Below are 54,986 nucleotides of genomic sequence, written 5' to 3'. Positions count from 1 at the left end.
ACGCCGACGCGCGCGCGATGGAGTTGCTCAAGCGCGTCGGCGTGGAAGAGCAGGCGAACAAGTACCCCGCCCAGCTGTCGGGTGGCCAGCAGCAGCGTGTCGCCATCGCTCGCGCCCTGGCCATGGAGCCCAAGGTGATGCTCTTCGACGAGCCGACCTCGGCGCTCGACCCGGAGATGATCAACGAGGTCCTCGACGTCATGATCCAGCTCGCCAAGGACGGCATGACGATGGTGGTCGTGACGCACGAGATGGGCTTCGCCCGCAAGGCGGCCAACCGCGTGGTGTTCCTCGCGGGCGGCCAGATCGTGGAGGAGGGCACTCCCGAGGAGTTCTTCACCCGCCCGAAGTCGGATCGCGCCAAGGACTTCCTCGGCAAGATCCTCACCCACTGATCCCACCGCCCGGCACGGACGCCGCAAGCGGTTCTGACGCACACCGGAATCCCAGGAGGAACCCATGTTCACACGACGACTGATGGGAGGCGTGGTCGCGGCCGGCCTCGCCCTGACCCTCGCCGCCTGTGGTGGCGGCACCGCTGCCCCGGGAGGCTCCGCGGCACCTGGCGGGGCCGCCGGGGACGGCATCAAGATCGGCATCAAGTTCGACCAGCCGGGTCTCGGCCTGCGCGAGGGCTCGACCTACACGGGCTTCGACGTCGAGGTCGCCAAGTACGTCGCCAAGGAACTCGGCCACGAGGAGGACGACATCACCTGGGTCGAGTCGCCGAGCGCCCAGCGGGAGACCCTGATCGAGACCGGCCAGGTCGACCTGATCTTCGCCACCTACTCGATCACCGACAAGCGCAAGGAGCGCGTCTCCTTCGCCGGCCCCTACCTGATCGCCGGCCAGGGCCTCCTGGTCCGTTCGGACGAGACCGCCATCACCGGTCCCGACACCCTGGACGGCAAGAAGCTCTGCTCCGTCACCGGCTCGACGCCGGCCCAGAAGATCAAGGACCAGTACCCCGGCGTCCAGCTCCAGGAGTTCGGCACCTACTCCGAGTGCCTGCCGGCCCTGCTCTCCAAGGGCATCGACGCGGTGACCACCGACGACACGATCCTCGCCGGCTTCGCGGCGCAGCCGCAGTACGCGGGCAAGCTCAAGCTCGTCGGTGACCCGTTCACCAAGGAGAACTACGGCGTCGGCCTCAAGAAGGGTGACACGGCCACCTGCGAGAAGGTGAACGCGGCCATCAAGAAGATGGTGGACGACGGTGCGTGGAAGGCGGCGGTCGACAAGACCCTCGGCCCGGCCAAGTACACCCCCGGCCCGGGCAACCCCCCCACCCCGGCCGCCTGCTCCTGATCCCAGCTGACGAGGTGGGCATGCTGGCCCGGCATGCCCACCTCTGCTGGGAGGGCCACCTCAGCTGCAAGAACAACGCCCGCGCCAACCCGGAGGACGCATGATCGACATCCTCACGAGGTACGACATCCTCGGGGCCTTCTGGATGACCGTCCAGTTGGCGCTGTGGTCCGCCCTCGGCTCACTCATCCTCGGAACGATCCTCGCCGTCATGCGGGTGTCGCCCGTGAAGGTGCTGCAGGTGTTGGGTGCGTTCTACGTCAACGTCGCCCGCAACACGCCGTTGACGCTGATCCTGGTCTTCTGCGTGCTGGGAGCCCTCTACATCCTGCAGCTGTCGCCGGTTCCCGAGTCGTTCCCCCAAGCGGTGAAGGTGTACTGGTGGGCCATCATCGGCCTGTCCGCCTACCATGCCTCCTTCGTGTGCGAGGCCCTCCGTTCGGGCGTCAACACCGTCCCCGTCGGGCAGGCCGAGGCCGCCCGCGCCATCGGCCTGACGTTCGCCCAGTCGCTGAGGGAGGTCATCCTGCCGCAGGCGTTCCGCGGCTCGATCGCCCCGCTGGGCTCGGTGCTGATCGCGTTGATCAAGAACACCACCGTCGCCGCGATCATCGGCGTCCCGGAGGCGTCCGCGATCATGCGCACCATCATCGAGAACGAGACCGGCAGCCTGCTCGTCTTCTTCATCTTCGCCCTCGGCTTCGTCATCCTGACGCTCCCGATCGGCGTCGGGTTCACCACCCTCTCGCGGCACCTGGCGGTGAAGCGATGAGCGCCCAGGCCGTCCTCTTCGACGCACCCGGCCCGAAGGCCCGGCGCCGGCACGCGATCCTGACGGTCGTGGGCGCGCTGCTCGGCCTCGGCATCCTGGCCGCCCTGCTCTGGAAGTTCTGGGTGCAGGGGCAGCTCGAGCCGGCCCTGTGGACGCCGTTCCTGCTCGGCGAGACGTGGATCCAGTACATCCTGCCCGGCCTGCTGAAGACACTGCAGGCAGCCGCCGTCTCGGTCGTCTTCGCGGTCGTGTTCGGCTTGGTGTTCGGCATGGGCCGACTGTCGCAGGTCGTTGCGGTGCGTTGGGCCTGCGGGGTGATCGTCGAGTTCTTCCGGTCCGTGCCGGTGCTCATGATGATGATCTTCGCGTTCTTCTACCTGGCCCGCACCCTGCGGATGCCGGGGGCCGAGGCGTCCTTCTGGGCCGTGGTCATCGCCCTGACCCTCTACAACGGTTCGGTCATCGCCGAGCTGGTGCGCTCCGGCGTCCACCAGTTGCCGAAGGGGCAGGGGGAGGCCGGCCTGGCCGTGGGGCTCACGCCCGGACAGACGCTGCGTTCGATCCAGCTGCCGCAGGCCCTGACCGCGATGCTGCCGGCGCTGATGAGCCAGCTCGTCGTCGTGCTGAAGGACAGCGCGCTGGGCACCGCGATCACCTACCCCGAGCTCATCGCGGCGGGGCGTCAGCTCGGCTCCCGCTACGGTAACGTCGTGGCTGCCTACATCATCATCGGCGTCATCTTCGTGCTGCTGAACTGGCTGCTCACCCTGGCGGCCCAAGCGGTCGAGCGCCGGATCAACCGTCGCGGCCACACCGCGATCGTCGCAGCGACCGTGACGTCCAACCTTGTCCAGGGGACGGGTGCGCCCGGCGAGTTCGGTGCCAACATCGCCGAGGTGGTCGAGGAGGACTTCCACGAGCGGCGTGAGGCCTGGCGGGAACACCACCCGCACATGGATTGACCTCCGCCCTCAGGGCCAGGCGAGCCAAGCCCGGGAGGTGAACTCCCGGGCTTGGCCGTCCACCGGGTCGGAGAAGGCGAGCGTGCGCGCGACGAGCCGGAGCGGGTCGGTGACGTCATCGAGCTCGTCCCGTACTGAGGGGTAGAGCGGGTCGCCGACGATCGGCGCGCCGAGCGAGTTCAGGTGGACGCGCAGTTGGTGCGTCCGCCCCGTGGTCGGCATGAGGCGATAGCGCCCCACCGCGCCGCGGGTCTCGACGAGGGTGACGACGGTTTCGGCGTTGGGCGGCTCACCCGGGAGCTCCTCGGCCTGCAGCGATCCTCGGCGCTTGACGATGTGGCTATGGACGACCCGGGGCTCGGCCAGCGCCGGGATCGCGGGGGCGAGGGCCTCGTAAGTCTTCTGGGCCCGTCGCTGCGCGAAGAGCTCCTGGTAGGCCGCACGATGCTGGCGATGGACCGTGAACAGCAGGACGCCCGCCGTGAGCCGGTCGAGTCGGTGGGCCGGGGCGAGGTCGGGCAGCCCCAACTGGCGGCGCAGCTTCACGAGGGCCGAACGGTTGACGTGCTCACCGCGCGGGGTCGTCGCCAGGAAGGCGGGCTTGTCGACGACGACGATGCGATCGTCGCGGTGCAGGACGACGAGGTCCGCCGGCTCGGGGTCGACGGCCGGGTCCTTGTGGAACCAGACCATCGTGGCCGGCGTGTAGGGGGTTCCCGGCTGCAGAGGGTGACCGGCGGCGTCCACAAAGCGGCCCTGGTCGAGCCAGGACTCGACCGGGACGCGTGGGGGGAGCCGGTCGCGCAGGAAGGCGTCCAGTGTCGGCCAGGGCGCGGGCGCGTCGCCCACCCGTGCCGGCGTCCGGACCCAGACGGCGTCCAGCCCGTCGCGTTGCGGCAGGGGCGGACGCGCGCGCCGGCGTCCCATCGGATCAGGTGGCGGGGACGTCACGCAGGAGCCACGTGACCGCCTGCGCGCCGGTCCAGCCGTCGGGATGGGCGGCCTGCAGCCCGCGCGCGCCGTCGAGGTCGGAACCCAGGGTGATCGCGGGGGCCTCGACATAGCCGTCCCTGCGGCGCTGGGGCATGCCGATGTTGGCGAACAGCGCGTTGCACAGGCACTTGCGGCCCACGGTCTCGGCCACGTCGCCGCCCTTCTTGACGTACATGTGGACCGGTTCGGAGGCGCACCGGTAGACGATCGAGCCGTCCGGGCGCTCGGCGGGCTGGCGGAGGTAACCCAGGTCGCAGATGCGGTTGCGGGCCTCGTAGACGGGCTGTTCCGACAGGGTGCCGGGGAGGCTGGCGACCTTGAACGGGAACCCCGTCGGAGAGGCGAGGGCGTCGTTCCTCACCTGGAGCGTGCCGGTGCGGAGTTCGTCGAGCAGTTCGCCGCGGATCTCGTCGGTCAGCCCCGACTCGGACGCCAGCGCGAAGATCGTGCCGCACTGGACGCCCTCGGCGCCCTGCTCGAGGGCGGTGGCGACCTTCTCGGGGGTCGACCAGGCGCCGGCCAGCCAGAACGGGAGCCCGAGGGCGACCATCTTGGCGACGTCGGCGTCGTCCTTGGCGGAGTAGATGGGCTCGCCCTGGTCGTTCAGCGTGAGCTTGCCCCGCGGCGGGGCGCTGTGGCCCCCGGCCACGGGACCCTCGACGACGAAGCCGTCGGGGCGGATCTCGGCGTCCCGGGCGAGGTAGCCGCCCAGCACGTGCAGGGAGATGATGGCCAGGAAGTGGGGACGCTTCAGCTCGGGCAGCGTGTCGCCGAGGTAGGTCCGCGGGTCGAGGACGGCGGTGTGCGTGCGCGTCTGGTCGTCGACCTCGATGGTCATGCGGCCGGGACGCCCGGCGGCGAAGTCGGTGAGCACGCGGGGCATCTCCTTGGGGATGCCGGCCCCCATCAGCACGTAGTCGACGCCGGCCAGCATCGCGCCGAGCGTGGCGGACAGCGTCGCGGTCTGGATCTTCTGCAGGAAGTTGATGCCCACCACGCCGTCGTGGCCCTCCTTGGCGAGCCAGACCTCGGCGAAGTTGCCGACAAGGCTGAGTTCGATGGCCGGACGGCTGGGCGCGATGGTGAGGGTGGGGTGCGGGCGGTAGGGCTGCCCCTGCGGGCGCCCCTCGGGGAGGTAGTAGGTGGCCAACACCCGCTCGGCGATCTCGGGGAAGGGGAAGTGCGCCAAGGCTCGGCGGACGTGACCCCCCGGGTCGCCGTCCTGCAGGACGCGGGCGACCACACCGTCGAGGGCGGTTCCGGACACCACCCCCAGCTGTCCGGCGCGTGCGACCGCGTTGGCCAGCTTCCAGGACGAGACAGCAACACCCATCCCGCCCTGGATGATGATCGGGTGCTGACTTGCCATGATGGTCCCTTGTGGTGTGTAAAAGCTTGGGTAACTTACGCTACCGTAGCTTTCCGCTCCGGGAAAGTGGGGTTGCCCGGGGCGGAATGGGCGCTCAGCCCGCGGGTCCGTCCTCCCGTCCCACGGTGATGACGCAGGCGCCCGGCTCGGCGAACGGCTTCAGTCGGACGCCGGCGTCCGGCCCGAGCGCCCCTTCCACCAACCCCTGGTGGATCGCGCAGATCACCTCGGGATGCGTCTGGGCCGAGTCCAGGATCGGGCAGGTCAGGAGCCGCGTCCGGGTGGGCGAGGCCTCATCGGGGACGGGGGTGAAGCCCAGGTCCTCCAGGACCTCCACCAGGGACCGGCCCTCCCCGGCCCGACGGGCACCCCAGGCCCGGCCGATCGCGTGGGCCTCGGCCTCGGCGTCCGGATGGTGGGCGAGGCGGGACGCCAGCGCGTCCACCAATTCGGCGTAGGCGGACTCGGTCGCGTCGACCGACAGGGCCCGGCGCCCGGACGGGGTGATCGTCCAGGCCTGGGCGGGACGCCCACGCGCGCCGGTGGAGAGGGATTGGACGGTCGCGTGCCCGTCCGCCACGAGCGCCTCGAGGTGCTGACGGGTGGCGTTCGGGTGGCCCCCGAGGTGACGGGCGAGTGTTGACAACGAGGCCCTGGGGCCCAGGTCGACCAGGGCCTGGGCCACCCGGGCGCGCGCGGGCGTCAGCGGCTCCACCGCGCGCGCGGGGGCCGGTCCGAGTTGGCTGGCGTCCATGGAGGAAGTCTACTCGAATAATTACAATTCGTGGTGTATAAATGTCGTGAGGGCGACCCCCACCGGACTCAGGGGGTCGCCCCCCTGCTACGAGGAGGAATAATGACCGACCTGTCCATCACCGAGAAGAAGGGCGGCTGCACCTGCGGTCACCACGACGAGGAGCTCCCAGTCCTCGACGCGCGCATCATCCCGCACGCCATCCGTCACGCCTCGATCCTCGGCGCGGTCGCGTCGCTGACCCCGGGCCGTGCGCTGGCGCTGGTCGCCCCGCACAACCCGCTGCCCCTGCTGGCCCAGATCGAGGAGGCGCACGGTGACTCGATCCAGGTGTCCTACCTGGAGCAGGGCCCCGACGCCTGGACCCTCAAGCTCGCCCGCGTCTGATCGACACCCGGTCGCCGTGAGTCCCACCCAGGCGCCCGCCCGCCGGCGGCCCACGGCGTCCGGACCGCGCCTCGCGCGGGGTCGGGTCGCCCTGCTGGCGCTGGGTGGGGCCTCGCTCCTGGCCGGTCTCGACGCCGCGCTGCTGGCGGTGGGCGTCTGGGCACCGGTGGACGCCGAGCACCTGCCCGGCGTCCACGGCATGGTGATGGTGCTCGGGTTCATGGGCACCGTCATCGCCCTCGAACGGGCCCAGGCACTCCGCCAACCGTGGGCCCACCTCGCGCCCGGCGTGCTCGGAGCCGGCGGCATCACCCTGGCCGCCGGACAGCACGTCCTGGGCCAACTCCTGCTGGTGCAGGGGTGCCTGCTCTTCCTGGCCGTCTACCTGGCCCTGTGGCGTCGCGCGCCCCTACCCCTGGTGGCGGTCCAGGTGTTGTCGGTCGTCCTCGCGGGCGCGGCCGCCGCGCTGTGGCTGGTCGTCGACCTCGCCGCCCTCATCACCCTGTTGGCAGGCTTCATCGTCCTCACGATCGCGTCCGAGCGGGCCGAGATGGCCCAGCTGACGATGGGTCCGCGGGCCGTCCCGACGCTGCTCGCGCTGGGGTCCTGGGTGGCGCTCGCGGCGGCGTCCAGCCTCGTGTGGCCGGACGGCGGCGCCCGCGCCTTCGGCCTCGGCCTCCTCGCCGTGGCGCTCTGGTTGCTCCGTGACGACGTCCCTCGCCGGATGGTCCGCGCCGAGGGACTGCGCCGGTACAACGGCGCGACCCTGTTGTTCGGCTACGTCTGGCTCGCCGTGGCGGGACTGACCTGGCTGATCGGCGGGGGGCCGGGGACCCAGGCGGCCTACGACATCACCATCCACGCCACCTTCCTCGGATTCGGAGTGTCCATGATCATGGCCCATGCGCCGATCATCTTCCCCACCGTCATCGGGCGCCCGCTGCCGTACCGGACCGTCCTCTGGGGGCCGGTGGTGGTGCTGAACGCCTCGCTGTTGGCGCGCGTCGTGGGCGACGTGACCGGACGCGGACCGCTGTGGACCATCGGCTCGGTCGGTACGGTCCTCGCGCTGCTGCTCTTCGTCGTGACGGCGGTCGGGGTGGTGGTTCGCGGTGAGTGAGGTCGGACGCGCCACCCCCGTCGCCCCTCAGGCACCCGCCGGACGCCCCGGGTCCGGCTCGGCGCCCCGGACCCGCCGCCTGCGCGACCACGTGGCGCTGGTCTGGCTGGCGGCGGCGTTCATCCTGACGATCGTGCACCGCTGGGTGCCCTCGTCCAGTTGGCTGATGGTGCACCTGGTGCTGCTGGGTGCCCTGTCGCACTCCGCGCTCGTGTGGAGCGAGCACTTCGCCCACACCCTGCTCCGCTCCCTGCCCGACGAGGCGGGACGCCGGCGCCAGGGCGTCCGCATCGGCCTGCTCGGACTGGGCTCGCTCCTGGTGTTCGTCGGCGTCCCGGGGGAGTGGTGGTGGCTGGTCGTCGTCGGCGCGACGCTGGTGTCGGCGGCCGTGGTGTGGCATGCCGTCCACCTCGGGTCGACACTCAGGAAGGCCCTGCCGAACCGCTTCCGGATCGTCACCCGCTACTACATCGCCGCCGCGATGTGCCTCCCCCTCGGCGCGGGCTTCGGTGCCACGCTCGCCTTCGGCCTGGACGAGGACTTGCACGGGCGCTTCCTCATGGGCCACATGGCGCTCAACCTGCTCGGCTGGATCGGCCTGACCGTCACGGGCACCCTCGTCACCTTCTGGCCGACGATGTTGCGCGCCCGCATGGACGACCGCGCCGAGGCCCTCGCGCGCGCCGCGCTGCCGTGGCTGGCCGGCGGCCTCGCCGTCCTCGTCGCCGGGGCGCTGGCGGGCATCCGTCCCCTCGCTCTGCTGGGCCTCACCGGGTATGTCGCCGGCCTGCTGTGGTGGGGCCGGGCGCTCGCCCTGCCCCTGCGTGCCAAGGGGCTGCGCGAGTTCGCGCCGGCGTCCGTCCTCGCCGCCCTCGCTTGGGCGATCGTCGGGTTGTCCTGGGTCGGCTGGCTGCTCGCCACCGCCGGGGACTGGCGAGCGGTCACGGACGCCTCCCTGACCCTCGGTGCCGTGTTCGCCGTCGGGTTCGCCGCCCAATTGCTGTTCGGGGCGCTGTCGTACCTCATCCCGAGCGTCATGGGCGGCGGGCCTTCCGTCGTCCGTGCCGGCCAGGCGTGGTTCGACAAGTGGGCGCTGTGGCGCCTGCTCGTGGTCAACGGCGGCCTGCTGTTGTGGCTGCTGCCGCTGCCGTCCTGGGTCCGGGTCACGCTGTCGTCCCTCGTCGCGCTGGCGCTGGTGGTGTTCCTGCCCCTGATGGTGCAGGGTGCCAAGGCGTCCGCCCGGGCCAGGCGTGCCTTGCTGCAGGGGGCCGGTGAAGCCGCGGTCCCGGCCGCCCCCCGGCCGGCTCCGGCCGGCGCCCGCCCGGCTCCGGTCGAGACCGAGCGCCGCCTCTGGTCGGGCAGCCAGGCCATCGCGGCCGTGGCCGCCCTGGTGCTGGTCGTCACCGTCGGCGTCGGGGTCGACCCCGCGGCGTCCGGGCTGCCGACCACCACGGCCGCGCCCGCGGCGTCCGAGGTGGCGCCCACCGGCGACACGACCCGCGTGGAGGTCGTGGCCCACGGCATGAGCTTCACGCCCCACCGCATCACGGTCCCGCGGGGGAACCGTCTCGTGGTCGTGCTGCGCAACACCGACGCCACCACGGCCCACGACCTCGTCATCGGCACGGCCCGGACGCCGCGGCTCCAGCCCGGCGAGACCGCCGAACTGGACGCCGGCGTCATCGGGTCCTCGACCCAGGGTTGGTGCTCCGTGGCCGGGCACCGCCAGATGGGGATGGTGCTCGATGTCGTCGTCGAGGGTGAGGACCCGGCGTCCGGCGCCGCGGCTTCCGGGGGGTCCGCCGGCATGCACGGCTCGGCCGGCGCCACGGGGGGAACGAGCGGCGACACCAGCGGCGGCGCCGGGTCCATCCCCGCCGTGCCGGACGCCCCGCTGTCCACGACGGTCGACCCGGTGCTGCCGCCGCTGGGGACCGAGCGCGTCCACCGGCTCACGCTCACCGTGACCGAGGTGTCGCTGGAGGTCGCGCCCGGCCTGTGGCAGACCCGCTGGACGTACAACGGTGGCTCGGTCGGACCCACCCTGCACGGACGCGTCGGGGACGTGTTCGAGATCACGCTCGTCAACGACGGAACCATCGGGCACTCGATCGACTTCCATGCCGGGGCGCTGGCGCCGGACCGGCCGATGCGGACGATCCCTCCCGGCGAGTCGCTGGTCTACACCTTCACCGCCGAACGCGCGGGCATCTGGATGTACCACTGCTCGACGATGCCGATGTCGACCCACATCGCCGCCGGCATGCACGGGGCCGTGGTCATCGAACCCGAGGGGCTGCCCGAGGTCGACCGCTCGTACGTGCTGGTCCAGTCCGAGGTGTTCCTGGCCAACGCGGCCCACGAGGCGGCCACGGCGCGGGAGGTCGCCGTCGACAAGGTCAACGCCGAGCGCCCCGACCGGGTGGTCTTCAACGGCGTCGCCAACCAGTACGACCTGGCGCCGTTCGACGCGAAGGTGGGCGAGCGCGTCCGGTTCTGGGTGCTGGACGCCGGGCCGAACCGCCCGAGTGCGTTCCACATCGTGGGGGGCCAGTTCGACACCGTCTGGACCGAGGGCACCTACACGCTGCGGCGTGGCGAGGGCGCCTTCGGGGCGACGGACGGCGGCGCGCAGGTGCTGGCGCTGCTGCCGGCGCAGGGCGGCTTCGTCGAGCTCACGTTCCCGGAGCCGGGGCACTACTCGGTCGTCTCCCACGTGATGGTGGACGCCGAGCGCGGCGCGCACGGCATCGTGCGGGTCGCGGCCTGAGCCGGTGTCCTGAGCGGTCCGGCTACGGCGCGGTCAACCGCAGCAGGCGTCCGCCGGGGGTGTCCTCCAGCAGCCAGATCGAGCCGTCCGGGCCCTGCTCGACCTCCCGTATGCGCTGACCCATGTCCCACTGGTCGCCCTTGGTCGCGTCGGTGCCGTCGAGGTCGACGCGGATGAGGGCCCGACCCGACAGCGCCCCGATGAACGCATCGCCCTGCCACTGCGGGAACTGCTCGCCGGAGTAGATCATCAGGGAACCGGGGGAGACGGACGGGGTCCACCAGACCTTCGGTGCCTCGAAGCCGTCGCCCGAAGTGTGGTCGGGGATCTCGCCGCCGCCGTAGTGCGAGCCGTTCGAGGCGCGCGGCCAGCCGTAGTTGCGGCCCCTCTCGATGAGGTTGACCTCGTCGCCGCCCTGCGGACCCATCTCGCTGGACCACAGCCGACCGTCGGCGTCGAAGGCGAGGCCGAGGGGGTTCCGGTGGCCGAAGCTCCAGATCTGGTCGGACGGGGAACCGCTGTCGGCGAACGGGTTGCCCGGTGCCGGCCGGCCATCGGGGGTGAGCCGGACGATCGTGCCGAGGGTGTTGCCGAGGTCCTGGGCGGGTTCCATCTTCTGCCGCTCCCCGGAGCTCACGAACAGGAACTGGCCATCGGGGGAGAAGGCCAGCCGGTGGCTGAAGTGTCCGTTGCCCGACTGCTTGGCGGTCTGCACCCAGATCGTCTCGAGACCCTCGAGGCGAGGAGTGCCCTCGGTGACCAGGCGGGCGCGTCCAACGATGGCGCCGGTGCCGCCCTGACCCTGCTCGACCCAGCTGAGGTAGACCGTGCGGTCGTCCTCGAACGTGGGGCCGGGGACGATGTCGCCCAGGCCGCCCTGCCCGGCGTCCACGACGCGCGGGACGCCCTGCACCTCGCTGAGGATGCCGGCGCTCTGGTCGCGGAGCCAGAGCTTGCCGGAGCGCTCGGTGATGGCGAGGTACGACGTTCCGGGCAGGAACGTCATCGCCCACGGCTCGGCGAGGCGGTCGACCTCCGTGACCACGAACGGGCGCCCGTCCGGAGCGAGTCGCCGGCCGGACGATGGCGTCGCGGCGCTGGGGCTGCTGCCCCCTGTGCTCGCCGGGGTGGTGTCGGTGGCCGCGGGCGTGCGCGCCGGCTGGGCGGAACAGGCGGCCACCAGGGCCACGGTCGCCAGGGCGGCGGCGAGTCTCGGTGCTCGTCCCATGACCCGAGGCTACCTCCAGCGATGCGGCATGGTGGGGGCCGGCTGTCGGCAGTCGAAACACCGGCCAGCGGTGGGGTGGTACGGAATAGGATCGGCGACGTGACGGATGACTACGGGTTGGACCTCCCCCTCGTGCACGCCGGAAAGGTGCGTCGCCTGTACGCCCTGCCGGACGTCGAGCCCTCGGACGATGGACGCGCCCCCGGCCGGTTCCTGATGGTCGCCACCGACGCGATCTCGGCGTACGACCACGTGCTGGCCTCGACGATCCCGGACAAGGGGGCGGTGCTGACCCGCCTGAGCGTGTGGTGGTTCGAGCAATTGGCCGACCTCATCCCCAACCACGTCATCTCCACCGATGTCCCGGGCCCGGTGACCGGACGGGCCCTCGTCACCGAACGACTGGAGATGATCCCCGTCGAGTGCGTCGTGCGCGGCTACCTCACCGGCTCGGGTTGGGCCGAGTACCGCCACTCCGGCACGGTGACCGGCCTCCAGTTGCCCGCGGGCCTGCGCGACGGCGACCGCCTGCCCGAGCCGATCTTCACCCCGGCCATCAAGGCCGAGGTGGGCGAGCACGACGAGAACGTCCCGTTCGAACGCATCGTGGAACTGCACGGCGCCGAGACCGCCGAGGAACTGCGCTCCGCGTCGCTGGCCGTCTACTCCCGCGCCGAGGAGATCGCACGCGAGCGCGGCGTCATCCTGGCCGACACCAAGTTCGAGTTCGGATGCCGCCCCGACGGCACGCTGGTGCTGGCGGACGAGGTCCTGACCCCTGACTCCTCCCGTTTCTGGGACGCCCAGCAGTGGCGCCCGGGTGGTGCCCAGCCGAGCTTCGACAAGCAGTTCGTCCGTGACTGGCTGGTGAACGAATCCGGCTGGGACAAGGACTCCGACGTCCCGCCGCCCCCGCTCCCGGCGTCCGTGGTCGCTGCCACGCGTGACCGCTACGTCGAGGCGTACGTCCGGCTGACGGGGCTGCCCTTCCACTGACACCGGAGCCCAGGGGGGTGCCCTCCCCCCTCCCGTGCCGGTGGACGGACACCGAGGCCCCTCCAGAGGTGAGTTCATGGCCAAGGCGCGGGGTGGAGGATCGTGGCCGATCCCTTAGGATCGCGCCCACGGGGCGAGTGATCGTGGTGGCCGAGTCCGCCGACCGGGACGAGTGATGACCCGAATCGGAGTCGTCAGCTCTCCCTGGTCGGTCGAGGGCCGGACCGTCTCGCGCGCCGTCCGGATCGCCGGGGGTGTCGCGGTGTCACTGCCGCCCACGGCGTCCGACCTCGAGGGGGTCGACGCGGTCATCCTGCCGGGCGGGGAGCCGTTCCACCAGGGGAGCGGCGCACTCACCGCGTCCAGCCCGATCATGCGGACGGTCGCCGACGCCGCCGAGCGCGGCCTGCCCGTGCTGGGTTTGGGGGACGGATTCCGTGTCCTGTGCGAGTCCGGGTTGCTCCCCGGCGCCCTGGTCACCAACGTGGGCGGCACCTTCCTGTGTCGAGATCTTCCCCTGCGGGTCGAGTCGCGCGACACCGTCTGGACCTGCGCCATGGACGAGGGGCAGCAGGTCACGCTCGTCCTCCGCACGCGCGAGGGACGCTACGTCGCCGATGCGGACGTCCTCCGGGGCCTGGAGGCCAACCACCAGGTGGTGCTCCGCCATGTCGACCCGAACCCGACCGGCTCGGCCCACGACATCGCTGGCATCACCAACGCACGGGGCAACGTGGTCGGGCTTGTGGTGCACCCGGAGCACTGCATGGACGTGCTCACCGGCCCGTCCGAGGACGGACGGCTCACGTTCGCCAGCGTCCTGACCTTCGTCGCCGCCGCCTCCTGAGGTCAACGCTCCGCGGCGGAGAGGCGCTCGTACAACGGATGCGTGGCATCCATCGTCACGAGGGCCGATGCGCCGTCGAGGGCGTCCCCCTTCGGCTCGGTCATGGCGAACGTGGGCCACTGCAGGGTGAGGAAGTCGGTGAACCGTCGCAGCATCTGGTCGTTGCGGAAGACGACTCCCAGTGCGGACACGCGCGGCGCCTCGGGGCCGGACAGGTGGGCGCGCCGGACCGCCGCCTGGACGGCCTCGGACAGGTGGGCGGCCGCCTTGTCGAGGATGTTGGCCGCCACACGGTCGGACGAGGCGAGCTGCATGACGTCCGTGGCGAAGGACGCGATGCGGGCGACCCGGTCCGAGTTGGCCTGGAGGTCCAGGTGTGCGTATTCGATGTCGGGGTAGTGCTCGGCCATGGCCCGCGTCAGCGCGGTCATCTGGCGGCGTCCGTCGTGGCCGCGCAGGGCGGCCTCCAAGCCGGTGCGACCGATCCAGTACGCGGATCCGGCGTCTCCCAGCAGGTGCCCCCACCCGTCGACGGTCGCGGTTTCCCGCGGTCCCACGGCGAGGCAGATCGTGCCCGTGTTCGCCGAGATGACGCAGCCCTGGCCGTCGCCGAGGGCACCCAGGTAGTTGGTGACCGAATCATGGGCGAGCACGACCCGCTTGATGCCCGCGTGCTCGATCAGGGGAAGGACGTCGGCGGCGGTGTGGCGTCCCAAGCCGCTGCAGCCGAGGCTGACGGTGTCGACGTGCACGTCCGGGTGGTCGGTGAGGAAGGTCGTCACGGCGGCCGCCCACTGCGGCGGGAGGGGCCGGTCGACGACCACGCCGCGGGCGGTGCCCTCCCGGCGTTCGGCACCCACGGTCAGGCGCAGCCGGATCGAGGACTGACCGGCGTGGACAGCCAAGTGGTTGACATGGTCGGACATCGAGGCCCCCATTCCCGTCCGCGCACGGAGGCTCCCCACGGACATCACCACACTACCCCGGACCTTCGTCGCCGGGCGAGGCTCCGGGGTGGCTGCGGAGGGGCACGGTAGATTGTGGCCGTGTCCGACACCTGGGAGAACGCAGGCGCCGTCCCGGACGTCGCCCTGCCGTGGGCGGGGTCCGGTCCGGCGGTCGCGTTCACGATCGAGCCCCACGACGGCGTCGTGGGGGCCGTTCGGCGTACCCTCGCCGCGGGCGTACGCCCCGTGGCGGTGCTGGACGCGCTGCGCTGCGGCCCCTTGGATGACGCGGGTGTCATCGACGCGCTGGCGGACACCGTGGCGGAGATCTCAACGCAGGCCCGCCGCCTGGGCCTGCCCATCATCGGTGGCGAGACCGTGTTCGATCAGCTCCACGCGGAAAGCCCCTCGTGAACACGCTCTGCGTCGGCGTTGCGGACGTCAGCGACGACGACCGCGTCCGGACCGAGCACCTGGCGGGGCAGATTACCGGCGCGTTCGGCACGGAGACGCCGGACGAGGACTTTGCGGGGCATCCGGCCGCCCGCCCGTCCTGGATCGACGGCCTGAACGCGGACCGCGCGGAGGTGTTGCCGCGGGCGTCCGGTCAGGAGCTGGGGGCCCAACTCCTGCGGCTGGTCGGCTCGGCGAACCTCTGCGACCGGACGTGGATCACCGACCAGTTCGACCGCCGTGTCGGCGGTGACACGGTGCTCGCCCAGCCCGAGGACGCCGGCGTCCTCCGCGTGGACCTCGAGACGGGCCGTGGCCTGGCGGTGTCCTTGGACAACAATCCCCGCCTCTGCCTGCTCAACCCCTACCTGGGGGCACAGCTGGCACTGGCCGAGGCGTACCGGAACGTCGCCGTGACCGGCGCGCGGGCGATCGCCGTCACCGCGTGCCTGAACGTCGGGTCCCTGGACGATCCGGCCGTGGTGTGGCAGGTCGAGGAGTCGGCCCTTGGTCTGTCCGACGGGTGCGACCGGCTCGGCATCCCGCTGACCGGAACGACGCTGGGCCACGGAAACCGCAGCGGAGGTGCGAACATCCACCCGACACCGCTGGTCTCGGTGCTGGGGGCGATCGAGGACGTCGCAGACCGGACGCCGATGGGGTTCGGCCACCCGGGGGACGCGGTGCTGCTCCTGGGTGAGACCAAGGAGGAGCTGTCGGGTTCGGCGTGGGCCGACGTGGTGCACGAGCACCTGGGGGGCATGCCACCCCTGCCCGACTTCGCGGCCGAACAGGCCCTGGCGCGGGTCTTGGTCGAAGCGTCCCGGCGCCACCTGCTCACGTCCGCCCACGACCTCGCCGAGGGTGGGCTGGCCCAGGCGCTGGTCGAGTCGGCTCTCCGCGGCATGCTCGGGGTCGCCCTGACGTTGCCGGAGGGCGACCCGACGGTCCACCTGTTCTCGGAGTCGCCCGCTCGGGCCCTCGTCTCCCTCGCCGGGCCGGAGTTCGGGGCGTTCACGGCCCTGTGCACCGAGGCGGGTGTCCCCGTCGTTCGGCTGGGTGAGGTCATCGAGGCCCCGGCCCTCGAGGTGAACGGTCAGTTCACCCTCGACTTGGGGGACGTCCGCACGCGGTGGGAGTCCCCGATCCGAGACGTGATGGGGGCAACCGATGGGTGAGCCGCGCGACGAGCCGGCGCGGGAGGACGGGGACGCCGAGCCGACCCTGGTCGATCCCTTCTCCGGCCGGGACCCGAACGCCTTCGTCCCGCCCCCGGAACCGCGGCCGTGGGGTCGGCCGGGCGAGTGGACGCCGCCCGCACAGCCTCGGCCGGACGCCTGGACTCCGCCCCAGCGCGGTCCCGCCGCGACTTCGCCCCAGGGCGGTCCCGTCTGGCCGCAGTACGCGCCGCCCCCTCAGGCCGGGCCGTGGGCACCGTCCCCGCCGCCTCCCTCGTCAGGTTCCTGGCCGCAGCACGACCCGTACGGGCAGGCCGGGTCGTGGCCGCCGCCCGCACAGCCGGGGTCGTGGCCGCCGCCCGCGCAGCCGGGGTCCTGGCCGCAGCCCGCGCCGTGGCCCGGTGCCACCGCGTCCACCGCCTGGCCCCAGCCGCGTCCGTACGACCCGCGCGACCCGTGGTTCGGGGCGCCGCTGTCGGGGGAGGAACGGTTCTGGGTCCCGGCCGTGCACTGGCTGCCCCTGCTGACGTCGTGGCTCGGACCGCTGGTCGTCCTGCTGACCGTGGGGGAGAGGAACGCGCGCGTCCGCGAGCACGCCAAGGAGTCCCTCAACTTCGAGGTCACGATCTGGTTGTTGATGCTGCTCGCGGCCCTGTTGACGTACGTGCTGGTCGGCTACCTGTTCCTCGTCCTGCTGCCCTTGGTGGCACTGGTCCTGCGCATCTCGGCAGCGGTGGCGTCCGCCAAGGGACGCAACCATCGGTACCCGTTCAACCTCCGCATCATCCGCTGACGGACGGCACCGGGCCCGACCTCGTGGAGGTCGGGCCCGGTGTGCGGTGCTGGCCGGGTCAGGCGGCCCGGGTCAGGTGCCGGGTCAGGCGGCCCGGGACTCCTCGGTGACCGCGGCCGCGAGCTGCTGCGACAGGGCGCGCAGTTCCTCGGGCTTGCCCGCGGTGATGGTGAGCTCACCCGCGGGGGTCAGGTCCTTGTTGAAGAACAGGGCGAGCGAGCCGACGACGTTGGCCTTGACGTTCTCCAGGAGGGTGGTCAGCGCGGCGGCGGAGCGGGCGCCACCGCCGAAACCGTAGCCGACGACCGCCATGGGCTTGTTCTCCCACTCGGCGAAGAGGTAGTCGATGGCGTTCTTCAGCCGGGCGGGGAAGAAGCCGTTGTACTCGGGGTTCACGACGACGATGGCGTCAGCGGCGTCGACCTTCGCCTTCCAGGCCAGGGTGTGGGGCTGGGTGTAGATGCCGGTGCCGGCCATCTGGGGCTCGTCGAGGAAGGGAAGGTTGATCTCGGCGAGGTCCAGGACCGTGATGGCCCAGTCGGAGCCGAGGGTCTCGCGGACCCAGGTGGTCACGAGCGAGCCGACGCGCTCGGGACGGGTGGAGGACACGATGATGCTCAGGTTGTTCACGTTTCAACCATCCCAAGAAAAGGTTGACACGTCAAGTTTTGCTGCGCTTGTTGGCGTGCTTGCCACGCGGGGGCCGCCCGCGAACGGGGTTTGCATCGTGGAGGGAGGGTGACCCGACTAGACTCCGACGGGTGAACGACCCTCGCGGCGCTTCTGCCGCACGCGACCCACTGGGAGACCCGAAACCGAACGAGGAGTGCGGCGTCTTCGGCGTCTGGGCCCCCGGCGAGGAGGTCGCCAAACTCACGTACTTCGGACTGTTCGCCCTGCAGCACCGCGGCCAGGAGTCGGCCGGCATCTCGGTCAGCAACGGTGAGCGCATCATGGTCTTCAAGGACATGGGGCTCGTCAGCCAGGTGTTCGACGAGCCGGCGCTGAACTCGCTGACGGGTCACCTCGCGATTGGGCACACGCGTTACTCGACCACCGGTGCGTCCGTGTGGAAGAACGCGCAGCCGACCTACCGGGCGACGGCCACGGGTGGGCTGGCCCTGGCGCACAACGGCAACCTGACCAACACCGAGGAACTCCAGGAGTGGTTGCACGAGCGTGACGCCTCGGTGAAGGTCGCCGTCAAGGACACGATGGACTCCACCAACGACACCTGGCTCGTCACCGCGCTGATGGCGACGTCCCCGTTGTCGACCTGGGAGGCGGCCCGTGAGGTGCTGCCCCGCCTGAAGGGTGCCTTCTGCTTCACCTTCATGGACGACAACGCCCTCTACGCGGCACGTGACCCGCACGGCGTCCGCCCGCTCGTGCTCGGACGCCTCGCCAACGGCTGGGTGATCGCCTCCGAGACCGCCGCGCTGGACATCATCGGTGCCAGCTTCGTGCGCGAGGTCGAGCCGGGCGAGATGATTGCGATCGACGCCGGCGGCCTCCGCTCGGAGCGCTTCGCCGAGGCCAAGCCGAAGGGCTGCCTTTTCGAGTACGTGTACCTGGCCCGGCCCGACACCGTTATCGCCGGACGCCGCGTCCACTCCACCCGCGTGGAGATCGGCCGGACGCTGGCGCTGGAGTCCCCGGTCGAGGCCGACCTGGTCATCCCGACGCCGGAGTCCGGCATCCCGAGCGCGATCGGCTACGCCGAGGCGTCCGGCATCCCCTACGGGTTGGGCCTGGTCAAGAACTCCTACGTCGGCCGCACCTTCATCCAACCGTCGCAGACGATCCGCCAACTCGGCATCCGGCTCAAGCTGAACCCGATCCGCGACGTCATCGAGGGCAAGCGCCTCGTCGTCGTCGACGACTCGATCGTCCGCGGCAACACGCAGCGGGCGCTGGTGAAGATGCTGCGCGAGGCGGGCGCCGCCGAGGTACACGTGCGCATCTCCTCGCCGCCCGTTGAGTGGCCCTGCTTCTACGGCATCGACTTCGCCACCCGCGCCGAGCTGATCGCGCCCGGCATGAGCGTGGACGAGATCTGCCGCTCGATCGGGGCCGACTCTCTGGCCTACATCTCCCTGGAGGGCCTCGTGGCCTCCACGGGGATCCCCAAGAAGCGCCTGTGCCGCGCGTGCTTCGACGGGCAGTACCCCATCCCGGTGCCCCGCGGCGTCGCCGAGAAGATGCGCATGATCGAGCAGGAGGAAATCCATGAGTGACGCGACGACGGGCCAGTCGGCCTACGCGGCCGCCGGGGTCGACATCGAGGCGGGGGACCGCGCGGTCGAACTCATGAAGGCGCATGTCTTGCGCACCCAGCGCCCTGAGGTGCTCGGTGGGCTGGGTGGCTTCGCGGGGTTCTTCGATGCCTCGGCCCTCAAGGGCTACGACCACCCCGTGCTGGCCACCTCCACGGACGGCGTCGGCACCAAGGTCGCGATCGCGCAGGCCCTCGACCAGCACGACACCATCGGCTTCGACCTGATCGGCATGCTCGTGGACGACCTGGTCGTCGTGGGTGCCGAACCTCTGTTCGTCACCGACTACATCGCGTGCGGCAAGGTCGTCCCCGAGCGCATCGCCGACATCGTCAAGGGCATCGCGGCCGCCTGTGAGGTCGCCGGCGCTGCCCTGCTGGGCGGCGAGACCGCCGAGCACCCCGGACTGCTGGCCCCCGACGAGTACGACATCGCCGGTGCCACCACCGGCGTGGTGGAGCGCTCGAAGATCCTCGGGCCCGACCGGGTCCGGCCCGGCGACGTGGTCGTCGCGCTGGCGTCCTCGGGCCTGCACTCCAACGGATACTCGCTCGTCCGCCACGTGCTGCTCGAGCAGGCCGGATGGGCGCTCGACCGAGACGTCCCCGAATTGGGCCGAACACTCGGCGAGGAACTGCTCACCCCGACGCAGGTGTACGCCCGCGACATCCTCGCGCTCATCGAGGCCACCGAGGTGCACGCGATCAGCCACATCACGGGCGGGGGACTGGCCAACAACCTGGCCCGCGTCCTGCCCTCCGGCGTGCGTGCGACCCTGCGCCGCGACAGCTGGACGCCACCGGCGATCTTCTCGCTCGTCCAACAGGTCGGCCGGGTCAGCCGGCCCGACATCGAGGCCACCCTCAACATGGGGGTCGGCATGGCGCTGGTCGCCCCGGCCGACTCCGTGGACGCGCTGGTGCGCACGGCGTCCGATCGGGGCCTGACGGCCTGGGTGCTGGGTGAGACGGCGGCAGCCGAGGGTGGCCCCCGCGTGGAACTCCTGGGGGACCACGCCGGTTGATGCCAGGGATCACCTCGCGCTGCCCTCCATGGGCGCGCGAGGTGGAACCTGCTTTGTCCGTGGTTTGAACTCGGGTACGATCGGCGTCACGACAAACACATCCTCACGCGGCTAGACCGCCAGAAGACGCTAAGGGGGTCGACCCGGACATGGGGCGCGGCCGTGCAAGGGCGAAGCAGACCAAGGTCGCTCGCGATCTGAAGTACCGAACCTTCGACACCGATTTTTCCTCCCTCGAAAGGGAACTCAGGGGCGAGCAGGCCTACGAGAGTTTCGCCGAGACGAGCGACGAGGAACCCGACGAGTACGACGATCCGTACGCGCCGGATGACGAAGAGGTCGACGTCGACGAGGATGAATACCCGAACGAGGGCCGCAACTACGGTTGAGCCCGGACCGGAGCACTCCGATGCCCCCGCCGCCGAGTGGGTGCCCGACGCCCTGCTCGACGGATTCGAGTCCCGTGACATCCCCTTGGCGGCCACGCCGCTCGAGGGGGAGGGGTGCGACTTCCTGTGCGCCACGGTGGTGCGGCCGGCGGATCCACGCCGGCGCCGCCACCGACGCGCCGTCGTCCACGTCCACGGGTGGAACGACTACTTCTTCCATCCGCACGTGGCCGACTTCTGGGAGCGGCAGGGCTTCTCGTTCCACGCGGTCGACCTGCGCCGCTACGGGCGCAGTCTGCGCGAGGGCCAGTTCCGTGGGTACGTGGAGAACCTCGGCGACTACGCGGAGGAACTCGACGCCGTCCTGGACCTCGTCAGCGAGGACCACGGCGAGGTCGTCCTCTCGGGACACTCGACGGGCGGGCTGACGGCGGTCCTGTACGCGGCGGACCACCCCGGGCGACTCGCCGGGGTGGTGCTGAACTCGCCGTGGCTCGACATGTGGGGACCGCCCGCGTTGACGTCCATGCTCAAGCCCCTGCTCACGGAGTGGAGCAAGCGCGCGCCGACGGCCCTGTTCCCGGTCCCCGAATCGGATGAGAACGTCTACGCGCGGTCCCTGCACGCGTCCCACGGGGGCGAGTGGGACTGGTCGCTCGACCTCAAGACGGAGTCAGCCGAGCAGATCCGCGTGGGCTGGTTGCGTGCGATCTTCCAGGGCCACGCGCGCGTGGCCAAGGGACTGGACATCGACTGCCCGGTGCTGGTGACCACGTCCACCAGGACCATCTTCCTGCGCAAGTACCGCGACGAGGCCAAGGAGGCCGACGTCGTCCTCGACGTGAACCGCATCAACGCGATCGCGTGGCGGCTGGGTCGCCAGGTCTCCCTGGCGCGGATCGAGGGCGGCACCCACGACCTGTCCCTGTCGCCCGAGCCGGCACGAACCGCATGGTTCGAGTCCATCGCGCGCTGGCTGCGCGCCTACGTGCCGCCGCCGCTCCCCTTGGAGGAGTAGTCGCGCACTGTGTCGGTGATGCAGCTCTGCATCACTCATACAGGTGTCAGAGGGGGAGCGCCGCCTCCGTCAGCAGCACCGCGAGCGCTGCGCCGATGGCAACCGTCATGAGCCCACGCCCGGTGAGGGCCAGGAGCACCGCCACGACGAGGGCCACCAGACCCGACACCCACGATTCCGTCGCGGTGAGGATGGCCGGGACCGTCATGGCCGTCAGGACGGCGAAGGGCACGTAGTGCAGGAACGACAGCACCCACGGGCTCTCGATGCGATCCCGCAGCAGCACCAACGGGACGGCGCGCAGGAGGTAGGTGGCGCCCGCGGTCACGAGCACCAGGAGGGCCAGGTCGCTCATCGGCGCGCCACCTCGCTCGCGCGGCGCGACGGCACGACCGGGGCCACCGTGGCGCCCACGGCGCAGACGACGAGGGTGACGACGATGATGCGCCAGCCGGTCGGCACTCCCGGGACCTGGGCCAGGGCGAACCCCAGCGCGGCGGATCCCAGCACGACGCCCAACACCGTCCGGGACGCCTCGGCCGGGGGGACGACGATCGCGACGAACATGGCGTAGAGCAGGACGCCGAAGGCGGACACGAGGGCGTCCGGGAGGATGGCGCCGACGGTGGAGCCGACGACGGTGCCGGCCGTCCACCCCAGGATGGGGAGCACCATGCCCGCTGTGTACGTGGCCACCGTCACCCGCGCCCGGGACATGCCGAGCGCGTAGATCTCGTCGGTGATGCCGATGGCGACGAGGAGCCGCTGCCACCGGGGGGTCCCCGGCTCGAGGCGCTGGCCCAGCGACACGGCCATCAGGACGTAGCGGAGGTTCACCAGGACCACCCCGAGGGCCAACTGGAGCCAGGTGCCGCCGTCGGCGTGGATGGTGACGGCGGCGAACTGTCCCGAACTCGACAGGTTCGTCAGGCTGACCAGGCCCGCGACGACCGTCGGGATGCCCACCTTGGCGCAGTAGAGCCCGAACGCCAGGGACACCGTGAAGTAACCCAGGCCGATGGGGATGGACTCCCGGACGGCCCTGCCCACGGACGCGGCCCCCGCTGTCTCCTCGTCGCCGTGCCCTGGGGGGATCGGGCTCATCCCACCACACCCCAGGTGGACGCCCCGGCCACCTGCCCGTCGAGGGTCCGGGCCACGGCGCGGTACTCCACCAGCGACCCGGCGGGCAGGTCCCGGCTCACGGGGAAGACCCGGTACTCCGGGTTGTCGTCGGTGCCCAGCGGCGTCCAGTCGGCGGCACCCAGCGCGCGTGCCCAGAACGTCACCTGGGTGTAGGCGTCCCCGGTCACGGTGGCCTTCAACGGCGCGCGTCCCTCGCCGGTCGCCCCGGGGGCCAGGTCGAGCGACAGCGTCGGGGCGGTGTCCGGCTCCGGCATGGGCGCGCTCGCGCGCAGCACGATCGCGGACAGGGGAGGCACGGTCACGGCCAGCACTCCGTCGACGGACGCCGTGGGCGCGGCGTCCGTGCCGAACAGGGGAGTGAAGGCGATGCCGTCCGACCAGGTCGGCACCTCGGCGGACTTGGGCGACAGGGCGTTGTTGAGGACCACGACGTATTCGGTCCCCGTCGCGGCATCGATGCGGGACAGGGCGAGGAGGCCGCTCGCCCTGTCCGCGTACCGGACGACCTGGGCGCCCCGGGCCAGGGCCGGGTGCTCCGCGCGCAGCTTCGCCAGGGCGGCGATGTGCGCGTACAGCGGATGGGAGGTGTCGTAGCGGTCACGGGAACCCGGCTGGCCACCCGCCACGTCCTCGGTGGCGTACTGCTCGACCCGGGACGCGAAGAGGCTCTGGCGGGCGTCCTTGTCGCCGCCCCGGCCGAGCAGCCCCTGCTCGTCGCCGTAGTACACGACGGGCTGGCCGCGGGTGAGGTACATGAGGTCGTGGGCGAGCTTCGTCCGCGCGAGCAGTTCGTCGCCCGAGGACAGCACGTCGAGGAAGTGGCCGACGCGGCCCATGTCGTGGTTGCCCAGGAAGGTGGGGAGCTGGTGGGCGTTGCTGTCGGCGTCCGTGTAGAGGTCGTCGGCGCCCCAGAAGCCTTCGAGGTGGGTGGGGGGCTTGCCTTCGGCGAACTGCACGGCATTGGCCTGGAAGCCGAAGTCGAGGGAGGCGGGCAGCTTCCCGGCGGTGGTGTAGAGGCTCATGGTCTCCGAGCGCGGGTCGTACACCTCACCGAACATGAAGAAGTCGTCGTTGTCCGCCTCTTGGGCCGCCTTCGCCATGGCCGGTCCGAACGCCTGCCAGAACTCGAGGTTCACGTGCTTGACCGTGTCGATGCGGAAGCCGTCGACCCCGAAGCGCACCCAGTCGGCGTAGAGGTCGATCATGCCCTGAACGACCTCGGGGTGCTCGGTGAAGAGGTCGTCGAGGCCCGCGATGTCGCCGTACGTGGCGGACTCCCCTGGAACGTCGAGTCCCCCCGGTTGTGGTAGAGCGTCGGGTCGTTCAGCCAGGCGGGGGTCTTGGCGTTCGCGTCCTCCGGGCGCGCGAAGACGGGGCGGAGGGGGAAGGACGTCGCGGCGTCCAGTGCCGGGAAGTCGACCTCGCCGACGACGTCGCGGTCGTCGAAGGGCTGTCCCGCGGCGTCCCGGTAGGGGACGGCGTCCTTCGGGACGTACGCCGAGCCGCCCTCGTGCTGGATGACGTCGGCTGTGTGGTTGGTGATGATGTCGAAGAAGACCTTCATCCCGCGCGCGTGGGCGGCGTCGATGAGCTCCTTCATCTCGTCGTTGGTGCCCAGGTGGGGGTCGATACGGGTGAAGTCGGTCGTCCAGTAGCCGTGGTAGCCGGCGGACTCCTGTCCGGGTGCTCCTTGGACGGGCTTGTTCACGAAAGACGGCGTCAACCAGATCGCCGTGGTGCCCAGCCCCTGGATGTAGTCGAGGCGGTCGATGACGCCGCGCAGGTCGCCGCCGTTGAAGAATCCCTTGTCGGTGGGGTCGAAACCATGGGGGAGCCGGTCTCCGGGGATGCCGCCGGTGTCGTTGGACGCGTCTCCGTTCGCGAAGCGGTCCGTGAGGACGAAGTAGAAGCGCTCGCCCGTGAGTGCCGCGCGGAGGGCGTCCGGGGCGTGCGCGGCGTCGACGGGGGCCGACGGGGCTGTCGGCTCGGTCGGTTCCACGGTCACGCGGTGCGAGGCCGGGTCGAGGCGGAACGTGACCTTGGCCGGGCCCGCCAGCGACAAGGGGATGGCGGCGCCGCCCGCCTCACCCCCGGCTCCCCAGGTCTCGTCCCCGGTGGTGCCCTTGGCCACCTTGAACTCGTGGGTCCCCGCCGGGAGTTCGGCCGTGAACGCGTGGTCGGCGTCGGCGAGCCCCGTGGCGGCGCAGCCGGGATCCCAGTCGGCGCGGCAGCCCAACTCGTCCTGGAAGGTGCCGACGAGGGTGAACTCCGCCGGCGGACGCGGGATGGTGCAGCCCAGGACACCCAGTGCCAGTGCTCCCGCCATCCCGCCCGCCAGCCAGCGCCTCGTCCCCATGACGAGCAACCCTGTCATGCACGCCCCCCGTTGGCCACCTGGCCCCCGGGGCGTCTCAGGCACGTGGCCGGCGGTTCACTCGGACAGGGCGTCCAGTGCGGCGCGGAGCCCCTTCGGCTCGGGGACCGACTCCGGTGCGTTGTCGCGCTCGGCGATCATGCGTGCGCCCATGTCCTGCAGCTGGTTGCGCCCCAGCGCCTCGCGGACCTTGGGGAACCACTCGTCCTCCTCCTCCTTGATGTGGTGGCGGACGTTCTCCATGAGGACCATGAACTTGGCCTCCCAGCGCTCGTCGTCGGGAGACATCCCCTCCAGCTCCAGCGACAGGACGTCGACGACGTGGTGCTCCTCGTACGACTCGAGGATCATGTCCTCGATCTCAGGGACGAGTTGGCGGACCTCCGGGTACATGACCTTGTCCTCGATGAAGGTGTGCACGGTGAGCTTGTGCAGCGCCTCCTTCACGATCTCGGCCTTGCGCGCCTGGGTCGTGGACTTCTTCTCGAACTCGGCGAACAGGCGGAGCACCTCGCGGTGGTCCTCCTTCAGCACGGTGATGGCGTCGGTCGACATGGTGCTCCTCCTTGGGCACGTGGACGATGGATTGAAGTACCCAGCCGGAGCCCGTCCACTCCTCCCCGAGCTGGGTCACCCCGGGGGGTCGTTCAGGTGCGGGCCCAGCGGGCGCGGGCGAAGGAGTAGACGCCGTACGCGGCGAAGCCGACCGCGATGAGGCCCACCAGCAGGGGTCCCGTCGGCAGGCCCAGCAGGGCGGTGAGCGCACCGTCCAGACCGCCGGCCTTCGCCGGGTCGTCGGTGAACGCCGCCTGCACGAACAGGCCGCCCACGGTGGCCAGGGCAATGCCCTTGGCCACGTAGCCGATGACGCCCAGCGCGATGATCCCCCGCGGAGGTTCCTCGGTCAGGTCGCGGCGGAACGTGCGGCGCGCGCCCTTGACGACGTGGTACGCGGCGATGCCCAGGATGGCCAACCCGATGGCGACCACGAGCGCGACGCCCCACGGCAGGGACAGGATCGTGGCCGCCACGTCCTCCGAGCTCTCCTCGGACCGATCGCCGGCCCCGAACAGGAACCCGACCGCCGCGGCCGTCAGCGCGAAGTAGCCGATGCCCTTGGCCCCTGACTTGAGGCGGTCCTTCGTCTCGCCCCGGACGAAGGCCATCGCCACCTGCCACACGCCGAGCAGCGCGAGCCCGATCGCCGTCGCGGCCAGCAGGACGATGCCGAGCGGGCTCTCCGCCATGGCACGGAACGCGCCCGACTGGTCCGCGTCGGTGCTCCGGTCGCCGAACGCAAGCCTCACCGCCAGCAATCCGATGATCAGGTGCAGCACACCGCTGACGGCGTACCCCAGTCTCGCTCCGGCCTGGACCACGGGATGATCGGCAACCTCTTCGGCACCACGCATCTCCCCATCCAAGCGCATCGGCGCCGTGACGGGTAGTGCCACAGGCCAGTCACGTGCCCTAAGGTGCCCCCACCGGAACCAACGTGCTCGGGAGAGGAACAGGTATGGCCGGGTCGCACCCGTCTGGATTCTTGGCGCGCTACGACGACACGACGCCTCCGACCGTCCGGTCGTGGCTCATGGACGTGCTCAAGCGGGCGCTGCCGCCCATGCTCGCGCTGTTCGCGCTGAACGCGGCGGTGGGGCTCTTCATCGTCCACGGCCTGGACGGCAACCTCGGCGAGGTCGCGGTGAACCGCTACCTGCAGGACCGTCGGACCCCCACCCTGGACGCGTTCGCCGCCTTCGGGTCCGCCATGGGCGCGGTGCTGACCAACATCATCGGGTGCCTGGTGCTCATGGGCCTGATCTGGCTCATCACCCGGAAGTGGTGGGTGGCGGTGCTCCCGGGCCTCGCGCTGGTCCTCCAAGCGGTGCTGCACATGGCCGTCTCCGGGCTCGTCGACCGCCTGCGGCCGGTGGGGGTCGAGCAGCTCGACCTGGCCCCACCCACCGCCGCGTTCCCCAGCGGGCACACCGGCGCGACGCTGACGCAGCTGGTGGTCATCGCGTTCCTGATCAGCCGGCTGCACAACCGGCTGGTCACGATCCTGGCCTGGGCGCTGACCGTCGTGTACATCGCCGTCGTCATCTGGGCCCGCCTCTACCAGGGCATGCACGCCGTCACGGACGTCTCGATGGGAATCGTGAACGGGGTGACCTGCGCCATCATCGCGTGGCTGGCCCTGCGAAGGGACCCGGTGGACACGCCAGTGGCTCAGCGCTCCGGCGTGTGAGCCTTCGGGAGGATCCCGAAGCGCTGTTCGCCGTGCTTGCGCCGTGCCGTCAGCCACAACCGGTGCAGGGTCATGACCACGGTCAGCCAACCCAGTCCCACGAGCCAGCCGACGGCGACGTCGGTCAACCAGTGGTGGCCCAGGTACACGCGTGAGAGTCCCATGGCCACGGCGTACACCACCGCGACGGCCACGCAGGCGATGCGCGCGGCGCGGGTCCTGAACCAGTGGACGAGCAGGTAGCAGATGATGCCCGCGACCACGACGCCCGTGATCGTGTGGCCGCTGGGGAAGGCGGGGGAGAGCTCGTAGGGCGGGACAGCTGCCTCGAAGGGCGGGCGCGCGCGTCCGACCAGATCCTTGCCGAACGTCGTGAGGACACCCGCGCCCGTCGCGGCGATCAGGCACAGGATCGGCGGCGTCCAACTGCGCCAACGCCACGCCAGGAACAGGGCGACCGGGGTGAGCAGCCAGGGCTGCGCCGGCGCCCCACCGACGTTGGTGAAGGCGGTGATGGCGGCGTCGGCGGTCGGCGTCCGGATGCTGCGCACCCAGTCCAGGACCGGCTGGTCCAACTCGGCGAGGCCATTGGTGCTCTTGACGCCCTGGTAGAGCTGACCCGAACCCCAGGTCACGAACCAGAGCACCGCCACCGAGCTGAGCAGCATGACGGACAGCACCACGTCGGCCGCCACCCAGTCCCGGGTGCGGCGGATGATCCCCGCCAGGGCTCGTCCCGGGGGGCTCTGCCAGATCGTCTGGAGCCGGCCGCCGATGGTCTCGTCCGGGCGCACCGGCGCACCTGTGGCGTCGGGTCCGGGTTCGCTGCGTGAGGGCTTCATTGCGACAGCGTAATCAGGGACCCCGCCGCGGTCACGCGTCGTCGCGTTCAGCCCGGCAATGCGAAACGCGGATCCAGGGGATCCGCGTTTCGAGTTCAGGTGGCCAGAACCGGGGTCGAACCGGTGACCTTCCACTTTTCAGGCGGACGCTCGTACCAACTGAGCTACCTGGCCGGCTTGCTCCTGATGGAGCAGCGACCCCGACGGGACTCGAACCCGCGACCTCCGCCGTGACAGGGCGGCGCGCTAACCAACTGCGCTACGGGGCCTCTTGTGAAGGCCGCTGCCCTCTCGGACAGCTTGAGAAGCATAGCGTAGGCGTTGGGCAGGTGTGAAATCGGGGTGACGTCGTGGTCACCGGCGACACGAGAGAGCCCCTGACCACGAGAAAGCCCCTGACTCGGTGTCTTCGAGTCAGGGGCTTCGTGCCAATGGCATCCCCAACGGGATTCGAACCCGCGCTGCCGCCTTGAAAGGGCGGAGTCCTAGGCCGCTAGACGATGGGGACAGGGCTGACCCAGCTTAGGGCACAGCCCGCTGCGTCCCCAAGTCGATCAGGCGTTGGCATCCTGGGCGGCGAACTCGCCCGCGCGGACGGCGGCCATGGCCTTGGTCCACACGACCAGCTGGTCGAGCATGCCCTCGACGGACTGGGCCGCCATCGGGGTCGGCTTGAAGGTGGTGAAGTTCTCGAAGTCGTGGAACAGCGAGAGGCCGCCGGTCGCGCGCACATGGGCGACCTGCTGCTCGGACAGGATGCCCCGGAGGTGCTCGATGGCGCGGGCGCCGTTGGCGGAGCCGTAGCCGACGAAGCCGGCCGCCTTGTTGGCGAGCTCGTTGTAGAGGTAGTCCAGCGCGTTCTTCAGCGAGCCGGTGAGGGAGTGGTTGTACTCGGCGACCACGAACACGTACCCGTCGAACTCGTCGACCTTATGGCTCCACGCCTGGGCGACCGGGTCCTCGCTGGGGCCCCAGGCCGGCGACATCGGCGCGTCCCACACGGGCAGGTTGAAGTCGGCGACGTCGACGACCTCGAAGGTGGCGTCGTCACGCTGGGCAGCGATGGACTTGACCCACTGGGCGACCTCGAGGCTCTTGCGGCCCTGGCGGGTGGAACCGGTGATGATGGCGATCTTCGGCATGCGGTCTCCTTAAAGTTGAATGGTCAACTAAAAGCTAGCGTGGAGGTCCATGCCGGACAAGTCACGCCGACCGCACCCGAACCGCGTCAGTCCTGGGCGGGCCGCGCGGCCTCGATCTTCGCCTTCGCACCGTCCAACCACTGCTGGCAGATCGCCGCCAGCTTCTCGCCGCGCTCCCACAGCTCCATCGAGCGCGACAGCGGCACGCTGCCGGACTCCAGTTGGCGGACCACCTCGACGAGTTGGTCGCGGGCCTCCTCGTAGGAGAGGGCCTTCTCGGGGGTGCGGGGCTCGTCGCTCATGCGGACTCCTGTTCGTGCGGTTCGACGTCGATCACCGCGGCAGCGATGTCGCCGTCGATGAGGCGGGCGATGATGGTCTCGTCCGGTTCGACGTCCTCGATGGACGCCACCGTCCGGCCGTCGTCGGTGGTGAGGATCGCATAGCCGCGCTGCAGCGTGGCGCGAGGCGACAGCGCCCGGACCCGGGCGAGGTGCGCGTGCACCTGGTCCTGCTCCCGTTCGATCGCCCGGCGCACCGCGCGATCCAGCCGGTCGCTGAGGTCGCCCACGCGCTCCGATGCCAGGGTGATCGCCCCCGACGGGTCACGGAGCACGGGGCGGGATCGCAGGGCGTCCAGGGCCTCCTGCTGGCGGCGGAGGTGACCGGTGATCGCCGCCCGCAGCCGGTCACGGCCGACCGCGATGATGCCGGCCTGCTCGGTGGCGTCCGGCACCACCAGCTTGGCGGCGTCGGTCGGGGTGGAGGCACGGACGTCCGCCACCAGGTCGAGGATGGGGGTGTCGGTCTCGTGGCCGATCGCGGACACCACGGGCGTGTGGCAGGCGAAGACGGCGCGGGCGAGGCCCTCGTCCGAGAAGGGCAGCAGGTCCTCCAGCGATCCTCCGCCGCGGGCGATGATGATGACGTCGACCTCGGGTCGGCCGTCCAGCCAGCGCAGCGCGTCCGTCACCTGCTCGACCGCCTGGGGACCCTGCACCAGGGCGTACCGGGGGAGGATGACCGCGGCCGGCCAGCGCCGTCGCACGTTCTCGACGACGTCGCGTTCGGCGGCCGACCCCTGGGCGGTGACCAGCCCGATGCTGCGCGGCAGGAAGGGCAGGCGCTTCTTGAGGTCGGGGTTGAAGAGCCCCTCGGCCTGGAGGGCGCGCTTGCGCTGCTCGAGGTGAGCCAGCAGCCGCCCCTCACCGGACGGCCGAAGGTCGTTGCAGGCGAACGTGAGCGACCCGCTCGCGGCATAGACCTGGGCCTTGACGTGCGCGGCCACGAGGGTGCCCTCCGTGATCGGACCCGCGGCGTCCAGCGTGGCGGTGGAAACAGTGACCTGGACGCTCACGTCCGCGAGCTTGTCGCGCAGCGTGAGGAAGTGGATGCTGCTGCCGCTGCGACGCTTGAGCTGGATCACCTGCCCCTCGACCCACACCGGGCCCGTGCGCTCCACCCAGCCCTTGAGCAGCCGGACGACCTCGCGCAGGGGCTGGGGTTGTTCGGGCGAACTGGTCAACGGCACGGGGTCCAGCGTAGGGGCCGCCTGCGACATTCCCTGCCGGAGCGGGCGGGCGCGAGGGAGAATGTGACATGAGCACTCGGCTCGACGACGCCTTCGCAGCAGTCCCGCGCGCGGATTTTCTGCCGCCAGGGCAGCGGCCCTACGCGTCCGTGGATGCGCCCCTGTCGATCGGGTACGGCGCGACCAATTCCCAGCCGTGGACCGTCCGGTACATGCTCGACCTGCTGGACGTCAGGTCCGGACAGCGCGTCCTGGACGTCGGCAGCGGCTCCGGTTGGACGACCGCCCTGCTCGGCTGGCTCGTGGGACCTGGCGGGTCCGTGGTGGGGGTCGACATCATCCCCGAACTCGTGCAGATGGGGCGCGACGCCCTCGGTGACCGGTTCGGCTGGGTGCGGATGGAACTCGCCGAGCGAGGTGTGCTGGGCTGGCCCGAGGGCGCCCCCTACGACCGCATCCTCGTCTCGGCGGACGGGCGTCACGTCCCGAAGGAACTCGTGGAGCAACTCGCTCCCGGCGGCCGGATGGTGCTGCCTGCCGATCAGGAGATGGTCGTCGTCGAGAAGCACGCCACCGGGCGCGTCACCCGACGCCCCACCGGCGACCTGTTCAACTTCGTGCCGTTGCGCTGAGGGGAGGCTCCTCGTTCAGAGCGGCTGCTTCTCGTTGTAGACCGACTCGTACTCCTCGGCCGGCAAGGCATCGAGCGTCGCGGCCGCCTCCTCGGCGGTGATGGCGGCGCGCTCCTTCTCGGCCCGGATGACCTGACCGAGCAGCTTGGTCTCACCCGCGGTCGCGAGGCCGGTGATCTCGGGGTGGCCGTTGAGCAGCCAGGCCAGCGACGCGTTGATGTACTGCTGTTCGGTGAAGGGCTCGTACCAGGTCGCGAAGCTGCGCTCACCCGGCCAGTTGCGCTTGGCGATCATCTTGATGGTCATGAGCGCGACGTCCTGGGCCTGGATCTCGGCCACCAGCGCCGTGTAGTCGTCGGCGTAGCCCGGCACGTGCCACAGGCGCCGGTTGAGCGGTGTCAGGACGCTGTCGAAGGCGAAGCGCCGCAATGCCTCGCGGTGCGTGGCCGGCGCGGAGTGCGAGTGGCCGGTGATGCCGATACCGGTGACCAGGCCCTCGTCGCGGGCCCTGATCAGCGCCTCCAGCGCCCCGCCCGGCCGGGTGACGGCGTCGAGGGTCTCGATGGCACCCACCTCGTGGAGCTGGATGAGGTCCAGGTGGTCGGTGTTGAGACGTTCGAGGGACCGATTGATGGACGCCCACGCCGACTCGGCGTCCCGGTCGCCCGTCTTGGTCGCCAGGAAGATGCGGGGACGAAGGTCGTCCATCATCGCGCCGAGCCGGATCTCGGCATCGCCGTAGCTGGCGGCGACGTCCACGTGGTTGATCCCGGCGTCGAGCGCCTGGGCGATGGAGGCGTCCGCAACCTCCTGGGTGACGTCACCCAGCGAGGCCGCGCCGTAGATGAGGACGGAGGACTGGTGGCCGAGCCGGCCGAGGCGGCGATACTCCATGGGCCGAGCCTACGCCCGCGGGGCGGGCCCGGGGGGTGGCGGCTGGGCTTTCGGGGAGGAAGCCGGGCCAGCGCGCCGGTGGCTGCTGACCTGGGTCAGCGGCCGTGCTTGGAGGTGGCCTCCTCCTCGGCGATGACGAGCTCGTCGGCGGCCACGCTGAGGTTGATGGTGTGGGCAAGGACTTCGTGGGAAAGTGAGATGAACTGCATGTTTTTAGTCTAAGAGATCAATACTCGAGACCCAAGCTGGGAGTGGCAACAAGACCGGGCCACCTACACTGGTGCCCATGACCAAGAGCGTTGTCGTTGCCGCCCCCCGTGGGTACTGCGCGGGTGTGGACCGGGCCGTCGTCACCGTCGAGAAGGCTCTCGACCTGTACGGGCCGCCCGTCTACGTGCGCAAGCAGATCGTGCACAACAAGCACGTGGTCGAGACCCTGGAGGCTCGGGGTGCGATCTTCGTGGAGGAGCTCGAGGAGGTGCCGGCCGGTGCCACGGTCGTGTTCTCCGCCCACGGGGTGTCCCCGGCGGTGCACGCCGAGGCGGCCGAGCGCCAGTTGAAGACCATCGACGCGACGTGCCCGCTGGTCACCAAGGTGCACCACGAGGCCAAGCGCTTCGCGGCGGACGGGCGCCAGATCCTGCTCATCGGGCACGCGGGTCACGAGGAGGTCGAGGGGACCATGGGCGAGGCCCCCGAGCGCACGATCCTCGTCGAGCATCCGGACGACGTCGCCAACGTCGAGGTGGACGACCCCTCGCAGCTGGCCTGGCTCTCCCAGACCACGCTCTCGGTCGACGAGACTTGGGAAACCGTGACGAAGCTCCGCGAGAAGTTCCCGCTCCTGCAGGACCCGCCGTCCGACGACATCTGCTACGCCACCCAGAACCGGCAGTCGGCCGTGAAGCAGATCGCCAAGGACGCCGACCTCGTCATCGTCGTCGGATCCCGCAACTCATCGAACTCGGTGCGCCTGGTCGAGGTCGCCCTGGAAGCCGGCGCCAAGGCCGCCCACCGTGTCGACAATGCCGGCGAGATCGACCCGGCCTGGCTCGTGGGTGTCGAGAAGGTCGGTGTGACCTCGGGCGCCTCGGTTCCGGACGTCCTCGTCCAAGGTGTGCTCGACCACCTCACGGAGCAGGGCTACCCGGCCGCCGTCGAGGAGCGCCTCACCGAGGAGAACCTGACTTTCGCCCTTCCGCCGGAGCTCCGCAAGGACCTCAAGAAGCGAGCCTGACCGGCCGCGCACGAGCACGCGCGGCGGGGCGGCCCACGCAACGGCGGCCCCACTGAAGCGTGCCGAACGATCCGCTCGTCCCGCGACAATCCGCGCTCGCTCCAGCGAGCGCGGATTGCTGTTCCACGCGCGGATTCCCGGCGTCAGAGCCCCAGTTCCTTGGCCAACTGCTTGGCCTCCTTCTTCGGCGCACGGGAACCCCACCAGTCGCCGGACCGGAACTTCGCGTCGCCCAGTTCCTCCAGAGCCGCGACCAGCCTGGCTCCCCACGTGCGTGCGTCGGCCGCCACGAGCGGACGCAGGACGTCCACCACCGCGGACGCCGCCTCGAGGGTGTCGCGGCGCTGACCGGACGCCTTGGCGGTACGCCAACGCTCCAGGGCAGGCTCGAGATCTGCGCTGCTGGGAGAGGGCTCCGGTTCGACCACCGGCTCGGGCCGCACGGTCTGGACCGCGGGTTCGATGACGGGCTCCGGCTCGACGATCGGCTCGGGCTCGGGTTCGATGACGGGCTCGGGTTCGATGACGGGCTCGGGCTCGACCATCGGCTCGGGTGCGGCGACCGGCTCGGGCTCGACCATCGGCTCGGGTTCGACGACCGGCTCGGGCTCGACCATCGGCTCGGGTGCGACGACCGGTTCGGGTAGGACGATCGGCTCGGGTTCGACGACCGGTTCGGGTAGGACGATCGGCTCGGGTTCGCTGACCGGCTCTGGCTCGACCACCTCGGCGACCGGCTGTTCAGGTGCGGGGACCTGGAGCGGCGCGCGGGTGGCCACGGCGAGGGCGTCCGAGTCGGACAGGCTGGACCACGACGGCGACGGCCGTGGAGACCGCGTCACCACGCCGCGTGCCCGGTCCCGGGCGAACTCCTCGTCCGGGACGTCCACGTACAGGGCCGCGGCCGGCGTTGCCTGGCGCAGGGCGTCCACCAGCGCACGGAACTCGCGGAGGGACTGGTCGGCCGCGGACTGGTCACCGGAGGCGGCCTCCACGGCGGCGCGCACTGCGGTCGCCTCGGCGAGGGACGCCTCGTGGCCGGCCGGACGCCTCAGGGATCCGAACCGGTCGAACAGCGACGCCAGTGCCTCCGCGGCCTCCGCGTGCTCGCCTCTCCGTGCCAGGACCCGGGCCAGGACCGTGACGGCGGCGAACTGTGCTTCGAGGTGCTCGCCGGCTCGCGACTCCTGGGCGGCGAGGGCGCCGGCCGCCTCGGCGGCGCGCCCTGCCGCGTCCAAGGCCTCCTCGTCGCGCTGAAGGGTCACGAGGTCGTGGGCCAGGTCAGCCAGCGTCCGGGTGAGAGCGGCCCGAGCCGGGGCGCCGAGGCGTCCCACCAGGCCCTCCAGCTCGGCGGCGAGGCGCCGGCGCTCCGTCAGTCCGTCCTCTGCCCGACCCGAGCCGACGAGCCGGTCGGCCAGGTCGCGTCTGGTGTCGACCAGCGGCTCCATGACGCGGAGCGCCCAAGCGGCCGCCACCCGAGCGGCGGCTCCCAGCACGGGATCGGCCACCGCTGACGCGGCCTCGGCCGCCTCGCGGGAGAGCGCGATGGCGTCGTGGGTGATCCCGGAGATCCAGCGAACGTCGGCGGCGAGGCCCAGTGCATCGACCAGGACGGGCGCGTCCGGACCTCCGGCCAGACCACCCTCGCGGGCGCGCGCCACGGCGGCATCGGCGAAGGCATTCGCCGTCGCGAGGTCACCGGACGCCAGCGCCGCGCGCGCCTGGGCGACCAGGAGCCAGGTGGCCGTGCGGGCGCCGACGTAGGGGACGATGTCCACGTGGGGGAGGAGTCCGACCCAACCGCGCAGGGCCAGGGCCATCTGGCCGCCGAGTTGCGGCTGGCCCAGGCCGACCTGCGTGGCGGCCAGGTGGGTGGTCGCCGTGAAGAACCGGACGCCGTCGTCGATCGGGGTGAAGGGCCCGACCGCACCGTGCGCCGAGACGAGCTTGTTGGCGCGGGTGAGGGCGTCCTGGGCATCCTCGATCGCGGCCACGAACTGGTGGGCAACCAGCCGCTGGGCCGTCAACTCGTTGAGCGCGTCCGCGAGGCGCTCGGCGACCGATTTGTCGGACGCCGCCCACCCACGGAGCTTCCTCACCTCGGACGTCAGTTCCTTGAGGCGGCGGCCAGTGTGGTCAGTGGGGCGCTGTGCCATGGAGATAGCTCCCGAAGAGTCGAGGGGTGGGCTGTGCCATCCTATCGAGCCGCCTGTTGACCTTCGTCGCGGGCCGGGTCGCCCATACCGGGTAGGGTATGGTGTGCGCCAACCCGCAGAGGAGTTCCCCAATGCACCTTGACTCCGAGCAGATGTCCTCGGTCCTCATCCGCCTCAAGCGTGCCCAAGGGCAACTGGGCGGCGTCATCGCGATGATCGAAGCCGGTCGCCCGTGCGAGGACATCGTCACCCAACTCGCCGCCGTCGGCAAGGCGGTCGACCGGGCCGCGTTCCTGACCATCTCGACCGGGCTGCGCCAGTGCATGCTGGATCCCGAGGGCAGCGAGATGGACGCCGCCAAGCTCGAGAAGTTGTTCCTCTCGCTCGCCTGAGCCGAGCGGCCTGACGGCGTCCACTCCCGGTGCTACGGGAGTTCACGCTCCACCGGCGTCGGCCCGGCCGGCGCGGCCTCCCGCTTCGCGAAGCGGTCCAGGGCCGAGGTGAGGTCGTAGCCCGTGGTGTCCTTGACCAGCTGCATCGTCTGCATCAGGTTCTCCGACACCTGCCTGGGCAGGGCGGCGGCACCGTCGGTCGAAATGACCGTCAACTTGTCGATGGCGCCCATCGGCGCGGCGACCTTCTCGGCCACAGTGGGCAGGACCTCGATCAGCATCTGCAGGACGGCGGCCTCGTTGTAGTGGGCGAATGCCGCGGCCCGCTTGTCCATCGCCTCGGCTTCCGCCTGTCCGACCGCGAGCACCGCGGCGGCCTGGGACTCGCCCTCGGCGCGGACTGCCTCGGCCTCCGCGATACGACGGGCCTTCTCGGCCTCACCGCGCTTGGCGCCCTCGATCGCCTCCGCCTCGGCCAGCGCCGAACGGCGCGACTTCTCGCCCTCACCCATCAGGCGGGCCTTCTCGGCCTCTGCCTCGGCGTTGGCGATGGACGCCGCCTTGTTCCCCTCGGCGGCGAGGATCGCCGACTGGCGCCTCGCGGCTGCCTCGGTCTCGAGGCGATAGCGCTCGGCGTCGGCCGGCTTGCGGACCTCGGTGTCGAGCTGGCGCTCCTTCAGGGCCGCCTGGGCGACGGCGACCTTCTCCTGCTCCTGCAGGATGGCCTGGTCGCGGTCGGCCTGCGCGAGAGGGCCGGCGGCCGCGGCGGTGGCGCGGGCGGCGTCCGTCTCGGACTGGATCTCGGCCTGCTTCAGCACCAGAGCCCGCTGGGCGATGGCGATCTGCTCCTCGGCGGCGATGCGCGCCTGTTCGGCCTCCCGGCGCGCCTCCGCCTCGGCGATGGCGGCGAGGCGCCCGATGCGGGCCGACTCGGGCCGTCCGAGGTCGGACAGGTAGGTGCCGTCGTCGCTGATGTCCTGAATCTGGAAGGTGTCCAGGACGAGTCCCTGCCCGGTGAGGGAGGATTCCGACTCGTCCGTGACCCGCTGGGCGAAGGCCGCGCGGTCGCGGATGATCTGCTCGACGGTCAACGAGCCGACGATCGAACGCAGCGAGCCCGCGAGGGTCTCCTGGGTGAAGGTCTCGATCTCGTCCTGCTGGCCGAGGAAGCGCTGGGCGGCCGCGCGGATGGAGTCCTCGTTGCCGCCGACCTTCACGATCGCCACACCGTCGACGTTGAGCTTGATGCCCTGACCCGACACCGCGTTGCGGATCGTCACCATGATGCGACGCGAACTGAGGTCGAGGGTGTGCAGGCGCTGGATGAACGGCACCACGAACACGCCGCCGCCCATGACCACGCGCTGGCCCGACAGGTCGGTCGACATCAGGCCGGTCTCGGGGTTGACGACCTCGCGGCCCTTGCGTCCGGTGATGATGTACGCCTCGTTCGGCTTGGAGACCTTGTAGCGGCTCGCGACCAGGAGCCCGACGAGGACGAGGAGGACGAGGAGTCCGCCGAGGGCGATCAGGAAGTCGGGCATGGGGTGGTTCCTCTCGGTCTGGGATCGGGTGTCAGGGGGTCAGGGAGTCAGTTCGGGGGAGTCGCTGGTGGGGCGGACCTCGACGGCGGTCGGCGACACGACCGCGGACACCCACACCTCGGTGCCGGACTCGATCGGGACGTCGGCGCGGGCGCTGAACTTGCGGACGTGTCCGCCCGCGACGAGGCGCACCTCGCCGAAGCCGCCGGGCGGGATGGCCGTGATCACGCGCGCGGAGAGTCCGACGAGGGAATCGGATCGAAAGGTGTGGGCGTCGTCGTGCTTGAGCCGGCGGGTCAGCGCCATGGCGCCCCAGGCGGCAAGGATGCCGATGGCGAGGCCGGACGCCACCGCCACGACCAGGTGGGCGGTCAGTGACAGCCCCAGCGCGCCGCCGAAGCCGAAGGCCCCGACGAAGGCGCTCAGCGAGGAGATGGAGAACAGGTCGTTGTCGAGCGCGTCCAGGCCCAGGGCGCCGTCGAGGACGTCACCGACGATGAGCGCGACGAGGGCCAGCGCGACCCCGAGGGCACCGATCACCAGGAACGTCGTCACCCGGCCCACCTCCCCTCGTGTGGCTCCACACTACCGGGGCGTGCTGACGCTCAGCGTGGGTCTCGGCCCCCTGCGGCGGGCCCTCGGGCACCTGCCCTCCGCTCGCGCACCAACCGCACCGCGGACAGCACGGCCAGGGCGCCGATGCCGATGAGGGCCGCGAGGTTGAAGCCCTGGACCTCGCCGCCGGTGGCCACGCGCTGCCACGCGTCGTAGCTGAGCACGGCGAGCAGGGCGAGCTGGATGACCAGCAGCAGGGAGGTCCTCACCCGTCCGACCCTAGCCTGACAGCAACGTGACCGTGCCCGCCGACGGGCGGGCACGGTCAGTGCGGGCATGGGAGCCGGCGGTCAGGCGGTCAGGAGGCCGTCACGGCCTTCGACGCCCGCCCGGCGGCCCACGTCTTGTAGCCGCCGTCGAGGTTGACGGCGTCGCGGCCGGCCTGGGCCAGGATCCGGACGGCCGTGTGGCCCCGGATGCCGACGGCGCAGTGGACCACGAGCAGCCCCTCGGGCAGTTCGTCGAGGCGCGCGCGCAGCTCGTCGACGGGCACCAACAGGGAACCGGGGATCGACCCGGAGTTGTGCTCACCGTGCGTGCGGACGTCGAGCACGGTCGCCCCGGCCTCGACGGCGGCGTCCACCTCGTGCCACTGGATCGACCGGGTGGTGCCGCTGCGCAGGTTGTCGGCGACGTGGCCGAGCATGTTGATCGCGTCCTTCGCCGAGCCGAACGGCGGCGCGTAGGCCAGCTCGAGCTCGGCCAGCGCGGACGCCGTGAGCCCGCCGGTCAGGGCGGTGGCGATCACGTCGATGCGCTTGTCGACGCCCTCCTTGCCGACGCCCTGGGCGCCCAGGATCGCGTCCGTGTCGGGGTCGACCAGCAGCTTGAGGGACATGCCCTCGGCGCCGGGGTAGTAGCCGGCGTGGGAGGCCGGGTGGGTGTGGATCGCGCGGTACGGGCGTCCGGCGGCGACGAGGCGCTTCTCGTTCCAGCCGGTCGAGGCGACGGTCAGGTCGAACACCTTGACGATCGCGGTGCCCAGGACGGGACGGTTCGACGCCGGCAGGCCGGCGATGTGGTCCGCCACGCGGCGTCCGGCCAAGTTGGCGGTGTTGGCCAGCGGGACCAGCGTGGCCTCGCCGTCGAGGGCGTCGAACTTCTCGGCCGCGTCGCCCACGGCGTAGATGTCGGGATCACTCGTGCGGTGGTGGTCGTCGACCGCGATGCCGCCGCGCGTGCCGACCTTCAAGCCCGCCGCGGCGGCCAGCGTCGTGTCGGGGCGGACGCCGATGGCGGCGACCACGACGTCGGCGGGGATCTCGGAGCCGTCGGCCAGCGTGACAGAGGTGTCGCCGATGGTGGTCACGCCGGAGCCCAGCCGCAGGTCGATGCCCGCGGCGCGGATCGCGTCGTGGATCGGCGCGGCCATCTCGGGGTCGAGGGGCGTCATGACCTGCGGCATGGCCTCGACCAGCGTGACGTCCAGGCCCTTGTGCACCAGGTTCTCGGCGACCTCGATGCCGATGAAGCCACCACCGATGACCACGGCGGTGGCCGCGGTGTCGGGATTGTCGGCGAGGATGTCAGAGTCCTCGGGGCCGATGAAGCCCTCGGCGTTCAGGGCCTTGGTCGCGGCGTCCTCGACGGCGGCGACCATCGCGTCCGTGTCCTCGATGTCGCGCAGGCTCAGGGCGCGCTCGATGCCAGGGATCGGCGGGCGCACCGGGCGGGCGCCCGGAGAAAGGATCACCTTGTCGTAGGGAAGGTCCTCGGTGGCGCCGGTCACGACGTTGCGCGTCCGGACGATCTTCGCCGCGCGGTCGATCTCCGTCGCCTCCGTCGCGACGCGCACGTCGAGGCGGAAGCGCGCCGCGAGTGACTCGGGGGTCTGCAGAAGCAGCGACGAGCGCTTCTCGATGACGCCGCCGACGTGGTAGGGAAGTCCACAGTTGGCGAACGACACGTAGCCGGATCGCTCGAGGACGATGATCTCGGCGGCCTCGTCCAGCCGCCGCAGGCGGGTCGCGGCGCTCATGCCGCCGGCCACGCCACCGATGATGATGACTCGCATGATCAGGAATATACCCCCGGGGGTATGTACTCCGCCAAATTGCCCGGCCGTCAGGCCGTGGTTGTTGCCACGGCAGGAGCCCCAGCACGAGCCGCGGCACGGGCTGCGGCGGGCAATGCCTCGGCGATGCGGTTCAGCGCCGCGTCGTCGTGGGCGGCGCTGAGGAACCAGGCCTCGAACACGCTCGGCGGGAGCGTCACGCCGGCGTCCAACATGGCGTGGAAGAAGGGGGCGAACCGGAAGACGTCCTGCGCCTTGGCCTCGTCGTAGTTCGAGACCCCCCGCTCGGCCGCCTCCGTGCCGAAGAAGACGCTGAAGAGGTTGCCGGCAGTCTGAACGCGGTGCGCCACCCCCTCCGCGACGAGCGCGGCGGAGACAGCCTCCTGCAGCTGGGCGGAGGCGCGGTCGACGTGGGCATAGACCCCGGCGTCCGCGAGCTGGAGGGTCTTGATGCCGGCGGCCGTGGCGAGCGGGTTCCCCGAGAGGGTGCCGGCCTGGTAGACGGGGCCGACGGGGGCGAGCAGGTCCATGACCCCCGAGGGCCCGGCAAGGGCGGCCAGCGGCATGCCGCCCCCGACGACCTTGCCGAAGGTGACGAGGTCGGGGGTCCAGGAGGGGGAGTCCACCCCGGCCTCGAGGCCCCAGTAGCCGGCGGCCGTCACGCGGAAGCCGGTGAGGACCTCGTCGCAGATCATCAGGGCGCCGTGCGCGGCCGTGAGGCGGCGGATGGCCTCGTTGAACCCGGGGGCCGGCGGGACGACGCCCATGTTGGCGGGGGCCGACTCGGTGATCACGCAGGCGATCTCGGAGCCCCGCTGGGCGAAGACCGCCTCGAGGGCGTCCACGTCGTTGTAGTCGACCACGATCGTGTCGGCCGCCGCGGCCCGGGTGACCCCGGCGGAACCGGGCATGCCCTGGGTGGCCACCCCGGAGCCGGCCGCGGCCAGCAGCGCGTCCGAGTGACCGTGGTAGCAGCCGGCGAACTTCACGATGACGTCGCGCCCGGTCGCGCCCCGCGCCACCCGGATGGCCGTCATGGTCGCCTCCGTGCCCGTGGACACGAAGCGCACCTTCTCCGCGAACGGCACACGCCCGCGGATCAACTCGGCGAGCTCCACCTCAGCGGTCGTGGGGGCGCCGAACGACAGGCCACGCGTCGCGGCCTCCTGAACGGCGGCGACCACCTCGGGGTGGGCGTGCCCCAGCAGGGCCGGGCCCCACGAACACACCAGGTCCACGTACTCGCGTCCGTCGATGTCGACGACGTGCGGTCCGCGCGCGGCGCTGAGGAACACCGGCGTCCCGCCGACGCTGCCGAACGCCCGCACCGGCGAGCTCACACCGCCCGGGATGACCGCGCACGCGTGGCGGTAGACCTCTTCCATCGACATGTGGCCGGGCATGGTGTCCTCTCGATCGGGTTCGTGTGTGTCATTCTCCCACGCGACCAGCGTGCGGTCGGGCCCCTCAGGCGCGCTCGGGGACCTTCTCCTGCTGCTTGGCCATCGCCACGGCGGTGTCGAACTCGGCGTCGATCTGCGGGTTCGGCTTGTAGGTGGCGAGGGAGACGACGAAGGCCACGCCCAGGTTCAACAGGAACGCCGGCAGGATCTCGTACACGTCGAAGATGCCGCCCAGGGGGTTCAGCACGAGCTTCCACACGAAGACGGTGGCGGCACCCACGACCATGCCGGCGGCCGCGCCCGCAGTGGTGAGCTTGCGCCAGTACAGCGAGAGCAGCACCGTCGGGCCGAAGCCGGCCCCGAAGCCGGCCCACGCGAAGGACACCAGCCCGAGGATCGTGTCGTTGCGCTGCACCGCGAGCAGGGCCGCCACCAGGGCCACGATGAGGACGCCGGTACGGCCGAGCCACACCCCGCCGCGCGGTGAGATCTGGCGGCGGAAGAAGGCACGGTAGATGTCCTCGACCAGGGCCGAGGAGGTCACGAGCAGCTGCGACGAGATGGTCGACATGATGGCGGCCAGGATGGCGGCGAGCATGAACCCGGCGACCATGGGGTGGAACAGGAGCTTGCCCAAGGCGATGAACACACCCTCGGGGTTGCCGAGCTGGGTCTCGTCCTGCTGGTAGATGGCGACACCGACCAGCGCGGTGAGCGAGGCGCCCAGGGTGCTGACGACCATCCAGCTGATGCCGATGCGGCGGCCCTTCGTGGCCTCGGACGCAGAAGTGAGCGCCATGAAGCGCACGATGATGTGCGGCATGCCGACGTAGCCCAGGCCCCAGGCCAGCGCCGAGATGATGCCGATGGCGGTGCCGCCCTCGAACCAGGTCAGCAACAGCGGGTCGACGGCGTTGACCTGCTCGACCAGGGCGACGGGCCCACCGAGGGTCCAGATGCCGACGACCGGCAGGATGACGAGCGCCAGCACCATCATCAGGCCCTGGACCACGTCGGTCCACGACACCGCGAGGAAGCCGCCCACGAGGGTGTACAGGACGGTGACGCCGGCGATGAACAGCATGCCGGTGAGGTAGGGGACGCCGAACGACTCCTCGAAGAAGGTGCCGCCCGCGACCATGCCGGAGCTCACGTACAGCGTGAAGAAGACCAGGATGAGCGTCCCTGAGACCAGGCGCAGGACGTGGGAGCCGTCCTTGAGGCGCGAGTCGAGGAAGGACGGGATGGTGATCGAGTCGCTCGACACCTCGGTGTAGGTGCGCAGGCGCGGGGCGACGAACTTCCAGTTCAGCCAGGCGCCGATGGTCAGGCCGATCGCGATCCAGGCCTCCACGAGACCGTTGACGTAGAGGGCGCCCGGCAGGCCCATCAACAGCCATCCCGACATGTCTGCCGCGCCGGCCGACAGCGCCGAGACGAAGGGGCTCAGGCCGCGCCCTCCGAGCATGTAGTCGTCGAGGTCCTTGGTGCGGCGCTCGGCCACGAAGCCGATCACCACCATCGCGATCAGGTAGATCGACATCGAGATGATCTGCCACGTCTGGTCTGTCATGTCACTCCCCGGGGACGGCCCCCAGGAGGTCTGGGACCTGCGTGGAGGGTAGCGGACCTGGCACTTGCCGGGGCCGCGAAATCACACTCCGGTCCGGACCGTGGTGCAACTCCGCGCTCAGCGGTGGGGCGCGAGGTCCAGGGCGAAGTAGGTCAGGACGATGTCGGCGCCGGCCCGGACGATCGAGGTCACCGACTCGGCGGCGGCGGCGTCCCGGTCGATCCAGCCGCGCTCGGTGGCCGCCGCGATCATCGCGTACTCGCCGGACACCTGGTAGGCGGCCACGGGCACGTCGGACGCCGCGGCCACGTCGGCCAGCACGTCCAGGTAGTGCGACGCCGGCTTCACCATGACCATGTCGGCGCCCTCGGCCAGGTCGAGGATCGCCTCGCGCAGGCCCTCGCGGCGGTTGGCGGGGTCCTGCTGGTACGTCCGGCGATCGCCCTTCAGCGACGACCCGACGGCCTCGCGGAAGGGGCCGTAGAAGGCCGACGCGTACTTCGCCGAGTAGGCGAGGATCGCGACGTCGTCGTGGCCCGCGGCGTCCAGCCCCTGGCGGATCGCGAGCACTTGGCCGTCCATCATCCCAGACGGCCCGACGACGTGGGCGCCGGCGTCCGCCTGGGACACGGCGAGCCGGACGTACGCCTCGACCGTCGCGTCGTTGTCGACCCGGCCACGGGCGTCCAGGACGCCGCAGTGGCCGTGGTCGGTGAACTCGTCGAGGCATGTGTCGGCCATGACGACGATGGCCTCGCCCACCTCCTCGCGGACCGCGCGCAGGCCCTGGTTGAGGATGCCCTCGGGGTCCTCGCAGCACGAGCCCGTGGCGTCCTTGTCCGCGGTGGCGGGGACCCCGAACAACATCAGGCCGCCCAACCCGGCCTCCGCGGCCCGGGTGGCCTCCCGGCGCAGCGAGTCGAGCGTGTGCTGGACGACGCCGGGCATGGACTCGATCGCCACGGGGGCCTCGATGCCGTCACGGACGAACACCGGCAGCACCAACTGCCCCGGCGAGACGCGGGTCTCGCGGACGAGGGTGCGCATCGCCGGCGTGGAACGCAGGCGGCGGGGACGGATGATCATCGGTTCTCCTCGGTGAGCGCGCGGACGAGGGCGTCGACGACGCCGGGTCCGTCCTGGGTGGTGGCGACGGCGTCCACGTGGAGGCCGACGGCGTCGGACGCCGCCGCGCTCGGCTCGCCGAGGGTGACCACGGCGACGTGGGAATCGGGCAGGCCCAGCAGGTCGACGACCGCGCGGGCGATGGACCCGGCGGTGACGACCACCGCGTCGTACTCGGCCCAGGGCCGGATGTCCGGGACGTCGTCGACGGGGGCGGTCGTGTAGGTGTGCACGACCTCGACGTCCCAGCCGCGTTCGGTCAGGCCGTCGGCCAGGACGGGGCTGGCCAGCGCCGAACCGGCGAGCAGCGCCGAGGCGGTACCTTCCGGCAGCGCGGCGAGCAGGGCGGCGGCGTCCGACCGGCCCGTCGGCACGACGTCGACGGACGCCCCGGTCGCGGCGACGGCGGCTGCCGTGGACGGTCCGACGGCGGCGATGTGGTCGGCCAGGTCGGCGAGGTCCACCTCGGCCTCGGTGAGCATGCGGACGCCCACGGGTGAGGTCAGCACGAGCCAGTCCACGTGGCCCGGGAGGGCGAAGGGCAACGGCCGGGTCTCCGTGACGGGGACGGCGTCCACTTCGGCGCCCGCGGTGCGGATCTCCTGGGCGAGGGCACCCTCGGGGCGCGGCAGCAGGACCCGGCGTCCGACGAGCGCCTCGACGGTGCCGGGCGCCCAGAGGGCCTTCTCGTGGTGGAAGTCCGCCAGCTGGCTCTCCCGGGACGCGCCGAGCGGCGTGATGTCCGCGGCACCCCGTTCGAGCAGCTCGCGGGCGACCTCGAGTCCGAGTTCGCCCGGGTCGACGGGGAGGGGGACGCTGCGACGCACCGTGACCTCCGCGGTGCCCTCGGGGTTGAACACCGACGCGGTGAACTCCAGGTGCCCGTTCGCGACGCGGGCGTGGGCACCGACGGGGGCGGCGCAGCCGGCCTCCAGGGCGGCCAGGACCGTGCGCTCGGCCGTGACGGCGAGACGCGTCTCGGGGTCGTCGATCTCCAGGAGCGCCTCGCGCAGCTCGACGTCGATGGTGCGGCACTCGACGGCGAGGGCCCCCTGGCCGGGGGCGGGCAGGAGGTCGAGGATGTCGGTGGCGGCGTCGAAGCGGCCGAGCCGGGCCAGTCCCGCGCGGGCCAGCACCACGGCGTCGAGGTCGCCCGGGGTGGAGCCGTGGCCGTGGACGCGGGCTAGCCGGGTGCCCACGTTGCCGCGGATCTCGACGACGGTCAGGTCGGGCCGCTTCGCGCGCAGTTGGGCGGCGCGCCGGGGCGAACCGGTGCCGACGCGCGCCAGCGAGGGCAGTTCGGCTAACGTCAGGCCGTCGCGCGCGCACAGGGCGTCGAACGGCAGCTCCCGCTCGGGGATCGCCGCGACCGTCAACCCCTCGACCGGCGCGGTGGGCAGGTCCTTCAGCGAGTGCACCACCAGGTCGACGTCCCCCCGCAGCAGCGCGAGGCGCAGGGCCGCGGCAAAGACGCCGAGTCCGCCCGCCTCGAGCAACGACCCGGAGGTGACGTCGCCCTCGGAGCGGATCACGACCAGCTCGACGTCGTGCCCCAGCGCGCGGAGCGCGTCGGCGACGTGCCCGGATTGCGTGCGGGCCAGCTCGGACCCACGGGTTCCCAGCCTGAGTTTCACGAGGCCGTCCCCTCCGCCCGGCCCTCCGCGCGGCCCTGCGCGCCGGTGTCGGCGCCTGCGTCGGCGCCTGCGTCGGGGCCCAGTTCCGCGCCGACCCGCGAGGCGTGCGCGACCACGGCTGCCAGGCCGGTGCCGGCGAACCAGGCGCCCGTGATGGCGAGGCCGGGCAGGTCCTCGAGGCGTCGTGTCAGTTTCTCCACCCGGACGCGGTGGGCTGGGGTCTGCGGCGGGAGCGAGTTGGGGAAGTGGACCACCGCGTGGCCGGCGACCTGGTCCTCGGTGAGGTCGATCCCGAGCAGCACGGACGCGTCCGCGAGGGCGTCCGCCAGCGTCGGCTCGGGCGTCGGGACGCCGGCGCGGCCGTACGAGACCCGAAGGACGTGCTTGCCGGTGCCCTCGACGACGGTCGGCCACTTGATCGAGTAGTGCGTGATGGCCTTGCAGGCGACACGACGCTCGGCACCCTCGGCGTCCGGAGTGACGAGGAGGCCGGAGCCGCGCGGTCCGGCGTCCAGTTGCGGCGCGTCCAGGACGAGGCAGACCTGCGCGAGGTCGGCGCCGCGGGGGAGGTCCCAGTCGCCGATCGCGAGGTCGGCGATGGGGCGGAGCAGGTCCAGCGCCGCCCGTCCGTCGAGCGCGACCACGAGGCGGCCGGTGGTGACGACCTCGGGCTCGCCCACGGGAACCGGCGGGTCAGCCGGGTTCGGGGCACGGCCGGCCGCGTGGTGGGTCACGCGCCACCGGTCGCCGTCGCGTTCGATCGCCGTGACGACGCGGCGGGTCGCGACGGTGCCGCCGAGTTCGCCGATGCGGGCCGACAGCGCCCGGGGCAGGGTGAACATGCCGCCGGACACCGAGCTCACGACCGCGCCCGCAGGGGCCGCGGCGCGCAGCGCGGCGGCCGCCCGGACCAGCGAACCCTCGCGGGACATTGCCTCCCGCAGGCCGGGGGACACGACGTCGACGGACAGCTGGGACGGGTGCGCCGAGTGGACGCCGCCCGCGACCGGGTCCACGAGCCGGGTGAGGACCTCCTCGCCGAGACGGGCCACGACGAGCGACGCCACGTCGGCGGCGTCCGCCCCCGGCCCGGGGCCCATGGTGAGGTCCTCGCGTGCGCGTTCCAGGCCCTCGGGGGAGAGCAGGTCGACCACGATGGGGTCGTCCAGGTCGGTCGGGATGCCGAGCACGCCGTGGGGGATGCGGACGGCGTGGCCCGGGGTGTCCGAGCCCGGCGCGGGCCGGTGGGACCAGAGCCACGCGTGCCCGGACGGATCGACGACCTCGAGGCCCAGCTCGCGACACAGGTCGGCCGTCGCGACCGACCTCTTCGCGTACGACTCGGCACCGAGGTCGACCCACACCCCGCCGATCGGGGCGCCGAACACCAGGCCGCCGCAGGTGCCGCGGGACTCCAGCAGGAGCGGGGAGTGCCCCGCCTTGGCGAGGGTGTGCGCGGCCTGAAGGCCGGCCATGCCGCCGCCGACGACGACCGAGGGAACGTCGCTCATGGCTGGTGGATCAGCTCGACGAGGCGGGTGAGGATCGCGGGATCCGTCTCCGGCGGGACGCCGTGGCCGAGGTTGACGACGTGGGTGTGCGCGGCGCGGCCCCGGGCGAGGACGTCACGGGTGTGGGTCTCGAGCGCCTCCCAGCCGGCCAGCAGGCGGGCGGGGTCGATGTTCCCCTGCAGGGGGATGCCCGGCAGGCGGGCGGCCGCCTCGTCCAGCGGCGTGCGGTAGTCGATGCCCACGGCGTCCGTGCCCTTTGACATCTCCTCGAGCAGGTGACCCGTGCCGGTGCCGAAGTGGAGGCGCGGCACGCGTCCCTCGACGGCCGCCAGCGCGCGGCGGGACCACGGGGCGACCGACGCGGCGTAGTCCGCCAGCGGCAGCGAGCCGGCCCAGGAGTCGAACAGTTGGACGGCCGAGGCGCCGGCGTCCACCTGGACGGTGAGGAACGCACCGGACAGGTCGGCGCACCATTCCATGAGCTTCGCCCAGGCATCCGGGTCGCGCAGCATCAGGGAGCGGGCGGCGAGGTGGTCACGGCTCGGGCGTCCTTCGACGAGGTACGCCGCGAGCGTGAACGGGGCCCCGGCGAAGCCGATCAGCGGCGTCCAGGACGCGTCGCCGGACGGCGTGGTGGCCAGTTCGTCGGTGATGATCCCCATGGCCTCGGTGATCATCGAGGTGTCGCCCAGTTCGTGCCGGACGAGGCGGTCGACGTCGGAACCGGTGCGGATGGGCTCGGCGATCACCGGGCCGACGTTCGGGACGATGTCCACGTCCACCCCCGCCAGCTTGAGCGGGATCATGATGTCGCTGAAGAAGATCGCGGCGTCGACCCGGTGGCGGCGGACGGGCTGCAGGGTGATCTCGGCGGCCATCGAGGGGATCAGGCAGGACTCGAGCATGCCCGTTCCTCGGCGCAGGTCCCGGTACTCGGGGAGGGAGCGTCCGGCCTGGCGCATGAACCAGACGGGGTTGGTCTCGGGTCGATCGCCGTTCAGGGCGCGCAGCAACGGTGGTGTCGGGCTCTGGGTCACGGGGCCGATCATAGGCGTCATCAGGGGACCGCCTGTGGAGCTGTTCGATTCGGCACAGCTGCGACTCAGTGGTTCAATGGCCTTCTCATGGCGTTGCACTTGATCTCCATCCACCACGCCGAGCATGGGCTCGGTGCCGTGGAAACCGCCACGGAGGCGGTGCCCGGTCTGGGCCAACGTGTCGTCGCGGCATCGGACGCCGTGCGCGGCGCAGTCGTGCTGGCCACGTGCAACCGCGTCGAGGTCTATGTCGACGCCGACGCGCCCACGCACCACGTCGCGGAGGTCGTGGGTTCGGAGCTGGGGTCCACCCCGATGACCATCCGCGAGGACGCCGACGCCCTGCAGCACCTGTTCGATGTCGGCGCCGGCCTCGATTCGATGGTCGTGGGCGAGCGCGAGATCGCCGGCCAGTTGCGCCGCGCGCTGAAGCGGGCCCATGAGGACGGGCTGGCCACCGGCCTGCTCACCGAGACCATCGAGCAGGCGCTGAGGACCTCCCGCAAGGTCTCCCACCTGACCCGGCTCGCCGCGACCGGACGGTCCGTCGTCTCCGTGGGCCTCGACCTGCTGCGTCGGGACTGGCCGCACACCCGCGTCCTCCTCGTCGGAACCGGGGCCTACGCGGGCGCGGTCGTGGCCGACCTCGGCCAGCGGGGCGTCGTCGACGTGGCCGTGTGGTCGGCCTCGGGGCGTGCGGCTGCCTTCACCGAGACCCATCCGGGCACGCGCGAGGCGGGCACCGACCTGCTGGACGCCGTGGTGGACGCCGACGTCGTCGTCACCTGCCGGGGCGTGGGGGCACCCATCCTGTCGAGGGACGACGTTGAGGCCGTGCAGTCCCGGCGCGGGGGGCGTGAGCTGACGCTCGTCGACCTCGCCGTCGCCCGTGACATCGACCCGGCCGTCGCCGGCGTGCCCGGGGTCTCGTTGCTCGACCTGCCGACCATCCAGCGTCACGTGCCGGATGCCTCCCGCCGGGAGTTGCGTCGCGCCCGTAGCTTGGTGGACGCCGGCGTCCGGGACCTGGTCGGTCGCCTGAAGGGACGTGAGATGGATCCGGCTGTGGTCGCCCTGCGCGACACCGTGAACGAGATGGTCAACGACGAGGTGGCGCGTCTCCCGCAGGGGCGACCGGTGTCGAGCGAGGAGGCCGCGCACGCCCTGCGTCGCCTGGCTGCCCGGTTGGTGCACGTGCCCAGCGTGCGGGCCCGCAAGGCCGCCAATGAGGGGCGTTCCGACGAGTACCTCACCGCCCTGGCTGAGCTGTGGGGCATCGAACCCGAGGTCAGGCCCGTGCTGGGCAACCTGGAGACCGTCCATGGGCACCTGACGGGCGGCGAGGTCCTGGCCGACCTCGAGCACCAGAACTCCCTCGTCCCGCCGGACCACCTCGACTGCGACACCTGTCCGATCACCGGCCTGAAGCTGTCCGACCTCGGTGACCGTCCACGTTTGGAGGCCATGTGAGCGACACCCACGGGTTCGGCTTCGACGCCATCTTCGTCCTGTCCTACGGCGGGCCACGCGGGCCCGAGGACGTGCTGCCGTTCATGCGCAACGCCACGCGCGGGCGCGGCATCCCCGACGAGCGCCTCGTGGAGGTCTCGGGCCACTATCAGTTGTTCGGCGGCAAGTCGCCGATCAACGAGCGCAACGCCGAACTGGTGGACGCCCTCCGCGCCGCCCTGTCCGAACGCGGGGTGGAGGTGCCGATCGTGATCGGCAACCGCAATTGGACGCCCTACGTCCGCGAGACCCTCACCGAACTCGCCGCATCGGGCGCCGGGCGTGTGCTCGTGCTGGCCACTGCGGCCTACTCGTCGTACTCCGGGTGCCGCCAGTACCGCGAGGACCTGGCCGCTGCCATCGATGTGGTCGGCGACGCCGCGGCCGGCATGGAGTTCACCAAGATCGGCCCCTTCGCCGAAACGGACGGCTTCGTCACCGCCAACGTGGACGCCGTGCGCGCCGCCCTGGCCGAGCTGCCCGGCGCCCGGGTGCTGTTCGTGACCCACTCGATCCCGCTGGCGATGGACGCCGCGTCGGGCCCCGAGTCGCCCGACGGACTCCGTGAGAACACCTACTCCGTCCAGCACCGCCGTGTCGCCGAGGCCGTGGCCGCCGGGGCCGGGCTCGCGGACGGGGAGTGGGAGATCGACTACTGCTCGCGTTCGGGCGCCCCCCACATCCCGTGGCTGGAGCCCGACGTCAACGACCGCATGGCCGAACTGGCCGAGGCCGGCGTCCGGAACGTCGTCACCGTGCCGTTCGGGTTCATCAACGACCACATGGAGGTCGTCTACGACCTCGACACGCAAGCGCGCCAGACCGCCGCCGAGCTCGACCTGGGGTACGTGCGGGCCGCAACGGTCGGCGTCCACCCGGCGTTCGTGACGATGCTCGCGGACGCCATTGTGCGCGCTTCCGCTCGCAGTGGTTCCGTTCCGGGCACGGCCCTTCCTGGCACGTCCGTTCCGGCCGCGTCCTCTTCGAGCGCGTCCGTTCCGGGCACGTCCCTTCTGGGGGTGGGCGCCGACCCCTCTGCGTCCACGCTGGGTGGGCTGCGGACGTGCTCGGCCACCTGCTGCGGCTCGGGCCGTCCCGGTGGGCCCCCACGTCCGGCCGCGTGCGGAGCCCCTGCCTGACCTTCGCGGGTGACCGACTGGGGCAGCCCGAGCCAGACGACCCGAGCCAGCTGACCCACTGCCCGACCAGACCGACCCGCTGCCGTCCGTGACCGACCCGATGCCGCTTCCACGACCGACCCACGATCCACCGACCGCACGATTCAAGGAGCACCCATGACCGAGGCACACCACGGCAAGACCCCCGGCGCGCCGTTCAGCGGCGACCCCCGTGACACCTATGTTTCGCCCGAGGAGGTCAACTCAGGCTCCCACTACGTCATGTACTCCGTCTTCACCACCTCGGGATACATGGCCGCCGACACCGCCGAGCGCGCCGAGCACGCCCGTCAGACCATCGAGGCGGTCGAGGCGACCGGAGTGACGATCCGTGGCTGGTACGACATCAGTGGTTTCCGCGCCGACGCCGACCTCATGGTCTGGCTGCTCGCAGACGACCCGACCAAGCTGCAGGCCGCCTACCACGCCATCCGCCGCTCGACGCTCGGCGAGGTGCTCGAGCCGCGCTGGAGCAACGTGGGTGTGCATCGTCCGGCTGAGTTCAACAACGCGCACACGCCCGCCTGCTTCTCGGGGATCGCCCCCCGCCCGTGGCTGACGGTCTACCCGTTCGTGCGCAGCTACGAGTGGTACTACATGGACTCCGCCAAGCGTTCCCACATGCTGCGCACCCATGGCATGGCCGCCAAGGACTTCCCGGACGTGCTCGGCTCCACCACCGCCGCGTTCGCGCTGGGCGACTACGAGTGGCTCCTGGCGTTCGAGGCCGATGAGCTCCATCGCCTCACGGACGCCATGCGGGCCCAACGCGAGGTCGAGGCCCGCCTCCACGTCCGCGAGGAGACGCCGTTCTTCACCGGCCCGCGTACCGAACTCGCCGCGTGGGTGGAGACCCAGCCGCACGAGTGATGGCGCAGGTGCGGCCCTCAGCCGTGGTCGCCGAACCCGCGTCCAGGCTCGCAACACAGCCAAGCAGGAGATCTGCAGGACAGCCTCGCAGGAGACCTGCAGGACAGTCGCGCAGGACAGCCACGCAGGACGGACCCACCGATGACCGAGCATGATGGCCCCTCCGAGAACAAGCGGCGGCGCGCGGCAGCCTTCAAGGCCACCGGCGAGGAGTACCACCGCCTGCGACCTGGCTACCCGGACGACGTCGTCGACTGGATGCTCCCCCCCGTGCCCGCACCGTGCTCGACCTCGGGGCGGGGACCGGCCTGCTGACCGACTCGCTCGTCGCCCGCGGGCTGGACGTGGTCGCGGTCGATCCCTCCTCGTCGATGCTGGATGTGCTCCGGCGACGCCACCCGGAGGTGCGCTTGGTGGTGGGCACGGCCGAGGACACGTCGCTGCAGAACGCCAGCGTGGACGCCATCGTCGTCGGTCAGGCCTGGCACTGGATGGATCCTGAGGTCGCCTCGGCCGAGGCTGCCCGCATCCTGCGGCCGGGCGGCACCCTTGCCATGGTCTGGAACCAGCGCGTGGTTTCCCCGGGCTGGGAGGCGGAGTTCCATGCCGTCCAGTACGGACAGGACGACCCCGAATCCCGTGTCGGCATCGACCTCGTGACCGAGGACGATCATGCCCGCCCACCCTTCGGCCCGCTCGAGGTCTTCACGACCACGTGGTCTGGGACAGTCCCCGCAGCCGACCACTTGCTCCTGTACACCACGCACTCGCCGTTCCTGGTGGCGGACGAGGCCGAGCAGGCTCGGAGGCTTGGTCGCTGGCGGGAACTCCTCGCCCAATTGGGCGCACTCGAGGTCGTCCAGACCTACGCGACACAAGCGTGGCGGTTCCGCCTGGCCGGCACCGGCTAGACGAGGTGGAACTGGGCCGGCTCCGGCAACGGACTCGTGGGGCCGCACCGCGCCCGACTGGCCGGTCACGATCGAGCCGCCAATCCGCGCTTGCTTGGGCGCGGCACCTGATCCGGGTCGATCGCGCGGGGCGGCACGAACTCCGGATGACCCCGTGAGTTGAGGCGCACCTGCCATCGGTCCGGTGGGGGACCGCTCCAGATCCTCGGTGGCTCGACCAGCGCGTGATGGTGCGGGCACAGGAGCACGAGATTGGCGAGCGACGTGGCTCCGCGGTTCCACCACGGCACGATGTGGTGCAATGCCGTTAAGTTAGCTGGGGCTGGCGAGTGTGGATTCGTGGTAGGTGTTCCTGCTTTATTCCGCGGTGTTGTGCACGTTTTGTGTTGTGGTAGGCGGCGAAGTGTCGCTTGACGACCCGCGGGTAGCTCCTGTGTCGTCGGGGAGGATTCGGGTGCGTTACGAGTTCGTCGACTATTTCATTCAGGATCGAGGGGGGAAAGTTCCGCGCCGCTGGAAATGTGGCGTCGGATGATTCTGAGAGCGCGAACGAACGATAATCGGTCGGGGTCGATCTCGGCGAGGTCGGAAGCGTTATGCACAAGTTTTCGGATCGCGTAGTGCGCCAGGAGGAGTCCCCAGATCTCTTGTTTGACAAGTTCGGGTGAGCGAGACCGTAGGACCCGGCCATGCGCGATCTGGTGGACCTCGATCTCATCAAAGACGTTCTCGATTTCCCAACGTTCGTGATAGAGGGCGGCGATTTCATCGGCGGGATAGCGGTCGTGGTCCAAGAGAGTGGTGATAATGCGGTACGTCGCCGAAGACCCCTCGATTGTGTATTCGACGACCCGGCAAGCGGTACCGTTATCGAGTAGCCACTGATGCTCGGCCCGCTTGTTATCGCGCCCATGGACGCGGGAGGATTGCCTCACTGCGCTTTGACGTGCGGGCGCCAAAAGGACGGACAGATACGATCCGTCGGGGTATTCGGTGATGGGGGGAAGGTTCAGGGTGCTCGCGACACGAAACGCGGCGTCCACCTTGCCCGCGATCAGCAATTCCCAGATCTTGTACGAGTAGAAGCCACGATCGGCAAGCAGGAGCGTTCCTTGCTCTAGCCGGCCGACCAGCCGCTCAGCCAGCGGCCGTTCGCTGGAGCCGAGGTCACCGATCACCGCGTGCGTAATGGCGTGAGTCCCACACTCGGCAACCGCTACCACCTGCACGCGCGGGAACACGCTGGCCCCACGTCCTCCCACGCTATAGCCGAACGTGGCGGCGTTGCCCGGCGACTCAGGAGCGTCCAGCACCACTCCATCAATAGCCATCACGCGTTGCCCGTGGAACCACGCCGACGGCGTCGCTGAGGAAGCCAAAGGCTGGGCAACACGCTCGAAAAGTAACTTCATGGGTTCTTCACCCAGGCGGGCCCGGGCCTGCGTGATTGCACTGGGCGTGGGAACATGCCAACTGGATAACCATCCACCGATGAATCTCAGACCGTTGACGAGCCTTCGCATGACTTCGTCATAGCTCTCCCCGAAGAACAGTCCCAACGCGATCACGTAGTAGACCACGACTCGGGCCGGAAGGAGACGCGAACGTTGCTCCCGCCGATTAGCCAGATCAATTGCCGTCTCGACCTCGTCCCGCGGAATACACTCCGCCAACACGCCCACAGGAAGATGATCCGTGAATTTCCGCGAAACGGATTCGTTCATAGCCCCACACTAGAAGAATCACCCCGGAGCGTCACGAACATAATCCCGCGAGTCGCACAAACCTCCGCAGACCACACCAACAAATCTCGAAAAATGCCGCAAGCATCCTCAAAGACCACTCACCCGCGAAGCAGTGCCAGCGGCTAACTTAACGGCATTG

At 71.0% G+C, this 54,986-nt stretch carries 53 protein-coding genes, 3 tRNA genes and 3 pseudogenes (1 of these 59 running past the window's edge); 25 read left to right on the top strand and 34 right to left on the bottom strand.

The features are described 5' to 3' along the window. The 4 genes from AC5YDV_RS14945 to AC5YDV_RS14930 form a co-directional block, all read left to right on the top strand. On the top strand, positions 1-395 hold the 3' portion of the coding sequence (locus AC5YDV_RS14945) for an amino acid ABC transporter ATP-binding protein (RefSeq protein ID WP_496184272.1). 346 nt of this gene lie to the left of the window's left edge; the window shows 395 of its 741 coding nt (coding positions 347-741); its start codon lies beyond the left edge, outside the window; its stop codon occupies positions 393-395. 64 nt (positions 396-459) lie between these two features. After that, complete coding sequence (locus tag AC5YDV_RS14940) at positions 460-1,308, top strand: glutamate ABC transporter substrate-binding protein (protein ID WP_496184271.1); 849 nt, start codon at positions 460-462, stop codon at positions 1,306-1,308. Between the two features lie 100 nt (positions 1,309-1,408). Beyond that, positions 1,409-2,080: an amino acid ABC transporter permease gene (locus AC5YDV_RS14935; protein ID WP_496184270.1), complete on the top strand. Its 672-nt coding sequence runs from the start codon at positions 1,409-1,411 to the stop codon at positions 2,078-2,080. Beyond that, positions 2,077-3,042: an amino acid ABC transporter permease gene (locus AC5YDV_RS14930; protein ID WP_496184269.1), complete on the top strand. Its 966-nt coding sequence runs from the start codon at positions 2,077-2,079 to the stop codon at positions 3,040-3,042. The genes AC5YDV_RS14935 and AC5YDV_RS14930 overlap by 4 nt, the downstream gene beginning before the upstream one ends. A 9-nt stretch (positions 3,043-3,051) precedes the next feature. Here the strand turns inward: AC5YDV_RS14930 and AC5YDV_RS14925 are convergent, their stop codons facing one another. The 3 genes from AC5YDV_RS14925 to AC5YDV_RS14915 all read right to left on the bottom strand — a co-directional run bounded on the left by AC5YDV_RS14925 (position 3,052) and on the right by AC5YDV_RS14915 (position 6,158). Continuing rightward, entirely contained in the window at positions 3,052-3,849 is a 798-nt protein-coding gene (locus tag AC5YDV_RS14925; protein ID WP_496184290.1) for a pseudouridine synthase, read from the bottom strand. A 124-nt stretch (positions 3,850-3,973) separates the two neighbouring features. Next, positions 3,974-5,404, bottom strand: coding sequence for a nitronate monooxygenase (locus tag AC5YDV_RS14920; RefSeq protein WP_496184268.1), 1,431 nt, complete (start codon positions 5,402-5,404; stop codon positions 3,974-3,976). 94 nt (positions 5,405-5,498) lie between these two features. Further along, positions 5,499-6,158, bottom strand: coding sequence for a helix-turn-helix transcriptional regulator (locus AC5YDV_RS14915; RefSeq protein WP_496184267.1), 660 nt, complete (start codon positions 6,156-6,158; stop codon positions 5,499-5,501). 102 nt (positions 6,159-6,260) lie between these two features. Between AC5YDV_RS14915 and AC5YDV_RS14910 the strand changes: the two genes are divergently transcribed. The 3 genes from AC5YDV_RS14910 to AC5YDV_RS14900 are packed head-to-tail and all read left to right on the top strand — an operon-like array spanning position 6,261 to position 10,435. After that, on the top strand, positions 6,261-6,545 hold the full coding sequence (locus tag AC5YDV_RS14910; protein ID WP_496184266.1) for a DUF2249 domain-containing protein: 285 nt from the start codon (positions 6,261-6,263) through the stop codon (positions 6,543-6,545). 16 nt (positions 6,546-6,561) lie between these two features. Beyond that, positions 6,562-7,665: a DUF8744 domain-containing protein gene (locus AC5YDV_RS14905; RefSeq protein WP_496184265.1), complete on the top strand. Its 1,104-nt coding sequence runs from the start codon at positions 6,562-6,564 to the stop codon at positions 7,663-7,665. Further along, positions 7,658-10,435 (top strand): multicopper oxidase domain-containing protein, encoded by a 2,778-nt coding sequence (locus tag AC5YDV_RS14900; RefSeq protein WP_496184264.1) that lies wholly within the window; start codon positions 7,658-7,660, stop codon positions 10,433-10,435. The genes AC5YDV_RS14905 and AC5YDV_RS14900 overlap by 8 nt, the downstream gene beginning before the upstream one ends. Positions 10,436-10,457: 22 nt before the next feature. On the opposite strand, the gene AC5YDV_RS14895 is transcribed toward AC5YDV_RS14900, so the two are convergent. Then, on the bottom strand, positions 10,458-11,663 hold the full coding sequence (locus AC5YDV_RS14895; protein WP_496184263.1) for a PQQ-dependent sugar dehydrogenase: 1,206 nt from the start codon (positions 11,661-11,663) through the stop codon (positions 10,458-10,460). Between the two features lie 99 nt (positions 11,664-11,762). Between AC5YDV_RS14895 and AC5YDV_RS14890 the strand changes: the two are divergent. Then, a pseudogene (locus AC5YDV_RS14890) lies at positions 11,763-12,644 on the top strand (phosphoribosylaminoimidazolesuccinocarboxamide synthase); the annotation flags it as partial. Between the two features lie 190 nt (positions 12,645-12,834). Further along, positions 12,835-13,506 carry a phosphoribosylformylglycinamidine synthase subunit PurQ gene (locus tag AC5YDV_RS14885; RefSeq protein WP_496184262.1) on the top strand — a complete coding sequence of 224 codons (672 nt, stop codon included), beginning with the start codon at positions 12,835-12,837 and terminating at the stop codon, positions 13,504-13,506. A gap of 2 nt (positions 13,507-13,508) precedes the next feature. Here AC5YDV_RS14885 and AC5YDV_RS14880 read toward each other — a convergent pair whose 3' ends face one another. After that, complete coding sequence (locus AC5YDV_RS14880; protein WP_496184261.1) at positions 13,509-14,432, bottom strand: N-acetylglucosamine kinase; 924 nt, start codon at positions 14,430-14,432, stop codon at positions 13,509-13,511. Between the two features lie 120 nt (positions 14,433-14,552). On the opposite strand from AC5YDV_RS14880, the gene AC5YDV_RS14875 reads away from it, so the two are divergent. From AC5YDV_RS14875 to AC5YDV_RS14865, 3 genes and pseudogenes are all read left to right on the top strand, one after another. Continuing rightward, complete coding sequence (locus AC5YDV_RS14875; RefSeq protein WP_496184260.1) at positions 14,553-14,867, top strand: AIR synthase related protein; 315 nt, start codon at positions 14,553-14,555, stop codon at positions 14,865-14,867. Between the two features lie 122 nt (positions 14,868-14,989). After that, a pseudogene (locus AC5YDV_RS14870) lies at positions 14,990-16,084 on the top strand (AIR synthase related protein); the annotation flags it as partial. Further along, positions 16,077-16,877 carry a DUF4870 domain-containing protein gene (locus AC5YDV_RS14865; protein WP_496184259.1) on the top strand — a complete coding sequence of 267 codons (801 nt, stop codon included), beginning with the start codon at positions 16,077-16,079 and terminating at the stop codon, positions 16,875-16,877. The pseudogene AC5YDV_RS14870 and the gene AC5YDV_RS14865, both read left to right, overlap by 8 nt. Positions 16,878-16,961: 84 nt before the next feature. Here AC5YDV_RS14865 and AC5YDV_RS14860 read toward each other — a convergent pair whose 3' ends face one another. Further along, the gene (locus tag AC5YDV_RS14860; protein WP_496184258.1) at positions 16,962-17,507 is read right to left on the bottom strand and encodes an NADPH-dependent FMN reductase; all 546 of its coding nucleotides are present in this window, start codon (positions 17,505-17,507) and stop codon (positions 16,962-16,964) included. Between the two features lie 131 nt (positions 17,508-17,638). Between AC5YDV_RS14860 and purF the strand changes: the two genes are divergently transcribed. From purF to AC5YDV_RS14840, 4 genes are all read left to right on the top strand, one after another. Further along, positions 17,639-19,114: an amidophosphoribosyltransferase gene (gene purF, locus AC5YDV_RS14855; protein ID WP_496184257.1), complete on the top strand. Its 1,476-nt coding sequence runs from the start codon at positions 17,639-17,641 to the stop codon at positions 19,112-19,114. Beyond that, the gene (gene purM / locus AC5YDV_RS14850) at positions 19,107-20,177 is read left to right on the top strand and encodes a phosphoribosylformylglycinamidine cyclo-ligase (RefSeq protein WP_496184256.1); all 1,071 of its coding nucleotides are present in this window, start codon (positions 19,107-19,109) and stop codon (positions 20,175-20,177) included. The genes purF and purM overlap by 8 nt, the downstream gene beginning before the upstream one ends. Before the next feature lie 149 nt (positions 20,178-20,326). Continuing rightward, positions 20,327-20,566, top strand: coding sequence for a DUF3073 domain-containing protein (locus AC5YDV_RS14845; RefSeq protein ID WP_496184255.1), 240 nt, complete (start codon positions 20,327-20,329; stop codon positions 20,564-20,566). Beyond that, positions 20,532-21,584, top strand: coding sequence for an alpha/beta hydrolase (locus tag AC5YDV_RS14840; RefSeq protein WP_496184254.1), 1,053 nt, complete (start codon positions 20,532-20,534; stop codon positions 21,582-21,584). Before AC5YDV_RS14845 ends, AC5YDV_RS14840 begins: the two co-directional genes overlap by 35 nt. 46 nt (positions 21,585-21,630) lie before the next feature. Here AC5YDV_RS14840 and AC5YDV_RS14835 read toward each other — a convergent pair whose 3' ends face one another. The 6 genes from AC5YDV_RS14835 to AC5YDV_RS14810 all read right to left on the bottom strand — a co-directional run bounded on the left by AC5YDV_RS14835 (position 21,631) and on the right by AC5YDV_RS14810 (position 26,516). Continuing rightward, positions 21,631-21,939: an AzlD domain-containing protein gene (locus AC5YDV_RS14835; protein WP_496184253.1), complete on the bottom strand. Its 309-nt coding sequence runs from the start codon at positions 21,937-21,939 to the stop codon at positions 21,631-21,633. Beyond that, positions 21,936-22,688 (bottom strand): AzlC family ABC transporter permease, encoded by a 753-nt coding sequence (locus tag AC5YDV_RS14830; protein WP_496184252.1) that lies wholly within the window; start codon positions 22,686-22,688, stop codon positions 21,936-21,938. Before AC5YDV_RS14830 ends, AC5YDV_RS14835 begins: the two co-directional genes overlap by 4 nt. Beyond that, positions 22,685-23,935: an alpha-amylase family glycosyl hydrolase gene (locus AC5YDV_RS14825; RefSeq protein ID WP_496184251.1), complete on the bottom strand. Its 1,251-nt coding sequence runs from the start codon at positions 23,933-23,935 to the stop codon at positions 22,685-22,687. Before AC5YDV_RS14825 ends, AC5YDV_RS14830 begins: the two co-directional genes overlap by 4 nt. Beyond that, positions 23,932-25,104 (bottom strand): alpha-amylase family glycosyl hydrolase, encoded by a 1,173-nt coding sequence (locus AC5YDV_RS14820; RefSeq protein ID WP_496184250.1) that lies wholly within the window; start codon positions 25,102-25,104, stop codon positions 23,932-23,934. Before AC5YDV_RS14820 ends, AC5YDV_RS14825 begins: the two co-directional genes overlap by 4 nt. Before the next feature lie 57 nt (positions 25,105-25,161). Continuing rightward, entirely contained in the window at positions 25,162-25,659 is a 498-nt protein-coding gene (locus AC5YDV_RS14815; protein WP_496184249.1) for a hemerythrin domain-containing protein, read from the bottom strand. 92 nt (positions 25,660-25,751) lie between these two features. Next, the gene (locus tag AC5YDV_RS14810; RefSeq protein ID WP_496184248.1) at positions 25,752-26,516 is read right to left on the bottom strand and encodes a DUF1206 domain-containing protein; all 765 of its coding nucleotides are present in this window, start codon (positions 26,514-26,516) and stop codon (positions 25,752-25,754) included. Between the two features lie 104 nt (positions 26,517-26,620). Here AC5YDV_RS14810 and AC5YDV_RS14805 point away from each other — a divergent pair, with 104 nt between their 5' ends. After that, positions 26,621-27,352 (top strand): phosphatase PAP2 family protein, encoded by a 732-nt coding sequence (locus tag AC5YDV_RS14805; protein WP_496184247.1) that lies wholly within the window; start codon positions 26,621-26,623, stop codon positions 27,350-27,352. Here the strand turns inward: AC5YDV_RS14805 and AC5YDV_RS14800 are convergent. From AC5YDV_RS14800 to xseA, 7 genes are all read right to left on the bottom strand, one after another. Beyond that, on the bottom strand, positions 27,334-28,194 hold the full coding sequence (locus AC5YDV_RS14800; protein ID WP_496184246.1) for a phosphatase PAP2 family protein: 861 nt from the start codon (positions 28,192-28,194) through the stop codon (positions 27,334-27,336). The two genes, AC5YDV_RS14805 and AC5YDV_RS14800, sit on opposite strands and share 19 nt — an antisense overlap. 100 nt (positions 28,195-28,294) lie before the next feature. Further along, positions 28,295-28,368 (bottom strand) — tRNA-Phe (locus AC5YDV_RS14795). 21 nt (positions 28,369-28,389) lie between these two features. Further along, positions 28,390-28,463: transfer RNA gene (locus tag AC5YDV_RS14790), tRNA-Asp, on the bottom strand. A 163-nt stretch (positions 28,464-28,626) separates the two neighbouring features. Beyond that, positions 28,627-28,702, bottom strand: a tRNA-Glu gene (locus tag AC5YDV_RS14785). A gap of 46 nt (positions 28,703-28,748) precedes the next feature. Further along, the gene (locus AC5YDV_RS14780) at positions 28,749-29,336 is read right to left on the bottom strand and encodes an NADPH-dependent FMN reductase (protein WP_496184245.1); all 588 of its coding nucleotides are present in this window, start codon (positions 29,334-29,336) and stop codon (positions 28,749-28,751) included. An 86-nt stretch (positions 29,337-29,422) separates the two neighbouring features. Further along, positions 29,423-29,638 carry an exodeoxyribonuclease VII small subunit gene (locus tag AC5YDV_RS14775; RefSeq protein ID WP_496184244.1) on the bottom strand — a complete coding sequence of 72 codons (216 nt, stop codon included), beginning with the start codon at positions 29,636-29,638 and terminating at the stop codon, positions 29,423-29,425. After that, positions 29,635-30,867, bottom strand: coding sequence for an exodeoxyribonuclease VII large subunit (gene xseA / locus AC5YDV_RS14770; protein WP_496184243.1), 1,233 nt, complete (start codon positions 30,865-30,867; stop codon positions 29,635-29,637). The genes AC5YDV_RS14775 and xseA overlap by 4 nt, the downstream gene beginning before the upstream one ends. A 68-nt stretch (positions 30,868-30,935) precedes the next feature. On the opposite strand from xseA, the gene AC5YDV_RS14765 reads away from it, so the two are divergent. Beyond that, a complete protein-coding gene (locus AC5YDV_RS14765) occupies positions 30,936-31,499 on the top strand; it encodes a protein-L-isoaspartate O-methyltransferase family protein (protein WP_496184242.1) in 564 nt (187 codons plus the stop codon). 15 nt (positions 31,500-31,514) lie between these two features. Here the strand turns inward: AC5YDV_RS14765 and AC5YDV_RS14760 are convergent, their stop codons facing one another. After that, positions 31,515-32,393 carry an aldo/keto reductase gene (locus AC5YDV_RS14760; protein ID WP_496184241.1) on the bottom strand — a complete coding sequence of 293 codons (879 nt, stop codon included), beginning with the start codon at positions 32,391-32,393 and terminating at the stop codon, positions 31,515-31,517. 286 nt (positions 32,394-32,679) lie between these two features. On the opposite strand from AC5YDV_RS14760, the gene AC5YDV_RS14755 reads away from it, so the two are divergent. Next, on the top strand, positions 32,680-33,630 hold the full coding sequence (locus tag AC5YDV_RS14755; RefSeq protein ID WP_496184240.1) for a 4-hydroxy-3-methylbut-2-enyl diphosphate reductase: 951 nt from the start codon (positions 32,680-32,682) through the stop codon (positions 33,628-33,630). Between the two features lie 143 nt (positions 33,631-33,773). On the opposite strand, the gene AC5YDV_RS14750 is transcribed toward AC5YDV_RS14755, so the two are convergent. After that, positions 33,774-35,786: a hypothetical protein gene (locus AC5YDV_RS14750; RefSeq protein WP_496184239.1), complete on the bottom strand. Its 2,013-nt coding sequence runs from the start codon at positions 35,784-35,786 to the stop codon at positions 33,774-33,776. 131 nt (positions 35,787-35,917) lie between these two features. Between AC5YDV_RS14750 and AC5YDV_RS14745 the strand changes: the two genes are divergently transcribed. Next, positions 35,918-36,178: a metal-sensitive transcriptional regulator gene (locus tag AC5YDV_RS14745; RefSeq protein WP_496184238.1), complete on the top strand. Its 261-nt coding sequence runs from the start codon at positions 35,918-35,920 to the stop codon at positions 36,176-36,178. Between the two features lie 32 nt (positions 36,179-36,210). On the opposite strand, the gene AC5YDV_RS14740 is transcribed toward AC5YDV_RS14745, so the two are convergent. The 11 genes and pseudogenes from AC5YDV_RS14740 to hemE form a co-directional block, all read right to left on the bottom strand. Next, positions 36,211-37,722 carry a flotillin family protein gene (locus AC5YDV_RS14740; protein WP_496184237.1) on the bottom strand — a complete coding sequence of 504 codons (1,512 nt, stop codon included), beginning with the start codon at positions 37,720-37,722 and terminating at the stop codon, positions 36,211-36,213. Between the two features lie 39 nt (positions 37,723-37,761). Further along, entirely contained in the window at positions 37,762-38,277 is a 516-nt protein-coding gene (locus AC5YDV_RS14735; RefSeq protein WP_496184236.1) for an NfeD family protein, read from the bottom strand. Between the two features lie 50 nt (positions 38,278-38,327). Next, complete coding sequence (locus AC5YDV_RS14730) at positions 38,328-38,546, bottom strand: hypothetical protein (RefSeq protein WP_496184235.1); 219 nt, start codon at positions 38,544-38,546, stop codon at positions 38,328-38,330. 89 nt (positions 38,547-38,635) lie between these two features. Then, positions 38,636-40,351 (bottom strand): FAD-dependent oxidoreductase, encoded by a 1,716-nt coding sequence (locus tag AC5YDV_RS14725; RefSeq protein ID WP_496184234.1) that lies wholly within the window; start codon positions 40,349-40,351, stop codon positions 38,636-38,638. Positions 40,352-40,401: 50 nt separating this feature from the next. Next, positions 40,402-41,754 (bottom strand): glutamate-1-semialdehyde 2,1-aminomutase, encoded by a 1,353-nt coding sequence (gene hemL, locus AC5YDV_RS14720; RefSeq protein WP_496184233.1) that lies wholly within the window; start codon positions 41,752-41,754, stop codon positions 40,402-40,404. A 64-nt stretch (positions 41,755-41,818) separates the two neighbouring features. Continuing rightward, positions 41,819-43,327 (bottom strand): sodium/proline symporter PutP, encoded by a 1,509-nt coding sequence (putP, locus tag AC5YDV_RS14715; protein ID WP_496184232.1) that lies wholly within the window; start codon positions 43,325-43,327, stop codon positions 41,819-41,821. A 117-nt stretch (positions 43,328-43,444) separates the two neighbouring features. After that, on the bottom strand, positions 43,445-44,413 hold the full coding sequence (gene hemB, locus AC5YDV_RS14710; RefSeq protein ID WP_496184231.1) for a porphobilinogen synthase: 969 nt from the start codon (positions 44,411-44,413) through the stop codon (positions 43,445-43,447). Beyond that, a complete protein-coding gene (locus AC5YDV_RS14705; RefSeq protein ID WP_496184289.1) occupies positions 44,410-45,084 on the bottom strand; it encodes a uroporphyrinogen-III synthase in 675 nt (224 codons plus the stop codon). The genes hemB and AC5YDV_RS14705 overlap by 4 nt, the downstream gene beginning before the upstream one ends. 87 nt (positions 45,085-45,171) lie before the next feature. Next, positions 45,172-46,086 (bottom strand): annotated as a pseudogene (gene hemC, locus AC5YDV_RS14700) (hydroxymethylbilane synthase); the annotation flags it as partial. After that, a complete protein-coding gene (locus tag AC5YDV_RS14695; RefSeq protein ID WP_496184230.1) occupies positions 46,083-47,597 on the bottom strand; it encodes a protoporphyrinogen/coproporphyrinogen oxidase in 1,515 nt (504 codons plus the stop codon). The gene AC5YDV_RS14695 and the pseudogene hemC, both read right to left, overlap by 4 nt. Next, positions 47,594-48,646 (bottom strand): uroporphyrinogen decarboxylase, encoded by a 1,053-nt coding sequence (gene hemE / locus AC5YDV_RS14690; protein ID WP_496184288.1) that lies wholly within the window; start codon positions 48,644-48,646, stop codon positions 47,594-47,596. The genes AC5YDV_RS14695 and hemE overlap by 4 nt, the downstream gene beginning before the upstream one ends. 75 nt (positions 48,647-48,721) lie before the next feature. Between hemE and AC5YDV_RS14685 the strand changes: the two genes are divergently transcribed. The 5 genes from AC5YDV_RS14685 to AC5YDV_RS14665 all read left to right on the top strand — a co-directional run bounded on the left by AC5YDV_RS14685 (position 48,722) and on the right by AC5YDV_RS14665 (position 53,102). After that, entirely contained in the window at positions 48,722-50,104 is a 1,383-nt protein-coding gene (locus tag AC5YDV_RS14685; RefSeq protein ID WP_496184229.1) for a glutamyl-tRNA reductase, read from the top strand. Beyond that, complete coding sequence (locus tag AC5YDV_RS14680) at positions 50,101-51,282, top strand: ferrochelatase (protein ID WP_496184228.1); 1,182 nt, start codon at positions 50,101-50,103, stop codon at positions 51,280-51,282. Before AC5YDV_RS14685 ends, AC5YDV_RS14680 begins: the two co-directional genes overlap by 4 nt. 156 nt (positions 51,283-51,438) lie before the next feature. Then, on the top strand, positions 51,439-52,191 hold the full coding sequence (gene hemQ, locus AC5YDV_RS14675; RefSeq protein ID WP_496184227.1) for a hydrogen peroxide-dependent heme synthase: 753 nt from the start codon (positions 51,439-51,441) through the stop codon (positions 52,189-52,191). A 141-nt stretch (positions 52,192-52,332) separates the two neighbouring features. Continuing rightward, positions 52,333-52,506, top strand: a complete 174-nt coding sequence (locus AC5YDV_RS14670; protein WP_496184226.1) for a hypothetical protein — start codon at positions 52,333-52,335, stop codon at positions 52,504-52,506. Further along, positions 52,473-53,102 carry a class I SAM-dependent methyltransferase gene (locus tag AC5YDV_RS14665; RefSeq protein ID WP_496184225.1) on the top strand — a complete coding sequence of 210 codons (630 nt, stop codon included), beginning with the start codon at positions 52,473-52,475 and terminating at the stop codon, positions 53,100-53,102. The genes AC5YDV_RS14670 and AC5YDV_RS14665 overlap by 34 nt, the downstream gene beginning before the upstream one ends. 65 nt (positions 53,103-53,167) lie before the next feature. On the opposite strand, the gene AC5YDV_RS14660 is transcribed toward AC5YDV_RS14665, so the two are convergent. After that, positions 53,168-53,404, bottom strand: coding sequence for an HNH endonuclease signature motif containing protein (locus tag AC5YDV_RS14660; RefSeq protein ID WP_496184224.1), 237 nt, complete (start codon positions 53,402-53,404; stop codon positions 53,168-53,170). A 177-nt stretch (positions 53,405-53,581) separates the two neighbouring features. Further along, complete coding sequence (locus AC5YDV_RS14655) at positions 53,582-54,826, bottom strand: IS4 family transposase (protein ID WP_496182899.1); 1,245 nt, start codon at positions 54,824-54,826, stop codon at positions 53,582-53,584. Positions 54,827-54,986 lie beyond the last annotated feature (160 nt).

The organism is Propioniciclava sp. LT432 (assembly GCF_059515965.1).
This window is presented reverse-complemented; position numbering and strand designations above follow the sequence as displayed.

What these genes read in the sequence shown, in the direction of transcription:
- AC5YDV_RS14940 (WP_496184271.1), top strand. Translation starts at nt 460, where the DNA reads ATGTTCACACGACGACTGATGGGAGGCGTGGTCGCGGCCGGCCTCGCC.
- AC5YDV_RS14935 (WP_496184270.1), top strand. Translation starts at nt 1,409, where the DNA reads ATGATCGACATCCTCACGAGGTACGACATCCTCGGGGCCTTCTGGATG.
- AC5YDV_RS14930 (WP_496184269.1), top strand. Translation starts at nt 2,077, where the DNA reads ATGAGCGCCCAGGCCGTCCTCTTCGACGCACCCGGCCCGAAGGCCCGG.
- AC5YDV_RS14920 (WP_496184268.1), bottom strand. Translation starts at nt 5,404, where the DNA reads ATGGCAAGTCAGCACCCGATCATCATCCAGGGCGGGATGGGTGTTGCT.
- AC5YDV_RS14915 (WP_496184267.1), bottom strand. Translation starts at nt 6,158, where the DNA reads ATGGACGCCAGCCAACTCGGACCGGCCCCCGCGCGCGCGGTGGAGCCG.
- AC5YDV_RS14910 (WP_496184266.1), top strand. Translation starts at nt 6,261, where the DNA reads ATGACCGACCTGTCCATCACCGAGAAGAAGGGCGGCTGCACCTGCGGT.
- AC5YDV_RS14895 (WP_496184263.1), bottom strand. Translation starts at nt 11,663, where the DNA reads ATGGGACGAGCACCGAGACTCGCCGCCGCCCTGGCGACCGTGGCCCTG.
- AC5YDV_RS14885 (WP_496184262.1), top strand. Translation starts at nt 12,835, where the DNA reads ATGACCCGAATCGGAGTCGTCAGCTCTCCCTGGTCGGTCGAGGGCCGG.
- AC5YDV_RS14880 (WP_496184261.1), bottom strand. Translation starts at nt 14,432, where the DNA reads ATGTCCGACCATGTCAACCACTTGGCTGTCCACGCCGGTCAGTCCTCG.
- AC5YDV_RS14865 (WP_496184259.1), top strand. Translation starts at nt 16,077, where the DNA reads ATGGGTGAGCCGCGCGACGAGCCGGCGCGGGAGGACGGGGACGCCGAG.
- purM (WP_496184256.1), top strand. Translation starts at nt 19,107, where the DNA reads ATGAGTGACGCGACGACGGGCCAGTCGGCCTACGCGGCCGCCGGGGTC.
- AC5YDV_RS14845 (WP_496184255.1), top strand. Translation starts at nt 20,327, where the DNA reads ATGGGGCGCGGCCGTGCAAGGGCGAAGCAGACCAAGGTCGCTCGCGAT.
- AC5YDV_RS14840 (WP_496184254.1), top strand. Translation starts at nt 20,532, where the DNA reads ATGAATACCCGAACGAGGGCCGCAACTACGGTTGAGCCCGGACCGGAG.
- AC5YDV_RS14835 (WP_496184253.1), bottom strand. Translation starts at nt 21,939, where the DNA reads ATGAGCGACCTGGCCCTCCTGGTGCTCGTGACCGCGGGCGCCACCTAC.
- AC5YDV_RS14830 (WP_496184252.1), bottom strand. Translation starts at nt 22,688, where the DNA reads ATGAGCCCGATCCCCCCAGGGCACGGCGACGAGGAGACAGCGGGGGCC.
- AC5YDV_RS14825 (WP_496184251.1), bottom strand. Translation starts at nt 23,935, where the DNA reads ATGATCGACCTCTACGCCGACTGGGTGCGCTTCGGGGTCGACGGCTTC.
- AC5YDV_RS14820 (WP_496184250.1), bottom strand. Translation starts at nt 25,104, where the DNA reads ATGACAGGGTTGCTCGTCATGGGGACGAGGCGCTGGCTGGCGGGCGGG.
- AC5YDV_RS14815 (WP_496184249.1), bottom strand. Translation starts at nt 25,659, where the DNA reads ATGTCGACCGACGCCATCACCGTGCTGAAGGAGGACCACCGCGAGGTG.
- AC5YDV_RS14810 (WP_496184248.1), bottom strand. Translation starts at nt 26,516, where the DNA reads ATGCGTGGTGCCGAAGAGGTTGCCGATCATCCCGTGGTCCAGGCCGGA.
- AC5YDV_RS14805 (WP_496184247.1), top strand. Translation starts at nt 26,621, where the DNA reads ATGGCCGGGTCGCACCCGTCTGGATTCTTGGCGCGCTACGACGACACG.
- AC5YDV_RS14800 (WP_496184246.1), bottom strand. Translation starts at nt 28,194, where the DNA reads ATGAAGCCCTCACGCAGCGAACCCGGACCCGACGCCACAGGTGCGCCG.
- AC5YDV_RS14780 (WP_496184245.1), bottom strand. Translation starts at nt 29,336, where the DNA reads ATGCCGAAGATCGCCATCATCACCGGTTCCACCCGCCAGGGCCGCAAG.
- AC5YDV_RS14775 (WP_496184244.1), bottom strand. Translation starts at nt 29,638, where the DNA reads ATGAGCGACGAGCCCCGCACCCCCGAGAAGGCCCTCTCCTACGAGGAG.
- AC5YDV_RS14765 (WP_496184242.1), top strand. Translation starts at nt 30,936, where the DNA reads ATGAGCACTCGGCTCGACGACGCCTTCGCAGCAGTCCCGCGCGCGGAT.
- AC5YDV_RS14760 (WP_496184241.1), bottom strand. Translation starts at nt 32,393, where the DNA reads ATGGAGTATCGCCGCCTCGGCCGGCTCGGCCACCAGTCCTCCGTCCTC.
- AC5YDV_RS14755 (WP_496184240.1), top strand. Translation starts at nt 32,680, where the DNA reads ATGACCAAGAGCGTTGTCGTTGCCGCCCCCCGTGGGTACTGCGCGGGT.
- AC5YDV_RS14750 (WP_496184239.1), bottom strand. Translation starts at nt 35,786, where the DNA reads ATGGCACAGCGCCCCACTGACCACACTGGCCGCCGCCTCAAGGAACTG.
- AC5YDV_RS14745 (WP_496184238.1), top strand. Translation starts at nt 35,918, where the DNA reads ATGCACCTTGACTCCGAGCAGATGTCCTCGGTCCTCATCCGCCTCAAG.
- AC5YDV_RS14740 (WP_496184237.1), bottom strand. Translation starts at nt 37,722, where the DNA reads ATGCCCGACTTCCTGATCGCCCTCGGCGGACTCCTCGTCCTCCTCGTC.
- AC5YDV_RS14725 (WP_496184234.1), bottom strand. Translation starts at nt 40,351, where the DNA reads ATGCGAGTCATCATCATCGGTGGCGTGGCCGGCGGCATGAGCGCCGCG.
- hemL (WP_496184233.1), bottom strand. Translation starts at nt 41,754, where the DNA reads ATGCCCGGCCACATGTCGATGGAAGAGGTCTACCGCCACGCGTGCGCG.
- putP (WP_496184232.1), bottom strand. Translation starts at nt 43,327, where the DNA reads ATGACAGACCAGACGTGGCAGATCATCTCGATGTCGATCTACCTGATC.
- hemB (WP_496184231.1), bottom strand. Translation starts at nt 44,413, where the DNA reads ATGATCATCCGTCCCCGCCGCCTGCGTTCCACGCCGGCGATGCGCACC.
- AC5YDV_RS14695 (WP_496184230.1), bottom strand. Translation starts at nt 47,597, where the DNA reads ATGAGCGACGTTCCCTCGGTCGTCGTCGGCGGCGGCATGGCCGGCCTT.
- hemE (WP_496184288.1), bottom strand. Translation starts at nt 48,646, where the DNA reads ATGATCGGCCCCGTGACCCAGAGCCCGACACCACCGTTGCTGCGCGCC.
- AC5YDV_RS14685 (WP_496184229.1), top strand. Translation starts at nt 48,722, where the DNA reads ATGGCGTTGCACTTGATCTCCATCCACCACGCCGAGCATGGGCTCGGT.
- hemQ (WP_496184227.1), top strand. Translation starts at nt 51,439, where the DNA reads ATGACCGAGGCACACCACGGCAAGACCCCCGGCGCGCCGTTCAGCGGC.
- AC5YDV_RS14670 (WP_496184226.1), top strand. Translation starts at nt 52,333, where the DNA reads ATGACCGAGCATGATGGCCCCTCCGAGAACAAGCGGCGGCGCGCGGCA.
- AC5YDV_RS14655 (WP_496182899.1), bottom strand. Translation starts at nt 54,826, where the DNA reads ATGAACGAATCCGTTTCGCGGAAATTCACGGATCATCTTCCTGTGGGC.